Origin of the sequence: Enterobacter sp. MGH 16, from assembly GCF_000493175.1 — a bacterium.
Taxonomy (GTDB): Bacteria; Pseudomonadota; Gammaproteobacteria; order Enterobacterales; family Enterobacteriaceae; genus Enterobacter; species Enterobacter roggenkampii.
Window position 1 is genome coordinate 4,199,844 of record NZ_KI535695.1, and the last position, 57,107, is coordinate 4,256,950.

General features: G+C 57.0%; 55 protein-coding genes (2 of these 55 cut by a window edge). 40 read left to right on the plus strand and 15 right to left on the minus strand.

Going from position 1 to position 57,107, the window contains the following annotated elements:
• The 9 genes from livH to ugpQ all read left to right on the plus strand — a co-directional run.
• A protein-coding gene (gene livH, locus L362_RS03315; RefSeq protein WP_008500099.1) for a high-affinity branched-chain amino acid ABC transporter permease LivH crosses the window boundary here: on the plus strand, positions 1-778 show its 3' portion. It extends 149 nt beyond the left edge of the window; 778 of the gene's 927 nt are visible here — the last part of the coding sequence; the start codon falls outside the window, past its left edge; it ends in the stop codon at positions 776-778.
• Positions 775-2,052, plus strand: a complete 1,278-nt coding sequence (gene livM / locus L362_RS03310; protein ID WP_008500100.1) for a branched chain amino acid ABC transporter permease LivM — start codon at positions 775-777, stop codon at positions 2,050-2,052. Before livH ends, livM begins: the two co-directional genes overlap by 4 nt.
• Entirely contained in the window at positions 2,049-2,816 is a 768-nt protein-coding gene (livG, locus tag L362_RS03305; RefSeq protein WP_008500101.1) for a high-affinity branched-chain amino acid ABC transporter ATP-binding protein LivG, read from the plus strand. Before livM ends, livG begins: the two co-directional genes overlap by 4 nt.
• A gap of 1 nt (position 2,817) precedes the next feature.
• The gene (gene livF, locus L362_RS03300; RefSeq protein ID WP_008500102.1) at positions 2,818-3,531 is read left to right on the plus strand and encodes a high-affinity branched-chain amino acid ABC transporter ATP-binding protein LivF; all 714 of its coding nucleotides are present in this window, start codon (positions 2,818-2,820) and stop codon (positions 3,529-3,531) included.
• Positions 3,532-3,778: 247 nt separating this feature from the next.
• Entirely contained in the window at positions 3,779-5,095 is a 1,317-nt protein-coding gene (gene ugpB, locus L362_RS03295) for a sn-glycerol-3-phosphate ABC transporter substrate-binding protein UgpB (RefSeq protein ID WP_023326491.1), read from the plus strand.
• Between the two features lie 157 nt (positions 5,096-5,252).
• Complete coding sequence (ugpA, locus tag L362_RS03290) at positions 5,253-6,140, plus strand: sn-glycerol-3-phosphate ABC transporter permease UgpA (protein ID WP_008503352.1); 888 nt, start codon at positions 5,253-5,255, stop codon at positions 6,138-6,140.
• Positions 6,137-6,982, plus strand: coding sequence for a sn-glycerol-3-phosphate ABC transporter permease UgpE (ugpE, locus tag L362_RS03285; protein ID WP_023345262.1), 846 nt, complete (start codon positions 6,137-6,139; stop codon positions 6,980-6,982). Before ugpA ends, ugpE begins: the two co-directional genes overlap by 4 nt.
• A 1-nt stretch (position 6,983) precedes the next feature.
• On the plus strand, positions 6,984-8,054 hold the full coding sequence (locus L362_RS03280; protein WP_008503354.1) for a sn-glycerol-3-phosphate import ATP-binding protein UgpC: 1,071 nt from the start codon (positions 6,984-6,986) through the stop codon (positions 8,052-8,054).
• On the plus strand, positions 8,051-8,797 hold the full coding sequence (gene ugpQ / locus L362_RS03275; RefSeq protein WP_021242741.1) for a glycerophosphodiester phosphodiesterase: 747 nt from the start codon (positions 8,051-8,053) through the stop codon (positions 8,795-8,797). Before L362_RS03280 ends, ugpQ begins: the two co-directional genes overlap by 4 nt.
• Here the strand turns inward: ugpQ and L362_RS03270 are convergent.
• Positions 8,781-9,158, minus strand: coding sequence for a DUF2756 family protein (locus L362_RS03270; protein WP_021242742.1), 378 nt, complete (start codon positions 9,156-9,158; stop codon positions 8,781-8,783). The genes ugpQ and L362_RS03270 overlap by 17 nt on opposite strands.
• A 123-nt stretch (positions 9,159-9,281) precedes the next feature.
• Here L362_RS03270 and ggt point away from each other — a divergent pair, with 123 nt between their 5' ends.
• Positions 9,282-11,027, plus strand: coding sequence for a gamma-glutamyltransferase (ggt, locus tag L362_RS03265; RefSeq protein WP_023345263.1), 1,746 nt, complete (start codon positions 9,282-9,284; stop codon positions 11,025-11,027).
• An 86-nt stretch (positions 11,028-11,113) separates the two neighbouring features.
• Here the strand turns inward: ggt and yhhY are convergent, their stop codons facing one another.
• Positions 11,114-11,602, minus strand: a complete 489-nt coding sequence (gene yhhY / locus L362_RS03260; RefSeq protein WP_023345264.1) for an N-acetyltransferase — start codon at positions 11,600-11,602, stop codon at positions 11,114-11,116.
• Positions 11,603-11,858: 256 nt separating this feature from the next.
• Here yhhY and L362_RS03255 point away from each other — a divergent pair, with 256 nt between their 5' ends.
• The 5 genes from L362_RS03255 to gntU all read left to right on the plus strand — a co-directional run bounded on the left by L362_RS03255 (position 11,859) and on the right by gntU (position 16,810).
• Positions 11,859-12,896, plus strand: coding sequence for an oxidoreductase (locus L362_RS03255; protein ID WP_023345265.1), 1,038 nt, complete (start codon positions 11,859-11,861; stop codon positions 12,894-12,896).
• Between the two features lie 123 nt (positions 12,897-13,019).
• Entirely contained in the window at positions 13,020-13,715 is a 696-nt protein-coding gene (locus L362_RS03250; RefSeq protein WP_021242746.1) for a pirin family protein, read from the plus strand.
• A 101-nt stretch (positions 13,716-13,816) separates the two neighbouring features.
• The gene (gntR, locus tag L362_RS03245; RefSeq protein WP_021242747.1) at positions 13,817-14,812 is read left to right on the plus strand and encodes a gluconate operon transcriptional repressor GntR; all 996 of its coding nucleotides are present in this window, start codon (positions 13,817-13,819) and stop codon (positions 14,810-14,812) included.
• 126 nt (positions 14,813-14,938) lie between these two features.
• Complete coding sequence (gntK, locus tag L362_RS03240) at positions 14,939-15,466, plus strand: gluconokinase (protein ID WP_008503362.1); 528 nt, start codon at positions 14,939-14,941, stop codon at positions 15,464-15,466.
• Between the two features lie 3 nt (positions 15,467-15,469).
• Positions 15,470-16,810 carry a gluconate transporter gene (gene gntU / locus L362_RS03235; RefSeq protein WP_032637928.1) on the plus strand — a complete coding sequence of 447 codons (1,341 nt, stop codon included), beginning with the start codon at positions 15,470-15,472 and terminating at the stop codon, positions 16,808-16,810.
• A 104-nt stretch (positions 16,811-16,914) separates the two neighbouring features.
• Here the strand turns inward: gntU and plsB are convergent, their stop codons facing one another.
• Positions 16,915-19,335, minus strand: a complete 2,421-nt coding sequence (gene plsB, locus L362_RS03230) for a glycerol-3-phosphate 1-O-acyltransferase PlsB (RefSeq protein ID WP_023345266.1) — start codon at positions 19,333-19,335, stop codon at positions 16,915-16,917.
• A 154-nt stretch (positions 19,336-19,489) separates the two neighbouring features.
• On the opposite strand from plsB, the gene L362_RS03225 reads away from it, so the two are divergent.
• The 4 genes from L362_RS03225 (at position 19,490) to L362_RS0123250 (ending at position 22,309) form a co-directional block, all read left to right on the plus strand.
• The gene (locus tag L362_RS03225) at positions 19,490-19,858 is read left to right on the plus strand and encodes a diacylglycerol kinase (protein WP_021242750.1); all 369 of its coding nucleotides are present in this window, start codon (positions 19,490-19,492) and stop codon (positions 19,856-19,858) included.
• A 108-nt stretch (positions 19,859-19,966) separates the two neighbouring features.
• Entirely contained in the window at positions 19,967-20,575 is a 609-nt protein-coding gene (gene lexA, locus L362_RS03220) for a transcriptional repressor LexA (protein WP_008503366.1), read from the plus strand.
• Between the two features lie 66 nt (positions 20,576-20,641).
• Positions 20,642-21,979 (plus strand): MATE family efflux transporter DinF, encoded by a 1,338-nt coding sequence (gene dinF / locus L362_RS03215; RefSeq protein ID WP_021242751.1) that lies wholly within the window; start codon positions 20,642-20,644, stop codon positions 21,977-21,979.
• Positions 21,980-22,099: 120 nt separating this feature from the next.
• Positions 22,100-22,309 (plus strand): CsbD family protein, encoded by a 210-nt coding sequence (locus tag L362_RS0123250; protein ID WP_014830284.1) that lies wholly within the window; start codon positions 22,100-22,102, stop codon positions 22,307-22,309.
• A gap of 69 nt (positions 22,310-22,378) precedes the next feature.
• Here the strand turns inward: L362_RS0123250 and zur are convergent, their stop codons facing one another.
• The gene (gene zur / locus L362_RS03210; RefSeq protein ID WP_008503369.1) at positions 22,379-22,891 is read right to left on the minus strand and encodes a zinc uptake transcriptional repressor Zur; all 513 of its coding nucleotides are present in this window, start codon (positions 22,889-22,891) and stop codon (positions 22,379-22,381) included.
• A 115-nt stretch (positions 22,892-23,006) separates the two neighbouring features.
• Between zur and L362_RS03205 the strand changes: the two genes are divergently transcribed.
• From L362_RS03205 to pspG, 4 genes are all read left to right on the plus strand, one after another.
• Positions 23,007-23,495, plus strand: coding sequence for a cupin domain-containing protein (locus L362_RS03205; RefSeq protein ID WP_023345267.1), 489 nt, complete (start codon positions 23,007-23,009; stop codon positions 23,493-23,495).
• 172 nt (positions 23,496-23,667) lie between these two features.
• The gene (locus L362_RS03200) at positions 23,668-24,915 is read left to right on the plus strand and encodes a conjugal transfer protein TraF (protein ID WP_032637930.1); all 1,248 of its coding nucleotides are present in this window, start codon (positions 23,668-23,670) and stop codon (positions 24,913-24,915) included.
• 82 nt (positions 24,916-24,997) lie between these two features.
• Entirely contained in the window at positions 24,998-25,993 is a 996-nt protein-coding gene (gene dusA / locus L362_RS03195) for a tRNA dihydrouridine(20/20a) synthase DusA (protein WP_032623124.1), read from the plus strand.
• 136 nt (positions 25,994-26,129) lie between these two features.
• On the plus strand, positions 26,130-26,372 hold the full coding sequence (gene pspG / locus L362_RS03190) for an envelope stress response protein PspG (protein WP_023345269.1): 243 nt from the start codon (positions 26,130-26,132) through the stop codon (positions 26,370-26,372).
• Positions 26,373-26,556: 184 nt separating this feature from the next.
• Here pspG and L362_RS03185 read toward each other — a convergent pair whose 3' ends face one another.
• A complete protein-coding gene (locus L362_RS03185; RefSeq protein WP_008503374.1) occupies positions 26,557-27,540 on the minus strand; it encodes a quinone oxidoreductase in 984 nt (327 codons plus the stop codon).
• Between the two features lie 60 nt (positions 27,541-27,600).
• Between L362_RS03185 and dnaB the strand changes: the two genes are divergently transcribed.
• The 8 genes from dnaB (at position 27,601) to L362_RS03145 (ending at position 34,818) form a co-directional block, all read left to right on the plus strand.
• Positions 27,601-29,013, plus strand: coding sequence for a replicative DNA helicase (dnaB, locus tag L362_RS03180; protein ID WP_008503375.1), 1,413 nt, complete (start codon positions 27,601-27,603; stop codon positions 29,011-29,013).
• Between the two features lie 16 nt (positions 29,014-29,029).
• A complete protein-coding gene (gene alr, locus L362_RS03175) occupies positions 29,030-30,109 on the plus strand; it encodes an alanine racemase (protein WP_008503376.1) in 1,080 nt (359 codons plus the stop codon).
• Between the two features lie 22 nt (positions 30,110-30,131).
• The gene (pnuC, locus tag L362_RS03170) at positions 30,132-30,689 is read left to right on the plus strand and encodes a nicotinamide riboside transporter PnuC (RefSeq protein WP_023293520.1); all 558 of its coding nucleotides are present in this window, start codon (positions 30,132-30,134) and stop codon (positions 30,687-30,689) included.
• On the plus strand, positions 30,686-31,696 hold the full coding sequence (locus L362_RS03165) for an AAA family ATPase (RefSeq protein ID WP_021242760.1): 1,011 nt from the start codon (positions 30,686-30,688) through the stop codon (positions 31,694-31,696). Before pnuC ends, L362_RS03165 begins: the two co-directional genes overlap by 4 nt.
• Before the next feature lie 75 nt (positions 31,697-31,771).
• A complete protein-coding gene (tyrB, locus tag L362_RS03160) occupies positions 31,772-32,965 on the plus strand; it encodes an aromatic amino acid transaminase (RefSeq protein WP_023326503.1) in 1,194 nt (397 codons plus the stop codon).
• Between the two features lie 253 nt (positions 32,966-33,218).
• Positions 33,219-33,932 carry an acid phosphatase AphA gene (aphA, locus tag L362_RS03155; protein WP_021242762.1) on the plus strand — a complete coding sequence of 238 codons (714 nt, stop codon included), beginning with the start codon at positions 33,219-33,221 and terminating at the stop codon, positions 33,930-33,932.
• 113 nt (positions 33,933-34,045) lie between these two features.
• Positions 34,046-34,462, plus strand: coding sequence for a secondary thiamine-phosphate synthase enzyme YjbQ (locus L362_RS03150; RefSeq protein ID WP_008503381.1), 417 nt, complete (start codon positions 34,046-34,048; stop codon positions 34,460-34,462).
• A gap of 2 nt (positions 34,463-34,464) precedes the next feature.
• A complete protein-coding gene (locus L362_RS03145) occupies positions 34,465-34,818 on the plus strand; it encodes an MmcQ/YjbR family DNA-binding protein (protein ID WP_008503382.1) in 354 nt (117 codons plus the stop codon).
• 3 nt (positions 34,819-34,821) lie between these two features.
• Here L362_RS03145 and uvrA read toward each other — a convergent pair whose 3' ends face one another.
• Positions 34,822-37,644, minus strand: coding sequence for an excinuclease ABC subunit UvrA (gene uvrA, locus L362_RS03140; RefSeq protein ID WP_008503383.1), 2,823 nt, complete (start codon positions 37,642-37,644; stop codon positions 34,822-34,824).
• Between the two features lie 251 nt (positions 37,645-37,895).
• Between uvrA and ssb1 the strand changes: the two genes are divergently transcribed.
• Positions 37,896-38,420, plus strand: coding sequence for a single-stranded DNA-binding protein SSB1 (ssb1, locus tag L362_RS03135; RefSeq protein ID WP_008503384.1), 525 nt, complete (start codon positions 37,896-37,898; stop codon positions 38,418-38,420).
• 62 nt (positions 38,421-38,482) lie between these two features.
• Here ssb1 and L362_RS03130 read toward each other — a convergent pair whose 3' ends face one another.
• On the minus strand, positions 38,483-38,764 hold the full coding sequence (locus L362_RS03130) for a YjcB family protein (RefSeq protein WP_008503385.1): 282 nt from the start codon (positions 38,762-38,764) through the stop codon (positions 38,483-38,485).
• 635 nt (positions 38,765-39,399) lie between these two features.
• Here L362_RS03130 and L362_RS03125 point away from each other — a divergent pair.
• On the plus strand, positions 39,400-40,965 hold the full coding sequence (locus L362_RS03125; RefSeq protein WP_023345270.1) for an EAL domain-containing protein: 1,566 nt from the start codon (positions 39,400-39,402) through the stop codon (positions 40,963-40,965).
• 6 nt (positions 40,966-40,971) lie between these two features.
• Here L362_RS03125 and soxS read toward each other — a convergent pair whose 3' ends face one another.
• Positions 40,972-41,298, minus strand: a complete 327-nt coding sequence (gene soxS / locus L362_RS03120) for a superoxide response transcriptional regulator SoxS (RefSeq protein WP_008503387.1) — start codon at positions 41,296-41,298, stop codon at positions 40,972-40,974.
• 98 nt (positions 41,299-41,396) lie between these two features.
• Here soxS and soxR point away from each other — a divergent pair, with 98 nt between their 5' ends.
• The 4 genes from soxR (at position 41,397) to L362_RS03100 (ending at position 46,330) form a co-directional block, all read left to right on the plus strand.
• Complete coding sequence (gene soxR / locus L362_RS03115; protein ID WP_008503388.1) at positions 41,397-41,855, plus strand: redox-sensitive transcriptional activator SoxR; 459 nt, start codon at positions 41,397-41,399, stop codon at positions 41,853-41,855.
• Positions 41,856-42,217: 362 nt separating this feature from the next.
• The gene (locus L362_RS03110) at positions 42,218-42,889 is read left to right on the plus strand and encodes a glutathione S-transferase family protein (protein ID WP_023345271.1); all 672 of its coding nucleotides are present in this window, start codon (positions 42,218-42,220) and stop codon (positions 42,887-42,889) included.
• 294 nt (positions 42,890-43,183) lie between these two features.
• Entirely contained in the window at positions 43,184-44,533 is a 1,350-nt protein-coding gene (gene ghxP, locus L362_RS03105) for a guanine/hypoxanthine transporter GhxP (protein WP_008503390.1), read from the plus strand.
• 150 nt (positions 44,534-44,683) lie between these two features.
• Complete coding sequence (locus tag L362_RS03100) at positions 44,684-46,330, plus strand: Na+/H+ antiporter (protein WP_008503391.1); 1,647 nt, start codon at positions 44,684-44,686, stop codon at positions 46,328-46,330.
• Positions 46,331-46,411: 81 nt separating this feature from the next.
• On the opposite strand, the gene L362_RS03095 is transcribed toward L362_RS03100, so the two are convergent.
• Positions 46,412-47,299 carry a LysR family transcriptional regulator gene (locus L362_RS03095; protein WP_023345272.1) on the minus strand — a complete coding sequence of 296 codons (888 nt, stop codon included), beginning with the start codon at positions 47,297-47,299 and terminating at the stop codon, positions 46,412-46,414.
• Between the two features lie 102 nt (positions 47,300-47,401).
• Here L362_RS03095 and L362_RS03090 point away from each other — a divergent pair, with 102 nt between their 5' ends.
• Both L362_RS03090 and L362_RS03085 read left to right on the plus strand, forming a co-directional pair.
• On the plus strand, positions 47,402-47,812 hold the full coding sequence (locus L362_RS03090; RefSeq protein ID WP_021242769.1) for a CidA/LrgA family protein: 411 nt from the start codon (positions 47,402-47,404) through the stop codon (positions 47,810-47,812).
• Positions 47,805-48,494, plus strand: a complete 690-nt coding sequence (locus tag L362_RS03085; protein WP_023345273.1) for an LrgB family protein — start codon at positions 47,805-47,807, stop codon at positions 48,492-48,494. Before L362_RS03090 ends, L362_RS03085 begins: the two co-directional genes overlap by 8 nt.
• Positions 48,495-48,526: 32 nt before the next feature.
• Here L362_RS03085 and actP read toward each other — a convergent pair whose 3' ends face one another.
• The 3 genes from actP to acs form a co-directional block, all read right to left on the minus strand.
• A complete protein-coding gene (gene actP / locus L362_RS03080) occupies positions 48,527-50,176 on the minus strand; it encodes a cation/acetate symporter ActP (protein WP_008503395.1) in 1,650 nt (549 codons plus the stop codon).
• Positions 50,173-50,487, minus strand: a complete 315-nt coding sequence (locus L362_RS03075; protein ID WP_008503396.1) for a DUF485 domain-containing protein — start codon at positions 50,485-50,487, stop codon at positions 50,173-50,175. The genes actP and L362_RS03075 overlap by 4 nt, the downstream gene beginning before the upstream one ends.
• An 82-nt stretch (positions 50,488-50,569) precedes the next feature.
• A complete protein-coding gene (gene acs / locus L362_RS03070; protein WP_023345274.1) occupies positions 50,570-52,528 on the minus strand; it encodes an acetate--CoA ligase in 1,959 nt (652 codons plus the stop codon).
• Positions 52,529-52,951: 423 nt separating this feature from the next.
• On the opposite strand from acs, the gene gltP reads away from it, so the two are divergent.
• On the plus strand, positions 52,952-54,265 hold the full coding sequence (gltP, locus tag L362_RS03065) for a glutamate/aspartate:proton symporter GltP (RefSeq protein ID WP_008503398.1): 1,314 nt from the start codon (positions 52,952-52,954) through the stop codon (positions 54,263-54,265).
• 83 nt (positions 54,266-54,348) lie between these two features.
• Here gltP and L362_RS03060 read toward each other — a convergent pair whose 3' ends face one another.
• The 3 genes from L362_RS03060 to fdhF all read right to left on the minus strand — a co-directional run.
• Complete coding sequence (locus tag L362_RS03060) at positions 54,349-55,023, minus strand: tetratricopeptide repeat protein (protein ID WP_023293510.1); 675 nt, start codon at positions 55,021-55,023, stop codon at positions 54,349-54,351.
• Between the two features lie 121 nt (positions 55,024-55,144).
• Complete coding sequence (locus tag L362_RS03055) at positions 55,145-55,297, minus strand: Hok/Gef family protein (protein ID WP_008500037.1); 153 nt, start codon at positions 55,295-55,297, stop codon at positions 55,145-55,147.
• A gap of 321 nt (positions 55,298-55,618) precedes the next feature.
• Positions 55,619-57,107: the 3' portion of a formate dehydrogenase subunit alpha gene (fdhF, locus tag L362_RS03050; protein WP_084832132.1), read on the minus strand. Its footprint extends 659 nt past the window's final position; only the last 1,489 of its 2,148 coding nucleotides appear in the window; the start codon falls outside the window, past its right edge; the stop codon is at positions 55,619-55,621.

The following is a 57,107-nucleotide window of genomic DNA, read 5'->3' on the forward strand; positions in this document are numbered from 1 at the left end:
TAGCTATGTCTCCTTTATGATTATCGCCGCCCTGATGATGATGGGCATCGACAGCAGCTGGCTGTTGGTCGCCGCCGGGTTTGTCGGCGCGATTGTGATTGCCAGCGCCTACGGCTGGAGCATCGAGCGCGTGGCCTACCGGCCGGTGCGCAGCTCCAAGCGTCTGATTGCACTGATTTCCGCCATCGGGATGTCGATCTTCCTGCAAAACTACGTCAGCCTGACCGAAGGCTCGCGCGACGTGGCGCTGCCAAGCCTGTTTAACGGCCAGTGGATTGTGGGGGCCAGCGAAAACTTCGCGGCCTCTATCACCACCATGCAGCTGGTTATCTGGGTCGTGACCTTTATTGCGATGCTGGCCCTGACGCTGTTCATCCGCTACTCGCGGATGGGACGCGCCTGCCGCGCGTGCGCAGAAGACCTGAAGATGGCGAGCCTGCTCGGCATCAATACCGACCGCGTGATTGCCCTGACCTTCGTGATTGGCGCCGCGATGGCTGCCGTCGCAGGCGTGCTGCTCGGCCAGTTCTACGGCGTGATCAACCCGTACATCGGCTTTATGGCCGGGATGAAAGCTTTTACCGCGGCGGTGCTGGGCGGTATCGGCAGTATTCCGGGCGCGATGATTGGCGGCCTGATCCTGGGCGTGGCGGAAGCGCTCTCTTCGGCGTATCTGAGCACCGAATATAAAGACGTGGTGTCGTTTGCCCTGCTGATTCTGGTTCTGCTGGTCATGCCTACCGGTATTCTGGGCCGTCCGGAGGTAGAGAAAGTATGAAACCGATGCATTTTGCAATGGCGCTGCTCTCTGCCGCCATGTTCTTCGTGCTGGCGGGCGTCTTTATGGGCGTCCAGCTTGAGCTGAATGGCACCAAACTGGTGGTGGATACCGCCCCCGACATCCGCTGGCAGTGGGTGTTTATCGGTACCGCCGTGGTGTTCCTGTTCCAGCTGCTGCGTCCGCTGTTCCAGAAGTCGCTGAAAAACGTCTCCGGGCCGAAATTCGTCCTGCCGGCCATCGACGGGTCTACCGTTAAGCAGAAGCTGTTCCTCGTGGCGCTGCTGGTGGCTGCCGTGGCGTGGCCGTTCGTGGTGTCTCGTGGAACCGTGGATATCGCTACCCTGACCATGATCTACGTGATCCTCGGTCTCGGTCTGAACGTGGTGGTGGGGCTCTCAGGTCTGCTGGTGCTGGGCTACGGCGGCTTCTACGCCATCGGTGCCTATACCTTCGCGCTGCTGAACCACTATTACGGGCTCGGCTTCTGGACCTGCCTGCCGCTGGCAGGGCTGGTTTCTGCCGCCGCAGGCTTTCTGCTCGGTTTCCCGGTGCTGCGCCTGCGCGGTGACTACCTGGCGATTGTGACCTTAGGCTTCGGTGAAATCGTCCGTATCCTGCTGCTGAACAACACCGAAGTGACCGGCGGCCCGAACGGCATCAGCCAGATCCCGAAACCGACCTTCTTCGGCCTGGAGTTCAGCCGCACCGCCCGCGAAGGCGGCTGGGACACCTTCAGTAACTTCTTCGGCGTGAAGTATGACCCGTCCGACCGCGTCATCTGGCTCTATCTGGTGGCGCTGCTGCTGGTGGTCATCACCCTGTTCGTGATTAACCGCCTGCTGCGCATGCCGCTGGGCCGCGCGTGGGAAGCGCTGCGCGAAGATGAGATCGCCTGCCGCTCCCTGGGCCTGAACCCGACCCGCATCAAGCTGACCGCGTTCACCATCAGCGCCGCGTTTGCCGGTTTTGCCGGGACGCTGTTTGCCGCGCGTCAGGGCTTCGTCAGCCCGGAATCGTTCACCTTTGCCGAATCCGCCTTTGTGCTGGCGATTGTGGTGCTGGGCGGGATGGGCTCGCAGTTCGCCGTTATCCTGGCGGCCATCCTGCTGGTGGTCTCGCGCGAGCTGATGCGCGACTTTAACGAATACAGCATGTTAATGCTGGGTGGTTTGATGGTGCTGATGATGATCTGGCGTCCGCAGGGCTTGCTGCCGATGACCCGTCCACAGCTGAAGCTGAAGAACGGGCAAGCGAAAGGAGAGCAGGCATGAGTCAGCCATTATTATCCGTTAACGGTCTGATGATGCGTTTTGGCGGCCTGCTGGCGGTCAACAACGTGAATCTGGATTTGCACAAGAAAGAGATTGTCTCCCTGATTGGCCCGAACGGCGCGGGGAAAACCACGGTCTTTAACTGCCTGACCGGCTTCTACAAGCCGACGGGCGGCACCATCATGCTGCGCGATCAGCATCTTGAAGGGCTGCCGGGCCAGCAGATTGCCCGCATGGGCGTAGTGCGTACCTTCCAGCACGTGCGTCTGTTCCGCGAGATGACGGTGATTGAGAACCTGCTGGTGGCGCAGCATCAGCAGCTGAAAACCGGGCTGTTCTCCGGCCTGCTGAAAACCCCGGCCTTCCGCCGCGCCCAGGATGAAGCGCTCGATCGCGCCGCCACCTGGCTCGACCGCATTGGCCTGCTGCAGCACGCCAACCGTCAGGCGAGCAACCTGGCCTACGGCGACCAGCGTCGCCTGGAAATTGTGCGCTGCATGGTGACGCAGCCGGAAATCCTCATGCTCGACGAACCGGCGGCGGGCCTCAACCCGAAAGAGACCAAAGAGCTGGACGAGCTGATTGCCGAACTGCGCGATCACCACGACACCACCATTCTGCTGATTGAGCACGACATGAAGCTGGTGATGGGCATTTCCGACCGTATCTACGTGGTTAACCAGGGTACGCCGCTGGCAAACGGCACGCCGGAAGAGATCCGCAACAACCCGGACGTGATCCGCGCATACCTGGGTGAGGCATAAGATGGAAAAAGCGATGTTAACGTTCGACAAGGTCAATGCGCACTACGGCAAGATCCAGGCGCTGCACGACGTCAGCCTGCATATCAACCAGGGTGAAATCGTCACCCTGATTGGCGCCAACGGCGCGGGTAAGACCACGCTGCTCGGCACCCTGTGCGGTGACCCGCGCGCCACCAGCGGGCGGATTGTGTTTGACGGCAAAGACATTACCGACTGGCAGACCGCCAGAATCATGCGCGAGGCGGTGGCGATTGTTCCGGAAGGGCGTCGCGTGTTCTCGCGTATGACGGTGGAAGAGAACCTGGCGATGGGCGGCTTCTTCGCCCACCGCGATGAATACCAGACCCGCATCAAGTGGGTGTACGAACTCTTCCCGCGCCTGTGGGAGCGTCGCATCCAGCGTGCAGGCACCATGTCAGGCGGTGAACAGCAGATGCTGGCGATCGGCCGCGCGCTGATGAGCCAGCCGCGCCTGCTGCTGCTGGATGAGCCGTCGCTCGGCCTGGCGCCGATCATCATCCAGCAGATTTTCGACACCATTGAGCAGCTGCGTAAAGAGGGGATGACCATCTTCCTCGTTGAGCAGAACGCCAACCAGGCGCTGAAGCTGGCTGACCGTGGCTACGTGCTGGAGAACGGCCGCGTGGTGCTGGAAGACACCGGCGACGCGCTGCTGGCGAACGAAGCGGTGCGGAGCGCTTACCTGGGCGGCTGAGCCGTCTGTATCGCCCGGTGGCGCTGCGCTTACCGGGCCTACAGGGATCGAGTAGGCCGGGTAAGGCGTAGCCGCCACCCGGCTTTTTTAACCACTACACCCCTTCACACAACCATCATCCCCCTGACCCTTTGCTGTCACTTATCTGTAAACAAACAGTTATTTTTCTGTCATTCGAGCATGTCATGTTACCTCGCGAGCATAAAACGCGTGATATCGCGCATCCGGCACAATAAGAGAGATGACAATGACATCGTTACGACACACAGCTTTGGGTCTGGCACTGGGTCTGGCTTTTGCGACGAATGCAATGGCTGTGACGACCATTCCGTTCTGGCATTCCATGGAAGGGGAGTTGGGTAAAGAAGTTGACTCCCTGGCGCAGCGTTTCAACGACACCCATCCGGATTACAAAATTGTGCCGGTGTACAAAGGCAACTACGAGCAGAGCCTGAGCGCGGGCATCGCCGCCTTCCGTACCGGCAACGCGCCTGCACTGTTACAGGTTTATGAAGTGGGCACCGCCACCATGATGGCCTCCAAAGCCATCAAGCCGGTCTATGAAGTGTTCAAAGAAGCGGGTATTAACTTCGATGAATCCCAGTTCGTGCCAACCGTAGCGGGTTACTACACCGATTCCAAAACCGGACATCTGCTGTCTCAGCCGTTTAACAGCTCCACGCCGGTGCTGTACTACAACAAAGACGCCTTCAAGAAAGCCGGTTTAGACCCGGAGCAGCCGCCAAAAACCTGGCAGGACCTGGCCGAATACACCGCGAAGCTGAAAGCGGCGGGAATGAAGTGCGGCTACGCCAGCGGCTGGCAGGGCTGGATCCAGATCGAAAACTTCAGCGCCTGGCACGGCCTGCCGGTGGCGACCAAAAACAACGGCTTCGACGGCACCGACGCGGTACTGGAGTTTAACAAGCCGGAGCAGGTGAAGCACATCGCGCTGCTGGAAGCACTGAACAAGAAGGGCGACTTCAGCTACTTCGGGCGTAAAGACGAATCCACCGAGAAGTTCTATAACGGCGACTGCGCCATTACCACCGCCTCTTCCGGCTCGCTGGCGGATATCCGTCACTACGCCAAATTCAACTACGGCGTGGGCATGATGCCGTACGATGCCGACGTGAAGGGCGCGCCGCAGAACGCCATCATCGGCGGGGCGAGCCTGTGGGTGATGCAGGGTAAAGACAAGGGCACCTACAAAGGCGTGGCCGAGTTCCTTGACTTCCTGGCGAAGCCGGAAAACGCCGCCGAATGGCACCAGAAGACCGGCTACCTGCCGATCACCAAAGCCGCGTATGACCTGACCCGCGAGCAGGGCTTCTACAGCAAGAACCCGGGCGCGGATATCGCGACGCGTCAGATGCTGAACAAGCCGCCGTTGCCGTTCACCAAAGGCCTGCGCCTGGGCAACATGCCGCAGATCCGCACCATCGTGGATGAAGAGCTGGAAAGCGTCTGGACCGGGAAGAAAACGCCACAGCAGGCGCTGGATTCCGCGGTAGAGCGCGGGAATCAGCTGCTGCGCCGCTTTGAGCAGTCGACGAAATCGTAATCCGTGATTCGCCCGGTGACGCGTAGCGATCCGGGCCTACGGGGATCGTGCGGGCTGATGCCCTCACCCCAACCCTCTCCAACGGGGAGAGGGAGAAATATTTGTAGGCCGGGTAAGGCGTAGCCGCCACCCGGCATTGCTCAGGAACCCAATCTCAATGTCATCATCCCGTCCGGTGTTCCGTTCCCGCTGGCTGCCGTACCTGCTGGTCGCGCCTCAGCTGGTCATCACCGTTATCTTCTTTATCTGGCCTGCGGGCGAAGCGCTGTGGTACTCGGTACAAAGCGTCGATCCGTTTGGGCTCTCCAGCCAGTTTGTCGGGCTGGACAACTTTACCGCGTTGTTCCATGACAGCTACTACCTGGACGCCTTCTGGACGACGATCAGGTTCAGCGCGCTGGTCACCGTCAGCGGCCTTGTTGCCTCGCTGTTTTTCGCCGCGCTGGTGGACTATGTGGTGCGCGGCAGCCGCCTGTATCAGACCCTGATGCTGCTGCCGTACGCCGTGGCGCCCGCCGTCGCCGCCGTGCTGTGGATCTTCCTGTTTAACCCGGGGCGCGGGCTGATTACCCATTTCCTGGCAGAGTTCGGCTACGACTGGAACCACGCCCAGAACAGCGGCCAGGCCATGTTCCTGGTGGTGTTCGCCTCGGTGTGGAAGCAGATCAGCTACAACTTCCTGTTCTTCTTTGCCGCGCTGCAGTCCATCCCGCGTTCGCTGGTGGAGGCCGCCGCGATTGACGGCGCAGGGCCGATTCGTCGCTTCTTCAGGCTGTCGCTGCCGCTGATCGCCCCGGTGAGCTTCTTCCTGCTGGTGGTTAACCTCGTGTACGCCTTCTTCGACACCTTCCCGGTGATCGATGCGGCGACCGCAGGCGGTCCGGTGCAGGCGACCACCACGCTTATCTATAAGATCTACCGCGAAGGCTTCGCCGGGCTGGATCTCTCGGCCTCCGCCGCGCAGTCGGTGGTGCTGATGTTCCTCGTCATCATCCTCACGGTGGTGCAGTTCCGCTATGTTGAAAGTAAGGTGCGCTACCAATGATTGAGAACCGTCGCGGGCTGACGATTTTCAGCCACACCATGCTGATTCTGGGGATCATCGTCATCCTGTTTCCACTGTACGTGGCCTTTGTCGCCGCCACGCTGGACACCAAAGCGGTGTTCGACACGCCGATGACGCTGATCCCAGGCACGCATCTGTTCGAGAACATGAAGACCATCTGGACCCAGGGCATGGGCGCCAACAGCGCGCCGTTCTGGCTGATGATGCTCAACAGCTTCATCATGGCGTTCGGCATTACGGTCGGCAAAATTACGGTGTCGATGCTCTCGGCCTTCGCCATCGTCTGGTTCCGCTTTCCGCTGCGCAACCTCTTCTTCTGGATGATCTTCATTACCCTGATGCTGCCGGTGGAGGTGCGTATCTTCCCGACGGTGGAAGTGATCGCCAACCTGAAGATGCTCGACAGCTACGCGGGCCTCACCCTGCCGCTGATGGCCTCGGCGACCGCCACCTTCCTGTTCCGCCAGTTCTTTATGACCCTGCCGGACGAGCTGATTGAAGCCGCGCGCATCGACGGCGCCTCGCCGATGCGCTTCTTCCGTGACATCGTGCTGCCGCTGTCGAAAACCAACCTTGCGGCGCTGTTTGTGATCACCTTTATCTACGGCTGGAACCAGTACCTGTGGCCGCTGCTGATTATTCAGGACGTCAATCTCGGCACCGCCGTGGCGGGCATCAAAGGCATGATTGCCACCGGCGAAGGCACCACCCTCTGGAACCAGGTGATGGCGGCGATGCTGCTCACCCTAATCCCACCCGTAGTCATTGTTTTAGCCATGCAGCGCGCGTTTGTCCGCGGCCTGGTCGATAGCGAGAAATAAGATGGCAGGTTTAAAACTTCAGGCAGTAACCAAAAGCTGGGACGGCAAAACCCAGGTGATTCAGCCGCTCACGCTCGACGTGGCGGACGGGGAGTTTATCGTGATGGTCGGCCCGTCCGGCTGCGGCAAATCTACGCTGCTGCGCATGGTGGCGGGGCTGGAGCGCGTGACGTCCGGGGATATCTGGATTGACCGCCAGCGCGTCACCGAGATGGAGCCGAAAGACAGGGGCATCGCGATGGTGTTCCAGAACTACGCCCTCTACCCGCACATGAGCGTGGAGGAGAACATGGCCTGGGGGCTGAAAATCCGCGGCATGGGCAAAGGCCATATTGAGGAGCGCGTGAAAGAAGCGGCGCGTATTCTGGAGCTGGACGGCCTGCTCAAGCGCCGCCCGCGCGAACTCTCCGGCGGCCAACGCCAGCGCGTGGCGATGGGGCGCGCCATCGTGCGCGATCCGGCGGTATTCCTCTTCGACGAGCCGCTCTCTAACCTCGACGCCAAGCTGCGCGTGCAGATGCGTCTTGAGCTGCAGCAGCTGCACCGTCGTCTGAAAACCACGTCACTGTACGTCACCCACGATCAGGTTGAGGCCATGACCCTCGCCCAGCGCGTGATGGTGATGAACAAAGGCGTTGCCGAGCAGATTGGTACCCCCGTGGAAGTCTACGAGAAACCGGCCACCCGCTTTGTGGCGAGCTTTATCGGCAGCCCGGCGATGAACCTGCTCGAAGGGCGCATCAGCAGCACGGGCACGCACTTTGAGCTGGAAAGCGGGATGGCATTGCCGATCAACTGGTACTATCGTGGCTACGCCGGGCGTAAGATGACGCTCGGTATCCGCCCGGAACATATCGGTTTAACCTCTCAGGCGGAAGGCGGCGTGCCGCTGGTGATGGACACGCTGGAGATGTTAGGTGCAGATAACCTGGCGCACGGGCGCTGGGGCGAGCAAAAGATGGTGGTGCGTCTGGCGCATCAGGAGCGCCCGAAAGCAGGCAGCACGTTGTGGCTGCACCTGCCGGAAAATCATCTGCACCTTTTTGACGGTGAAACAGGACAACGAGTATGAGCAACTGGCCTTATCCCCACGTCGTCGCCCACCGCGGCGGCGGTAAGCTGGCGCCGGAGAACACCCTGGCGGCGATTGATGTTGGCGCGCGTTACGGCCACACCATGATCGAGTTCGACGCCAAGCTGTCGAAAGACGGCGAGATTTTCCTGCTGCATGACGATAACCTCGAACGCACCAGCAACGGCTGGGGCGTGGCGGGCGAGCTGCCGTGGCGCGATTTGCTGAAAGTCGACGCCGGAAGCTGGTACAGCGGCGAATTCAAAGGCGAACCGCTGCCGCTGCTGGCGGAAGTGGCCGATCGCTGTCGCCAGCACGGCATGATGGCCAATATCGAAATCAAACCGACCACCGGCACCGGGCCGCTGACCGGCAAAGTGATCGCCCTTGCCGCGCGCGAGCTGTGGGAAGGGATGACCGCGCCGCTGCTCTCCTCGTTTGAAATTGACGCCCTGGAGGCGGCGCAGGCGGCCGTGCCGGAACTGCCGCGCGGGCTATTGCTGGACGAGTGGCGCGAGGACTGGCGCGAGCTGACGACGCGCTTAGCGTGTGTCTCTATTCATCTTAATCACAAGCTGCTGGATGAGGCGCGGGTGAAGATGCTAAAAGACGCGGGACTGCATATTCTGGTTTACACCGTCAATAAACCCCAGCGTGCAGCCGAACTGCTGCGCTGGGGCGTGGACAGCATCTGTACCGATGCGATTGACCTGATTGGCCCGGACTTTAGTTCTGCGGATTAAGCATACTGCCATTCGACTGCGGCGGCAGCATATGCTGCTGTCCGCTGCCTGACGAGGTCATCCCACCTAACATTCCGCCGTTTCTGTTCGGCAGCGGCTGCTCGCGAACCTGCCCCTGCTGCACGCGCTGGGTGTTGGCGTTCATCTGATTTTGCAGGCTTTGCTGCTGCATCTGGGTCTGCGTTCTCAGCTGCTGATTCAGCATCCCTTTTTGCTGCTGTTGCTGGCTCATCATCTCGGTCTGCATACGCTGCTGGCTCGGGATGACATAACCCTGCTGGTTAGGGTTATTCATCGTATTGAGTGGCTGTGCGAGCGCGGCAAAGGGGATCAGCGCCGTAAGAATCAATAAGCGTTTCATTGTCATTTCCTCCTTTTGAGGTCTCTCTTAAGTTTACCCTGATTTCACCATGACGATGATTTTTTAGGAGTTGTGAACCAGGCTTAAGCGGGGAATATGGATCCCTTCACCTGGAGAACAATAATGATGAAACCAACGTTTTTGCGCTGGGTCGCCCTCGCCGCGCTGATGGCAGGCGGTACATTTAGCGTGGCGGCCAACCCGCCCGCGGCGCCTCCGGTCTCTTACGGCGTGGAGGAAGATGTTTTTCATCCCGTGCGGGCAACCCACGGCATGGTGGCATCCGTGGATGCGCTGGCGACCCGCGTGGGCGTCGATATTCTCAGGCAGGGCGGTAACGCGGTGGATGCGGCAGTCGCCGTCGGCTATGCGCTGGCGGTGACGCACCCGCAGGCGGGGAACCTGGGCGGCGGCGGCTTTATGATGCTGCGCACCAAAGACGGGAAAACCACCGCCATCGACTTCCGTGAAATGGCGCCTTCTCAGGCGTCACGGGACATGTTCCTCGATGACCAGGGCAACCCGGACAGTAAAAAATCCCTGACCTCGCACCTGGCCTCCGGCATGCCGGGCACCGTTGCGGGCTTCTCGCTGGCGCTGGAAAAATACGGCACGATGCCGCTGAACAAGGTGGTGCAGCCTGCTATCAAGCTGGCGCGGGAGGGCTTTGTGGTGAATGACGCCCTGGCAGACGACCTCAAAACCTACGGCAGCGAAGTCATCCCGAATCACGAAAACAGCAAGGCGATCTTCTGGAAAGACGGTGAACCGCTGAAGAAGGGCGATAAGCTGGTGCAGAAGAACCTCGCCAAAAGCCTGGAGCTGATTGCGGAGCACGGCCCGGACGCCTTCTACAAAGGGGCGATTGCCGACCAGATTGCGGAAGAGATGCAGAAGAACGGCGGGCTCATCACCAAAGCGGATCTGGCGGACTACAAGGCGGTGGAGCGCGAGCCGATTAGCGGCACCTACCGCGGGTACGAGGTCTTCTCCATGCCACCGCCGTCTTCCGGGGGCATTCACATCGTGCAGATCCTCAACATTCTTGAAAACTTCGATATGCACAAGTTCGGTTTCGGCAGCGCGGATGCCATGCAGATAATGGCGGAAGCGGAAAAACGCGCCTATGCCGACCGCTCGGAATATCTCGGCGACCCGGACTTCGTGAAGGTGCCGTGGCAGGCGCTGACCAACAAGGCGTACGCCAAATCCATTGCCGATCAGATCGACATCAACAAGGCCAAGCCGTCGAGCGAGATCCGTCCCGGCAAGCTGGCACCGTATGAAAGCAACCAGACCACCCACTTCTCGGTGGTGGATAAAGACGGTAACGCGGTGGCGGTGACCTATACGCTCAACACCACCTTCGGAACCGGGATTGTGGCGGGCAATAGCGGCATTCTGCTGAACAACGAGATGGATGACTTCTCCGCCAAACCGGGCGTGCCGAACGTCTACGGGCTGGTCGGCGGCGATGCGAACGCGGTAGGGCCGAAGAAACGTCCGCTGTCGTCCATGTCGCCCACCATCGTGGTGAAAGAGGGCAAAACCTGGCTGGTAACCGGTAGCCCGGGCGGCAGCCGGATTATCACCACCGTATTGCAGATGGTGGTGAACAGCATCGACTTTGGGATGAACGTCGCCGAAGCGACTAACGCCCCGCGTTTCCACCACCAGTGGCTGCCGGACGAGCTGCGCGTCGAGAAGGGCTTTAGCCCGGACACCATTAAACTGCTTGAGCAGCGTGGGCAGAAGGTGGCGGTGAAAGAGGCGATGGGCAGCACCCAGAGCATTATGGTGGGGCCGGACGGAGCGCTGTTTGGCGCATCAGACCCGCGTTCGGTGGATGATTTGACGGCGGGGTATTGATGTATTGCCCGGTGGCGCTGCGCTTACCGGGCCTACAACTGCACGAACGTAGGCCGGGTAAGGCGAAGCCGCCACCCGGCAAATCATTACTTCATTCTCGCCATATAATACGCGTCCACATATTCGCCGTTGCGCAGGGCAAATTTCTTGCCGGTCCCTTCGATTTCAAAACCAAAATTTTTATAGAGGGCAACAGCCGCGGGGTTATCGGCAAAGACCGTCAGTTCGATACGTTCAATGCGCAACCAGTTGTCACACAGGTTGATCATCTCGCTCATGAGCCTGCGGCCTACGCCGCGTCCCTGCATATCCGCAGCCACGCTGATGCCGAATGTGGCAACATGGCTGCGACGCGGGTTTTCCATCACGTCCAGCGCCATATGCCCGATAACGCGCTGGTCCAGACAGGCAACGAGATGGCGCCGGCCTGGTTTTGTCGCAACGCGTTCGTGCCACATTTCCATAAAAGGATGAGGGAGCTGTAGCGTGTCGTGATACACATCAGGATGCGACATGATGTCTCGTAAAGCTTCTGCATCGCTGGGTTCGATGTGGCGTATCACTATCTCACTCATTCCTTGTTCCTCAGTCAGTTAAAAGGCCCTTCCAACATCAATGACTTTAAAATTTGAGTCAACCGCTATTTTTTGCAAAAAGTATTGGACAAGTGCGAATGAGAATGATTATTATTGCTCTGCATTCAGGAAGACCGCTACGGGAACCTGAAAGCACGACATTGCTCACATTGCTTCCAGTATTACTTTAGCCAGCTTTTAGCTGGCTTTTTTTTTGTTATGGTTAGACTCAGTAACCTTCCAAAAGGACTGAGCCATGACACTACACTGTGCATTTATTGGATTTGGCAAAAGCACCACCCGCTATCACCTGCCGTATGTCCTCAACCGTAAAGATACCTGGCATGTGGCCCATATCTACCGCCGCCGCGCGAAGCCGGAGGAGCAGTCTCCGCAGTACTCCCACATCCATTTCACCAGCGATCTCGATGAGGTGCTTAACGATCCGCAGGTCACGCTGGTGGTTGTCTGCACCCACGCCGACAGCCATTTTGACTATGCGAAACGCGCGCTGGAAGCGGGCAAAAACGTGCTGGTAGAAAAGCCGTTCACCCCGACCATCGCCGAAGCGAAAGCGCTGTTCGCGCTGGCGAAAAGTAAAGGGTTGACCGTCACGCCGTATCAGAACCGTCGCTTTGACAGCTGCTTCCTGACGGCAAAAAAAGCGATTGAAAGCGGCAAGCTCGGCGACATTGTGGAGATCGAAAGTCACTTCGATTACTACCGCCCGGTGGCGGAAACGCAACCCGGACTGCCGCAGGATGGTTCGTTCTACGGGCTGGGGGTGCACACCATGGACCAGATCATCTCCCTGTTTGGCCGCCCGGACCACGTGACGTATGACATTCGCAGCCTGCGCAATAAAGCCAACCCGGACGATACCTTCGAAGCCCAGCTGTTCTACGGCGACCTTAAAGCCATCGTCAAAACCAGCCACCTGGTGAAGATCGATTACCCGAAATTTATCGTTCACGGCACTAAAGGTTCGTTTATCAAATACGGTATCGACCAGCAGGAGACCAGCCTGAAGGCCAATATCATGCCGGGTGAACCAGGCTTTGCCGCGGACGATTCCGTGGGTGTGCTGGAGTATGTGAACGATGAGGGCGTGACGGTCAAAGAAACGCTGAAGCCGGAAACCGGCGACTATGGCCGCGTCTATGATGCGCTGTTTGAGACCCTCACAAACGGTACGGCGAATTACGTCAAGGAATCTGACGTTCTGACCAACCTCGAAATCCTTGAGCGGGCCTTCGAACAGGATTCTCCTGCCACGGTAACCCTCGCGAAATAAGCAAAAACGGCTCCTCTGCACTTATTCACAATTTTTGAACAGAGGAGTCAATTTTCACCCCCTATGATCCCAGGCCGTTTGCGTCCACACTTACTCCATCGAAACGAACTGAGGGTGAAAACAATGATCTACTTACGCAAAGCAAACGAACGTGGTCACGCGAATCATGGCTGGCTGGACTCATGGCATTCATTCTCGTTTGCCGACTACTACGACCCGAACTTCATGGGCTTCTCAGCACTGCGCGTGATTAACGACGACGTGATTGATGCAGGCCAGGGCTTTGGTACCCACCCGCACAAAGACATGGAAATCCTGACCTATGTGCTGGAAGGCGCGGTTGAGCACCAGGACAGCATGGGCAACAAAGAGCAGGTTCCGGCGGGCGAGTTCCAGATTATGAGCGCGGGTACCGGGGTGCGTCACTCTGAGTACAACCCAAGCAAAACGGAAAAACTGCACCTGTATCAAATCTGGATCATTCCAGAAGAGACAGGCATCACGCCGCGCTACGAGCAGCGCCGCTTCGACGCCAAACAGGGTAAACAGCTGGTGCTCTCCCCGGATGCGCGTGAAGGTTCCCTGAAAGTACATCAGGATATGGAGCTGTACCGCTGGGCGCTGGCGAAAGATGAACAGTCCGTGCATCAGATTGCCGCTAACCGCCGCGTCTGGATCCAGGTGGTGAAAGGCGACGTGTCCATCAACGGCACCAAAGCGACAACCGCCGATGGTCTGGCTATCTGGGATGAGCAGGCGATCTCCGTGCATGCCGACAGCGAAAGCGAAATTCTGCTGTTTGACCTGCCGCCGGTGTAATAAAACATAAATAAATCCCCATCCTTCCCTTTGACAGGGGAAGGATGGGCTTTGTCCGTGGTAAACTGAGCGAATCTCTCACTTCAAGATTTCTCAGGACGATGAAAAAGAAACGCCCCGTACTTCAGGATGTCGCCGATCGCGTCGGTGTGACCAAAATGACGGTCAGCCGTTTTTTACGTAACCCGGAACAGGTTTCCGTGGCGTTACGTGGCAAGATTGCCGCTGCCCTTGATGAACTGGGTTATATCCCCAACCGTGCGCCCGATATTCTCTCCAATGCGACCAGCCGCGCGGTGGGCGTTCTGCTTCCTTCTTTGACCAACCAGGTTTTCGCCGAAGTATTACGTGGAATTGAAAGCGTCACCGATGCGTTTGGCTACCAGACCATGCTCGCCCACTACGGGTACAAGCCGGAACTCGAAGAGGAACGTCTTGAATCGATGCTTTCCTGGAACATTGACGGCCTGATTTTAACCGAACGAACCCACACTGCCCGCACGCTCAAAATGATTGAAGTGGCCGGTATTCCGGTCGTGGAGCTGATGGACAGCCAGTCGCCGTGCCTCGACATCGCCGTCGGCTTTGATAACTTCGAAGCGGCGCGTCAGATGACGGCGGCCATTATCGCCCGCGGGCATCGTCATATCGCCTATCTGGGTGCGCGTCTTGATGAACGTACTATCATCAAACAGAAGGGATACGAGCAGGCGATGCTCGACGCGAACTTAACCCCGTACAGCGTGATGGTGGAGCAGTCCTCTTCCTATACGTCGGGTATTGAGCTGATGCGTCAGGCGCGACGCGAGTATCCGCAACTGGACGGTATTTTCTGTACCAACGATGACCTCGCGGTCGGCGCAGCGTTTGAGTGCCAGCGTCTGGGGCTGAAGATCCCTGATGATATGGCGATCGCCGGTTTCCACGGCCATGACATCGGTCAGGTGATGGAGCCGCGTCTGGCGAGCGTCCTGACGCCGCGTGAACGTATGGGCCGCATTGGCGCAGAACGCCTGCTGGCGCGCATTCGTGGCGAGACGGTTACGCCGAAAATGTTAGATTTAGGTTTCACCTTGTCACCGGGTGGATCTATTTGAACTGACAAATTTGAAGTAGCTCACACTTATTCACTTCGCGCACGTTTGGATATTGCTTCTCTTTTGCCCCGGCAGGACAATGTTACCGATAACTGTTACCCGTAACAATTGACTGAGGGACACCCTTTGAGCACGACTAATCACGATCACCACGTCTACGTCCTGATGGGCGTTTCCGGTAGCGGGAAATCAGCCGTGGCCAGCGAAGTGGCGCATCAACTCCAGGCTGCGTTTCTTGATGGCGACTTCCTCCATCCGCGCAGCAACATCATGAAAATGGCCTCCGGCGAGCCGCTGAACGACGACGACCGCAAACCGTGGTTGCAGGCGCTGAACGACGCCGCGTTCGCGATGCAGCGCACCAATAAAGTCTCCCTGATCGTCTGCTCCGCGCTGAAAAAAACCTACCGCGATCTGCTGCGTGACGGCAATCCGAACCTCTCTTTCATCTACCTGAAAGGGGATTTCGAGGTGATTGAAAGCCGCCTGAAGGCGCGTAAAGGTCACTTCTTCAAAACCCAGATGCTGGTGACGCAGTTTGAAGCACTGCAGGAGCCGGGTGAAGACGAAAAAGACGTCTTAGTGGTTGATATCGATCAGTCACTGGAGGGTGTTGTTGCCAGCACCATCGAGGTCATTAATAAAAGGCAGTAAGTTTTGAGTACATTAGCGCTAGTTTTGACAGCAGTAGGTTCGGTATTGCTGCTGCTGTTTTTAGTGATGAAGGCGCGCATGCACGCCTTTGTTGCTTTGATGGTGGTTTCTATTGGTGCTGGTCTCTTTTCCGGTATGCCGCTCGACAAGATCGCCGCGACAATGGAAAAAGGGATGGGCGGTACGCTGGGCTTCCTGGCGATTGTGGTCGCGCTGGGCGCGATGTTTGGCAAGATTTTGCACGAGACGGGTGCGGTCGACCAGATTGCCGTCAAGATGCTGAAATCCTTCGGCCACAGCCGCGCGCACTACGCGATTGGTCTGGCAGGGCTGATTTGCGCGCTGCCGCTGTTCTTCGAAGTGGCCGTTGTGCTGCTGATAAGTGTCGCCTTCTCCATGGCGCGCCATACCGGCACTAACCTCGTGAAGCTGGTCATTCCGCTGTTTGCGGGCGTGGCGGCGGCCGCAGCGTTTCTGCTGCCGGGGCCAGCCCCGATGCTGCTGGCCTCCCAGATGCACGCCGACTTTGGCTGGATGATCCTGATTGGCCTGTGCGCGGCAATCCCGGGGATGATTATCGCCGGTCCGCTGTGGGGCAACTTCATCAGCCGTTACGTTGAGCTGCACATTCCGGACGACATTACCGAGCCGCACCTGGGCGAGGGCAAAATGCCATCCTTTGGCTTCAGCCTGTCGCTGATCCTGCTGCCGCTGGTGCTGGTGGGCCTGAAAACCATCGCCGCGCGCTTTGTGCCGGTCGGTTCTACCGCCTACGAATGGTTTGAGTTCATTGGTCATCCGTTCACGGCGATCCTGGTGGCGTGCCTGGTGGCGATTTACGGCCTGGCGATGCGTCAGGGGATGCCAAAAGACCGGGTGATGGAGATCTGCGGTGCGGCGCTGCAGCCTGCGGGGATTATCCTGCTGGTGATCGGTGCAGGCGGCGTGTTCAAGCAGGTGCTGGTGGATTCCGGCGTGGGCCCGGCTCTGGGTGAAGCCCTGACCGGGATGGGTCTGCCGATTGCGGTCACCTGCTTTGTGCTGGCTGCGGCGGTGCGTATCATCCAGGGTTCCGCCACCGTGGCGTGTTTAACCGCCGTGGGTCTGGTGATGCCGGTGATTGAACAGCTGAACTACTCCGGTGCCCAGATGGCCGCGCTTTCTATTTGTATCGCGGGCGGTTCGATTGTGGTCTCTCACGTTAACGACGCCGGCTTCTGGCTGTTCGGTAAGTTTACCGGTGCCACCGAAGCGCAAACCCTGAAAACCTGGACGCTGATGGAAACCATTCTCGGCACGACGGGTGCAATTGTCGGGATGATTGCCTTTACGCTGCTCAGCTAAATGCGGTGATTTAACAAGGCTAAAAATAAGGCCCGGTAGCGTCAGCGCTTACCGGGCCTTTTTATTATCCAGGGCGTCAGGCCGGGCCATAACCCGGCATTGTGTTACTCGCCCTGCGTGGCGCTCTCAATCGTTAAGCGCACGTCCGAGGTAATCAGTTCTGCCAGCATCTGGTACACCTTCAACGTCTCTTCCGGCTCGGCATCACCCGTATCGCTGATGAAGCCTTCATCGCGCAGCGTCAGCACCAGAGAACTGAAGACCGCTTTGTCGAAGAATTCAGGGGCGTTAATGCCGTGCAGAACGGACAGGCGCTGGGCCAGCGTCCGGCTCTCTTTCTCCAGCGTACCGCGGTTGATGGACGGGTTCGCGCTCAGCAGCCAGAATGTAATGGCGTAGCGCTGCAGCGTTTCGCGCGCACCGGCCGCCAGCAGCTGCAGGGTGCGGGAGCGTGACGGATTGATGTGCAGCTCGTCGTTGTGCAGGGTAATCAGCCCCTGGCGACGCATCTCTTCCGTCATCTTATCCAGTTCTGTCGCCAGCTCATCCTTACTCCAGCGCAGGAACAGCTCCGCTTTCAGCATCGGATAGATCGTCTCAAGATGGCGCAAAAGCTCCTGACGGGAGATATGACGATGCTGGGTAATAATGGCGGCCATGAGCGACGGCAGCATCAGCATATGCGTGATGTTGTTGCGGTAGTAGGTCATCAGCACCGCCTGCTCGCGCGGCAGAATGATGATGTCGCCGATCGTGTCCTTCTCCACTTCAAACTTGTTCATCTGCAACGCGTGATCGATAAGTTCACTGGCGGTTGCAGAAGGCACGGTCGAGTCAACCGAATACGGCACGTTACGCATCATGTCCAGATAGCAATCCAGCTGCTCCGTGAGCTGTTCACGGGTCAGGGAACGCTGACGTGAAGCCAGAAGTGCCGTACAGCACAGGTTCATGGCGTTAGCCGCACCGGCGTTGTTAATGCGCACCATCAGCTCGGATGCGATGCCGTTAACCGTTGGCGTCAGCCAGGCCGGACGCACCGCTTCGATAGGATCGATGGACTCGCGCCATTCCGGCACATGATGGTTCAGGTAGGTCATCAGCGGCATCGGCTCGCCGAAGTTCACGTAGCCCTGACCGAGATTACGCAGCTTGCTCAAGCCGCGCAGCATCTGCGGCAGGCTCTCTTTCTCTTTGGTCGCACCGCGCAGCTCTTTCGCGTACGTGCCCACTTCCATCACGTGCTCGTAGCCGATGTAGATAGGCACCAGCGTGATCGGACGGGTACCGCCGCGCAGCATGGCCTGGATGGTCATCGACAGCGTGCCGGTCTTCGGATCGAGCAGACGACCGGTACGGGAACGCCCACCCTCCACGAAGTACTCCACGGAATAGCCGCGGCTGAACAGCTCGCCCAGATACTCGCGGAACACGGTGGAGTAGAGCTTGTTGCCCTTGAAGGTACGACGAATAAAGAACGCGCCCAGGCGGCGGAAAATCGGGCCCGCGGGCCAGAAGTTCAGGTTGATACCGGCTGCGATGTGCGGTGGCACCAGCCCCTGGTGATAGAGCACGTAGGAAAGGAGCAGGTAGTCCATGTGGCTGCGGTGGCAGGGGACATAGACAATCTCATGGCCATCGTGCGCCAGCTGACGCACGCGCTCGGCGTTATGGACGTTGATACCCTGATACAGGCGGTTCCAGGTAAAGCCGAGAATACGATCGGACAGGCGAATCATCTCGTAAGAGAAGTTCGCTGCGATCTCTTCCATCAGCGCAATGGCGTTCTGCTGAGCTTTCTCATGCGAAATTTTCTTGCTGCGCGCTTCATCTTCAACGGCGCGGGCAATCGCTTTTGAAGCCAATAGCTTGTTGAACAGGTCCTGACGCGCCGGGAGGCGTGGCCCTACGGCCGCCAGGCGCTGACGGGCGAAGTGCATACGCGCCACGCGCGCCAGTTTTTGCGCGATGATCTTGTCGGTGCCGTGCTCGTCCGCCATGCGACGCAGCGAAACGGACGGGGAGAAACGCACGAAGCTGTCGCGTCCCAGCCAGGAGACCGCGAAGAACTTCTGGATGCCGTTAAGCATGCGCAGCGGCGGATTCTCTTCGCCTTTTTCACGACCCGGACGACGACCAAACATCACCGATACCGGCACCATCTGCACATCCAGATCGGGATTGCTGCGGTGCAGGTCGAGATAGTCATGGAACAGCTTGATGGACTCTTCTTTCGGCGTGTAATAGGTAAACACGCGCGGCCCGCCGTGGATGAAGACGTAGCGCGGCAGCAGCGTACCGTCAACTTCCAGCGGTTCAAGCGGGTCAGGTAAGTCATGCGCCAGACACTGGGCGCGAAGCGTCAGTAAGTCTGCCTTCGAGTTATAAGGCAAAACGTACATAATAGGGCGCGACGTATCGAGCCCCAGTTCCAGCGCGGGTTCTGCTGGGATAGACTTGCTTTTTACCAGGATGCTTAATGGTAAATTAAGTAATTTGTAGTAAATTCGTGGCCAGCCGGACATAAACGATGTAAAGCCTCTGGTTAATAATGCAATTGCGGCGCAAGGATAACAGAAAGCGCGCAAAATTTCTGTTGTTACCCGTCATACTTCAGGCTGTAGCGAAACGCGCTCCGCCTCATGTTAATGACGCTCTTTTTTAAAAAAGGTTCTTTTAATGGCCAATAATACCACTGGGTTAACGCGTATCATCAAAGCCGCCGGCTATTCATGGAAAGGTTTCCGTGCCGCATGGGTCAACGAAGCCGCTTTTCGCCAGGAGGGCGTCGCCGCAATCATCGCGGTGATCGTCGCCTGTTTCCTTGATGTTGATGCGATTACCCGCGTACTGCTTATCGGTTCCGTACTTCTGGTGATGATAGTGGAAATTCTTAATAGCGCTATTGAGGCCGTTGTTGATCGCATTGGTTCCGATTTCCATGAGCTTTCTGGCCGTGCAAAAGACATGGGCTCTGCTGCCGTGTTGCTGGCGATTATCACTGCCGTTATCACCTGGGTCACCCTGCTTTGGTCACATTTCCGATGAGCCTCGAGGAATAATTAAGTCCCTGGTTTTTTGTGCAGTTTTTGGTTCCAAAATCGCCTTTGACTGTATATACTCACAGCATAACTGTATATACACCCAGGGGGCGGAATGAAAGCGTTAACGACCAGGCAGCAAGAGGTGTTTGATCTCATTCGGGATCATATCGGCCAGACGGGTATGCCACCCACGCGTGCGGAAATCGCGCAGCGTCTGGGCTTCCGTTCTCCGAATGCTGCCGAGGAACACCTGAAAGCGCTGGCGCGTAAGGGTGTGATTGAGATTGTGTCAGGCGCGTCGCGTGGTATCCGCCTGCTGGTGGAAGAAGAGACGGGCATTCCGCTGATAGGTCGTGTTGCTGCAGGTGAGCCGCTGCTGGCACAACAGCATATTGAAGGTCACTACCAGGTCGATCCCGGCATGTTCAAACCGAGCGCTGATTTCCTGCTGCGCGTCAGCGGCATGTCGATGAAAGACATCGGCATTCTTGATGGCGATCTGCTTGCGGTGCATAAAACCCAGGACGTGCGAAACGGCCAGGTCGTGGTCGCACGCATTGATGACGAAGTGACCGTTAAGCGTCTGAAAAAGCAGGGTAACACTGTTCAGTTGCTGCCCGAAAACAGCGAGTTCACCCCGATTGTGGTCGACCTCCGCGAACAGAGCTTCTCTATTGAAGGTCTGGCGGTAGGCGTGATTCGCAACGGTGAATGGCTGTAATCTCTTCCTGACAACAGGCTATGGCACCGCTGTAGCCTGATTCATTCCCCACTCCCGGTATCTTTCATGTCACTGCTGACGGCATCCGATAAGGCATTGTGGCGTCTTGCTCTGCCGATGATTTTCTCCAATATTACCGTGCCCTTGCTGGGGCTGGTTGATACTGCCGTTATAGGCCATCTTGATTCACCGGTTTATCTTGGCGGCGTGGCGATTGGCGCGACGGCAACCAGCTTCCTGTTTATGCTGCTGCTCTTTTTGCGCATGAGTACCACCGGTCTTACCGCACAGGCTTATGGCGCGAAAGATCCGCTGCGTCTGGCGCGCGCACTGGTGCAGCCGCTAATCCTCGCGCTTGGCGCGGGTGCGTTAATCGTTGTATTGCGGGCCCCCCTGATCGATCTTGCGCTTCATATTGTCGGTGGCAGCGAAGCGGTACTGGCGCAGGCGCGACGGTTCCTGGAAATCCGCTGGCTCAGCGCACCCGCCTCGCTGGCAAATCTGGTTCTGCTGGGGTGGCTACTGGGCGTGCAGTACGCCCGCGCGCCCGTGATTTTGCTGGTGGTGGGTAACCTGCTCAACATTGTTCTGGACGTCTGGCTGGTCATGGGTCTGCATATGAACGTGCAGGGCGCGGCGCTGGCGACGGCGATTGCCGAATACGGGACCTTTATCATTGGCTTGTGGATGGTCCGGCGTGTGCTGGCCATGCGCGGGATCTCCCTGGCGCTGCTCAAAACCGCATGGCGCGGCAATATCCGTAAGCTGCTGGCGCTCAACCGTGACATCATGCTGCGCTCCCTTCTTCTTCAGCTCTGCTTCGGCGCGCTGACGGTTTTCGGGGCTCGACTGGGGCCGGAAATCGTTGCGGTGAATGCGGTATTGATGACGCTTCTGACCTTTACCGCCTATGCGCTGGACGGATTTGCCTACGCGGTCGAAGCGCATTCCGGGCAGGCGTACGGCGCGCGCGAAAGCGGGCAGCTTCGGGAGGTGTGGCGGGCTGCCTGCCGTCAGTCGGGGCTGGTGGCGCTGGCCTTTGGTCTGGTTTACGCCTGCTTCGGTGAGCAAATCGTTGCATTGCTTACCTCTCTCCCTGCGCTGCGCGAGCTGGCGAGCCACTATCTCATCTGGCAAGTCGTCTTACCGGTGGTTGGCGTCTGGTGTTATCTGCTGGACGGCATGTTTATTGGGGCGACGCGCGGAGCCGAAATGCGCAACAGTATGGCTGTCGCGGCGGCCGGATTTGGCCTGACGCTGCTGACGCTCCCCTGGCTGGGTAATCATGGCCTGTGGCTGGCCCTGGCCGTCTTCCTCTCGCTGCGCGGGTTATCGCTGGCGTTTATCTGGCACCGGCACTGGCAAAACAATACCTGGTTTCCCTCGCGCTCCGATATATCGTGACGGTTAAAGATTCCGAATATGAAATTAACCACGGAATCCTTAACTACAATAATTATCACGTCCAGCAGAAAAGAACGTAACGGACGTTACGACCCGACGCTTAACGAAGAGGACACGATGATGAATAAAGACGAAATCGGCGGCAACTGGAAGCAGTTCAAAGGTAAAGCGAAAGAACAGTGGGGTAAGCTGACGGATGACGACATGACCGTCATCGAAGGTAAACGCGATCAGCTTGTCGGTAAAATCCAGGAGCGTTACGGCTACGCAAAAGACCAGGCGGAAAAAGAAGTGGGCGACTGGGAAAAACGCAACGACTACCGCTGGTAACCGGGCTACACCCGAAAGTACAAGGAAGTACACCCTGAGGGCGGCCATGAGCCGCCTTTGCTTTTGCCGCTAACGCGGCTTTTTCTTCACCAGGATAGAGTGGTCGTGCTGACACGCGTCCTGATGGCGACAGGCTTCCACCTCCACGCACGCGGAACAGAGCCCGTGCGCTTCAATCACGTTATGACGCAGGGCAAAGCCCATTTTCGCTGCCAGCGTATGCATAATATCTTCCACGCCTTCCGCAGCCTCTTCTTTCACCACGCCGCAGCGGTCACAGATAAACATCGCCGATGTGTGGGTGGGCTGATCAAACAGATGGCATAGCACATAGCTGTTGGTGGATTCCACCTTGTGCACGAACCCTTGTTCAAGCAGGAAATCCAGCGCGCGATAGACCGTCGGCGGCTTTGCCTGCGGCTCGCTTTCGCGGAGTAGATCCAGCAGATCGTAGGCGCTGATGGCACCCTGCTGCAGGCTCATCAGACGTAATACTTCAAGGCGCTGCGGAGTCAGGCGCACATTGCGTTGCGCACACAGCTTTTCGGCCTGCGCTAACAGCTCTTTTGTGGACTTATCCATGTAGCACCCCGGATGTTATAGGACGGAAAACCTTCACTTTATCATGTTCTGCTAAAAACACCGAGATCCGCCAGTCTGTGCTATACCTGACCCATCGAAAACCGGGAGAACCAGAATGAAAAGACCTGACTGCATTCGACACTGGCGCGACGTGGAAGGCGCGGATGACTCGACCTACCCCGACAGCCATGAGCTGTTTTCCATTGGTGCTCCGCTGGCTCGCAAGCTTGGGCTCGGGCGTATTGGCATCCATCATGAGCGCCTGCCGCCTGGGCGCAGAACGTCCTATCCGCATGCGGAGAGCGACGAAGAAGAGTTTGTTTACGTGCTCGAAGGCTACCCTGAAGCCTGGATTAACGGCTACTTGTGGAAACTGGAGCCTGGCGACAGCGTAGGGTTTCCCGCCGGAACCGGCATCTGTCATACCTTTATCAACAACACGGACGATGAGGTTCGGCTCCTGGTCGTTGGCGAGGCCAACAAGAAGCACAACCGCATCTACTACCCGCTCAACCCCGTGTATGCCGCCACGCGGGAAGATCGCTGGGTAGATCATCCCCCGCAGTTTTTTGGGCCGCATGATGGAAAACCTGGGAAAAAATAATTTCCTCTTCTATAAATATTGAGGGCCGTCACAAAATATAACAGGCCGTAAGGGAGTTTTACTTAGGGAAAGAAATAGCGGGTCTTTTACTACTTATTCACAGCAATAGTTCGTTCCTGTTTGGGTGATAACAGACAGGGGTTATTTCATAACAGACTATAACGGGCATACTGTGAAAAAAAATTTTAAATTTTCGGTGGTTAGCATTGCTGTCTCCTTGTTTATGGCAAATCAGGCGGGAGCAGCCAATACCTGGACAGAATCACGCAGCGACGCAATGGGTGGCACCGGCGTGGCTTCGGGAAGCTATGGTAGTGGGGCGTTAATCAACCCCGCGCTGCTGGCAAAGGCAAAGCCGGACGATGATGTGACGGTTATTCTGCCGTCAATCGGCGCTCAGATTTCGGATAAAGATAATCTGCGCGATAAGATTGATGATATCAGCGATGATGTCAGCAAGTATCGCAGCACGTTGGACAACATCAATCCTTTCGATCTGTTAAATCCCGCGAGTAAGGCTTCCCGGGACGTTTCTGCAGCAGCAGGCGATCTCGCTAATCAACTGGATTCTCTGAAAGGGAAAACGGCCAGCGGTAAAGCGGGTGGCGGAATTGCTGTCAGCATTCCTAATGATGTTTTATCCGTCGCGTTTGTGGCAAAAGCAAATGCGCGTGCTCGCGTGAGTTCGTATATCGATCAGGGCGATGTCGACAAGTTACGACTGGTGGAAGATGCTCCCGCTACGGCGTTAGGGATTAACCCTAACGATCTGAAGTCTAAAGGCTTTGGCCGTGCGGCAATCGTTTCGGATTATGGTGTGGCTGTAGCGCGCCAGTTTGACATTAGCGGTGTTCCTGTCTCTGTGGGTATCACCCCTAAGCTGCAAAAAACCTGGCTCTATAACTACACGGTCTCTATCTACAACTTTGACAGCGGCGATATCAACAGCAGTCGCTATCGTAATGATGATACTGGTTTTAACGTTGATGCCGGTCTTGCCGCTGACTTTGGTGATAGCTGGACCGTTGGTTTAACCGGACAAAATCTCTTTTCTCGGGATATTGACACGAAGAAAGTAGATGGCGTGCGTGATACTTATCAAATCAGCCCTGTGGTGACCGCCGGTGCTGCCTGGCACAACGACCTGGTGACGCTGACCGCCGATGGCGATCTGACCGAAACCAAAGGCTTCAAGAGCGAAGATACGTCGCAGTACGTGGGTGTCGGTGCCGAGGTGACGCCGCTGAGCTGGCTGGCGGTGCGTGCGGGTTATCGTGCCGACGTGAAGGGTAACGACAGCAATGTCTTTACCGGCGGTGTCGGTTTCGCGCCGTTTAGCACCGTGCATGTTGACCTGATGGGCCTGTACGGTGAAGACGAAACCTGGGGCGCAGGGGCTCAGCTGAGCATGACGTTCTAAAGTCCACCGGAGGCGCTGCGCCTCCGGCTTTTCTTTGTGCTATAGTAGCGCCCCTTTTCCACCAGATGCTTAAAACTTCGCCATGTCGTCAGAATTACAGACCGCTTTCCCTGCACACCGTTTTTCCATTGCGCCAATGCTCGACTGGACGGACAGACACTGCCGCTATTTCCTGCGCCAACTCTCCCGCCATACGCTGCTGTACACCGAAATGGTGACCACAGGCGCAATCATTCACGGCAAGGGCGACTATCTGGCCTATAGCGAAGAAGAGCATCCGGTTGCCCTGCAGCTGGGCGGCAGCGATCCGGCCGCGCTGGCGCAGTGCGCGAAGCTGGCTGAAGCGCGCGGCTACGACGAGATCAACCTCAACGTTGGCTGCCCGTCCGATCGCGTGCAAAACGGCATGTTCGGCGCCTGCCTGATGGGGAACGCGCAGCTGGTGGCGGACTGTATCAAGGCGATGCGCGACGTCGTTTCCATTCCGGTGACGGTCAAAACCCGCATCGGCATTGACGACCAGGACAGCTACGAATTCCTGTGCGATTTCATCAATACGGTCTCCGGCAAGGGCGAATGCGAGATGTTCATCATCCATGCGCGAAAAGCCTGGCTCTCCGGCCTGAGCCCGAAAGAGAACCGTGAGATCCCGCCGCTGGACTACCCGCGCGTGTATCAGCTGAAGCGTGACTTCCCGCACCTGACGATGTCCATTAACGGCGGCATCAAGTCGCTGGAAGAGGCCAAAGCGCATCTTGAACATATGGATGGGGTGATGGTCGGGCGCGAGGCGTATCAGAACCCGGGCATTCTGGCGACGGTCGATCGCGAAATCTTTGGCATCGAAGGTGCAGACACCGATCCGGTTGCCGTCGTGCGTGCGATGTATCCTTACATTGAGCGCGAGCTGAGCAACGGTACGTATCTCGGCCATATCACTCGCCATATGCTTGGGCTGTTCCAGGGCATTCCGGGCGCGCGTCAGTGGCGTCGCTACCTGAGCGAAAACGCCCATAAAGCCGGGGCCGATATTGAGGTGCTGGAACATGCGTTGCGCCTGGTGGCGGACAAGCGATAACTTTCGCTAAAAGTTCGTCAAATTCACCACGCCCTGCGAATTCTCGCGGGGCGTTTTGCTTTAAGAACAACACGTTATGTCTGGCATGATTCTTGTAATGTTTGCAGCATCATTCGGGAACTCGTGGGAGAGCACCATGCTGGAACTACTTTTTGTGATTGGCTTTTTTGTCATGCTGTTAGCAACGGGCATTTCGCTGCTCGGCATTCTGGTGGCTATCGTGGTGGCGACGGTCGTCATGTTTATTGGCGGATTGTTTGCGCTGACGATCAAACTGCTGCCGTGGCTACTGCTGGCCGTGGCGGTGGTGTGGGTGATACGGGCGATTAAATCGCCAAAAGTGCCCAGTTATCAGCGCAATAACCGCTTCCGTTACTAAGGTATTGAGGGGTTCGTCACAGAGTTGTAACTTTTCCGGCAGCATGGCTTAGAACAGAATAGGATTTACTTATCGAATCTGTCACTATGACTGCCGTTAAAGAATTCATCGCGCTGTACCCTACATACAGCCGAACTAAAAAAAGAAAGGGCTTCCCACGGGAAGCCCAATTTCTTTTTGGGGCTCAGGGAATCAACAAGCTCGATCCCTGCGTTGCCCGGCTCTCCAGCACCTCATGCGCACGCTGCGCATCGGCTAGCGGGTATTTCTGCGCTTCTGCCACATCCACCTTAATGACGCCGCTGGCGATCAGCGAGAACAGCTCGTTGCTGGCTTCCTCAAGTTCTTCCCGGTTGGTGATGTAGCCTTGCAGGGAAGGGCGCGTGACGTACAGCGAGCCTTTCTGGTTAAGGATGCCCAGATTCACGCCGGTGACTGCGCCTGACGCATTCCCGAAGCTCACCATCAGCCCACGACGCTGCAGGCAGTCCAGCGACGCTTCCCAGGTGTCTTTCCCTACCGAGTCATACACCACGCGCACCTTTTTGCCGCTGGTGATCTCCTTCAGCCGTTCGACAATGCTCTCTTCACGGTAGTTAATCACCTGCCAGGCGCCCGCCTGCAGCGCGCGCTGGGCTTTTTGGGCATTGCCCACGGTGCCGATCAGTTTTGCGCCCAGCGCTTTTGCCCACTGACAGGCGATGAGCCCGACGCCACCCGCCGCGGCATGAAACAGGAACTGCTCGTCGGGTTTAATTTCATAGGTTTTGCGCAGCAGGTAGTAAACGGTTAACCCTTTCAGAAAGGAGGCCGCCGCCTGCTCAAAGGAGATGGCGTTGGGCAGCAGGGCGGCTTTATCCGCCGGGACGTTGTGGACGGAGCTGTAAGCGCCCAGCGGAGATTGCGCGTACACCACGCGGTCGCCTTCTTTAATATGCTTAACCGCGCTGCCCACTTTGACGACGACGCCGGCCGCCTCGGTGCCCAGTCCGCTCGGCATCGACGGAGGCGGGTAGAGCCCGCCGCGTATATAGGTATCGATGTAGTTTATGCCGATGGCTTTGTTTTCAACCTGCACTTCGTTTTCGCCAGGCGCGGTAGGGGTGAACTCCACCGCGTTGAGTACGTCAGGGCCACCATGCTTGTGAAATTCAATACGTGTTGCCATGCTTCCTCCAGAATGTGGTAATCTTTCGACCCACTCTTTATCTCGGTAACTCCATTCACTATGGCAGGAAACAAACCCTTCAACAAACAGACTGAACCTCGCGAGCGTGATTTCCAGGTCGCAGGGTTAAAAGTCCCGCCGCACTCGATTGAAGCGGAACAGTCGGTGTTGGGCGGTTTAATGCTGGATAACGAGCGCTGGGACGACGTCGCCGAGCGCGTGGTGTCTGAGGATTTCTACACCCGTCCGCACCGTCATATCTTTACCGAAATGGCGCGCCTGCAGGAGTCGGGTAGCCCGATTGACCTGATCACGCTCGCGGAGTCGCTGGAGCGTCAGGGACAGCTGGACAGCGTTGGCGGGTTTGCCTATCTGGCAGAACTGTCAAAAAACACGCCAAGTGCGGCGAACATCAGCGCTTATGCTGACATCGTGCGTGAACGCGCCGTTGTCCGCGAGATGATCTCGGTGGCGAATGAGATCGCCGAAGCGGGTTTTGATCCGCAGGGTCGCACCAGTGAAGACCTGCTCGACCTTGCCGAGTCCCGCGTCTTCAAAATCGCCGAAAGCCGCGCCAACAAAGACGAAGGCCCCAAAAATATCGCCGACGTCCTCGACGCCACCGTTGCCCGTATCGAACAGCTGTTCCAGCAGCCGCACGACGGTGTGACCGGGGTGAACACCGGCTATGACGATCTCAACAAGAAAACCGCCGGTCTGCAGCCGTCGGATTTGATTATCGTCGCCGCGCGTCCGTCGATGGGTAAAACGACATTTGCGATGAACCTCGTCGAAAATGCGGCGATGTTGCAGGATAAGCCGGTACTGATTTTCAGCCTTGAGATGCCCTCCGAGCAGATCATGATGCGTTCTCTGGCATCGCTGTCGCGCGTGGACCAGACCCGCATCCGTACCGGTCAGCTCGACGATGAGGACTGGGCGCGCATCTCCGGCACCATGGGCATTCTGCTGGAAAAACGTAACATCTATATTGATGACTCCTCCGGCCTGACGCCGACGGAAGTCCGTTCCCGCGCGCGTCGTATCGCCCGCGAACACGGCGGTATCGGCCTTATCATGATCGACTACCTTCAGCTGATGCGCGTCCCGTCGCTCTCCGACAACCGTACGCTGGAGATCGCCGAAATTTCCCGCTCGCTCAAGGCGTTAGCCAAAGAGCTGCACGTGCCGGTGGTGGCGCTGTCGCAGCTTAACCGCTCTCTGGAACAACGTGCCGACAAACGTCCGGTCAACTCCGACCTGCGTGAATCCGGCTCGATCGAGCAGGATGCCGACTTAATCATGTTTATCTACCGTGATGAGGTTTATCACGAGAACAGCGACCTGAAAGGGATCGCCGAAATTATTATTGGTAAACAACGTAACGGCCCGATCGGGACGGTGCGTCTGACCTTTAACGGCCAGTGGTCGCGTTTCGACAACTATGCCGGTCCTCAATATGATGATGAGTAATTTCTAAGGAATTCAAATGCAAGCGGCAACTGTTGTCATTAACCGCCGCGCTCTGCGACACAACCTGCAACGTCTGCGTGAACTGGCACCCGCCAGCAAGCTCGTTGCAGTCGTGAAAGCGAACGCTTACGGACACGGTCTTCTTGAGACCGCGCGAACGCTCCCCGATGCCGACGCCTTTGGCGTCGCCCGTCTTGAAGAAGCCCTCCGCCTGCGCGCGGGGGGGATTACCCAGCCGATTCTGCTCCTCGAAGGCTTTTTCGAAGCCGCCGATCTGCCAACTATCGCGGATCAGCATCTTCACACGGCGGTACACAACGAAGAACAGCTGGCCGCACTGGAAACCGCTGAGCTGAGCGAGCCGGTGACCGTGTGGATGAAGCTTGATACGGGCATGCACCGTCTGGGCGTGCGTCCGGAAAGCGCCGAAGCGTTTTATCAGCGTTTATGCCGGTGCAAAAACGTGCGCCAGCCGGTGAATATTGTCAGCCACTTCGCCCGTGCCGATGAGCCCGAGTGCGGTGCGACCGAGCGACAGCTGGATATCTTTAATACCTTCTGCGAAGGCAAGCCGGGGATGCGCTCGATCGCCGCATCCGGCGGTATTCTGCTGTGGCCGCAGTCGCATTTCGACTGGGCGCGACCGGGCATCATTCTTTACGGCGTGTCGCCGCTGGAGAATAAACCCTGGGGGCCGGACATGGGTTTCCAGCCGGTGATGTCTCTGGTGTCTACTCTGATTGCCGTGCGTGAACACAAAGCCGGTGAACCGGTGGGCTATGGTGGCACCTGGACCAGCGAGCGCGACACGCGTCTCGGCGTGGTGGCGATGGGCTACGGCGACGGCTATCCGCGCGCTGCACCAACGGGTACGCCGGTGCTGGTTAACGGTCGCGAGGTGAAGATCGTTGGCCGCGTGGCGATGGACATGATTTGCGTCGATCTGGGGCCAGAAGCGCAGGATAAACCCGGCGACGATGTGGTGATGTGGGGGGAAGGTTTACCCGTTGAACGTATTGCTGAAATCACTAAAGTGAGTGCTTACGAACTTATCACCCGCCTGACGTCGCGGGTGGCGATGAAGTACATCGACTAACATTTCATTCCAGGGAAGGATAATGTCCCCTTCAGAAATCGCTGCATGTCTGGCCTATGCTCTCTCCGTCTGGCTGGCCGCCAGAAACAATATCCATACGTGGTGGATAGGCATCATCGGTAGCGGGCTTTATGCCTGGGTTTTCTATTCTGTGCAGCTTTATGCTGACGTTACCCTTCAGTTCTTTTTCATCATAACGAGCATAACCGGCTGGCTGCATTGGCTTAAAGGCAATCATGGAGAGGTCTTGCCTGTTCGTCGTACCAGACCGGGACATTTTTTTATGCTTTTAGCCTGCGCCGTAAGCGTAGCAGCGGCGTACGGGTGGATATTGCATCTCTATACCAATGCATGGGCCCCCTGGCTGGACTCCATCATTTTGACATTCAGCATTCTTGCTCAGTTTATGTTGATGGGACGGCGTCTGGAAAACTGGTACATCTGGCTTGCCGTTAACACGCTGGCAGTACCGCTGTACGCGACGAGAGAACTGTACCTGACCGCCGGTTTATATCTGGTGTTTTGGTTTAATGCGTGGCACGGACTGTATCAGTGGCGCAAGGAGATCCGTGCGCAATGACGCTGTATGCCAACGGCCTGGTGGTAGGCAAATTCGCACCATTACATGCAGGCCATGAAGCGCTTATCAATACGGCACTTGAGCAGTGCGAGACGGTCTGTATCATCAGCTATTCGTCGCCGGAAATACGCGGTTACGAACCTGAAAAGCGGCTTAACTGGTTAACAACGCGCTTTCCGCAATGTCGCCACCTCGTGCTTTCGCCGCATGTGTTGGCTGCATATGGCCTTGCGCCACCGCCACCGAATGACGCTGATGACGATCTTCACCGGCATTATGTTGCAACGCTGTGTGAGGACATTTTGCACTGTCAGCCAGAGGCGGTATTTACTGCCGAAGACTATGGAGACGGGTTTGCCGCTGTCCTGAGCCAGCGTTTCGGACGACCGGTTGCGCACGTGCGTCTCCAGCGTCAACGGGGACCAGAGGCCCCTTCGGGAACGCTCATCCGTTCTGATGTTCATCGTTATCGTAAGATGATGTCCCCAGAGGTGTACCGCAGCTTTGTTTTTCGTATCTGCTTATTAGGTGGAGAATCGACGGGCAAAAGCACGCTAGCAAAGGCTCTGGCGCAGACGCTAAACGTTCCGTACGTTGCAGAGTATGGCCGTGAACACTGGGAAGCGAAGAACGGTATCCTGGATCGGGAGGATTTGCTGCATATTGCCCGCGAGCAAGTACGTCGGGAGGCATTAGCCTGCACGGCGCCTTATCTGGTCTGTGATACCTCACCTTTAACGACCCTGTTTTACGCACTCGATCAGTTTGGCAGCGCGCCGCAGGCGTTAAAGGAGTTAGCTGAACGAGACTATGCGCTGGTCGTACTTTGCGGAGATGAATTTCCGTTTGTGCAGGATGGCACCCGGCAGGGCGAGGCGTTTCGCCACCGACAGCAAGTATGGTATGAAGCAGAGCTGTCGGCACGAAATATTCCTTTTCTGCGCGTGCAGGGCTCACTGCCTGAGCGAATCGATCACATTTGCCGATATATCCAGGGACCGATCTGATATCGCTCTCGACCTTCATCTGCTTCCGGTTTATTGTTGAAATCCCTGCCTCATCGAATTCCGGAGAACCATCGCGTGTTTCAGAAAGTTGACGCCTATGCCGGCGACCCTATCCTCTCCTTAATGGAGCGTTTCAAAGAAGATCCTCGCAGCGACAAAGTGAACCTCAGCATCGGTCTGTATTACAACGAGGATGGCATTATTCCTCAATTAAAAGCCGTTGCCGAAGCCGAAGCGCGTCTGAACGCGGTTCCACACGGCGCGTCTCTTTATCTGCCGATGGAAGGGCTAAACGCTTATCGCAACACCATTGCACCGCTGCTGTTCGGCGCCGATCACGCTGTGCTCGCGCAAAAACGCGTGGCGACCATCCAGACGCTGGGCGGCTCGGGTGCGCTAAAAGTCGGCGCAGACTTTCTGAAAAAATATTTCCCGGATTCAGGCGTGTGGGTCAGCGACCCGACGTGGGAAAACCACGTTGCGATCTTCGAGGGCGCGGGCTTTAAGGTGGCGACCTATCCGTGGTTCGACAGCGAAACGAACGGCGTGCGCGTTGACGCGCTGCTGGAAAAGCTGAACACGCTGCCAGCGCGCAGTATTGTGCTGCTGCACCCATGCTGCCATAACCCAACCGGGGCGGATCTCACCAATGCCCAGTGGGATGCGGTGATCGAGGTGCTGAAGACCCGCGACCTGATTCCGTTCCTCGACATTGCCTACCAGGGCTTTGGCGCGGGTATGGAAGAAGACGCCTATGCCATCCGTGCCGCTGCCAGCGCCGGGCTGCCTGTACTGGTGAGTAACTCCTTCTCTAAGATCTTCTCCCTGTACGGTGAACGCGTTGGTGGCCTGTCCGTGGTGTGTGAAGACGCCGAAGCGGCGGGCCGCGTGCTGGGCCAGCTGAAAGCGACGGTGCGCCGTATCTACTCCAGCCCGCCAAACTTTGGTGCTCAGGTGGTGGCGACGGTTCTCGGTGACGAAACGCTGAAAGCATCCTGGCTTGGCGAAGTGGAGGCGATGCGTAAGCGCATCCTGTCGATGCGTCAGGAGCTGGTTAACGTCCTGAAAGAGGCTGTGCCAGGGCATAACTTCGACTATCTGCTCAAGCAGCGCGGGATGTTCAGCTATACCGGACTGAGCGCGGCGCAGGTCGATCGCCTGCGCGAAGAGTTCGGTGTCTACCTGATCGCCAGCGGCCGTATGTGCGTGGCGGGCCTGAATGCCGGCAACGTACACCGCGTGGCGCAGGCGTTTGCAGCTGTGATGTAAGTACTCACTACTTATTATCGCCCTCTCCCTGTGGGAGAGGGCATCAGGCCGCAGAAAATCTTGCCCGGTAGCGGCTGCGCCTGCGCCTTACCGGGCCTACATCACTCATCCACACTTTGTGATCGTCTTCTTTTTATTCCGCTTCATAAGCAAAAACTCCTTCCCTTCACCTCCCGCTGGGGTTAAGGTCGGATAGTTTTTTGACCATTCACTCAAAATAAAACGATAACAAGCTGAATATTCAGGGGAAAACATGCGCAAGATCACACTGGCGCTCAGCGCCGCCTGCTTATTGTTCTCACTTAATAGCGCCGTCGTCGCACGTGCCTCGGCGCCGACGCCGCTTTACACCGGCACCACCGCCGCCATGCTTGCCGAACAGGCGCCCATTCACTGGGTCTCCGTGGCCCAAATCGAAAACAGCCTGATGGGACGCGCGCCAATGGCCGTGGGCTTCGACATTGACGATACCGTGCTGTTCTCAAGCCCCGGCTTCTGGCGCGGCAAAAAAATGTATTCACCGGACAGCGAAGCGTATCTGAAGAATCCGGAGTTCTGGGAAAAAATGAATAACGGCTGGGACGAGTACAGCATCCCGAAAGAGGTCGCCCGGGCGCTTATTGCTATGCACGTTAAGCGCGGTGACAGCATTTACTTCGTTACCGGCCGTAGCCAGACCAAAACGGAAACCGTCTCCAGAACACTGCAGGACGATTTCCAGATCCCGGCTGCCAATATGAATCCGGTCATTTTTGCGGGTGACAAAGAGGGGCAAAACACCAAAATCCAGTGGCTGGAAAAGAAAAACATCAAAGTGTTTTATGGCGATTCGGATAACGACATTACCGCCGCGCAGGATGCTGGTGCCAGAGGGATCAGGGTGTTACGCGCGTCTAACTCGACCTATCGACCGCTGCCGATGGCCGGAAAGTTTGGTGAAGAGGTGATCGTCAACTCGGAGTATTAAGCCTCTGGCAGCGAGTTTGACTCTTTTTTAATCAAATCTCGCTGCTGCGGGTTTTACCTTTCGCCTTCTTGCTGCACACTTAGAAAGATTCATCTTTCATTACGGAGCAGCAGATGTGGTACCAACAGACCCTGACCTTAAGCGCTAAACCACGCGGTTTTCACCTGGTGACGGATGAAGTCATCGGGCAGCTCCGCGACCTGTCGCGGGTCAAAACGGGTTTGCTGCATCTGCTGCTTCAGCACACGTCAGCCTCTCTCACGCTGAATGAAAATTGCGATCCCACCGTCCGGTCTGACATGGAGCGTCATTTTCTGAAGAGCGTCCCGGACAACGCGCCCTACGAGCATGACTATGAGGGGGCGGACGATATGCCTTCGCATATCAAATCTTCCCTGCTGGGCGTATCGCTGATGCTGCCGGTCCACAACGGACGGCTGCTGTTGGGCACGTGGCAGGGGATCTGGCTGGGAGAGCATCGCATTCACGGTGGTTCGCGTAAAATTATCGCCACGCTACAAGGGGAATAAAGATGACAATTTCGGAGATACTTCAGTACTGCATGAGCAAGCCCGGCGCGGAGCAGAGCGTCCATAGCGACTGGAAAGCCACGCAGGTTAAGGTGGGGGATGTGCTGTTTGCGATGGTGAAAGAGGTGGAGGGCCGTCCGGCGGCGTCGCTGAAAACCAGCCCTGAACTGGCGGATTTACTGCGTCAGCAGCATGATGACGTGAGGCCGAGCCAGCACCTCAATAAGGCGCACTGGAGCACCGTCTATCTGGATGGATCGATTCCAGGCTCGCAAATTTACTACCTGGTGGACGCGTCCTATCAGCAGGCGGTTGAGCTGCTGCCGGAAACGACCCGACAGCAACTCTCCGTGTGACAATTACAGCAACGGTTTAAGGAAGCGCGCGGTGTGCGAGGCTTCGCACTCTGCAACGGTCTCTGGCGTACCGGAGACGAGGATTTCACCGCCGCCGCTGCCGCCTTCCGGGCCAAGATCGACAATCCAGTCCGCGGTTTTAATCACGTCCAGGTTATGCTCGATGACCACGATGGTGTTGCCCTGATCGCGCAGCTGATGCAGCACGTCCAGCAGCTGCTGGATGTCGGCAAAGTGCAGACCGGTGGTCGGCTCATCCAGGATATACAGCGTCTGGCCGGTGCCGCGTTTTGACAGCTCGCGCGCCAGCTTCACGCGCTGCGCTTCACCGCCGGACAGCGTCGTGGCGGACTGCCCCAGACGAATGTAGGTCAGGCCGACGTCCATCAGCGTCTGCAGCTTACGCGCCAGCGCAGGGACGGCATCAAAGAACTCACGCGCCTCTTCGATGGTCATATCCAGCACTTCGTGGATGGTCTTGCCCTTGTACTTAATCTCCAGCGTTTCGCGGTTATAGCGCTTGCCTTTGCACTGGTCGCACGGCACGTAGATATCCGGCAGGAAGTGCATCTCAACCTTGATCACGCCGTCGCCCTGGCAGGCTTCACAGCGGCCGCCGCGCACGTTAAAGCTGAAACGTCCCGGCGTGTAGCCGCGTGAACGCGCTTCCGGCACACCGGCAAACAGTTCACGTACGGGCGTGAAAACACCGGTATAGGTTGCCGGGTTAGAGCGTGGCGTACGGCCAATCGGGCTCTGGTCGATGTCGATAACCTTATCGAAATGCTCCAGCCCCTGAATGTCACGGTACGGTGCAGGTTCGGCCAGCGTCGCGCCGTTCAGCGCCGTCTGCGCAATCGGGAACAGCGTATCGTTGATCAGCGTCGATTTACCGGAACCGGACACGCCAGTGATACAGGTAAACAGGCCCACCGGCAGCGTCAGGGTAACGTCTTTCAGGTTGTTGCCGCGCGCGCCGGTCAGCTTCAGCACTTTTTCCGGGTTCGCCGCCACGCGCTGTTTTGGTACTTCAATCTTGCGCTTGCCGCTCATGTACTGGCCGGTCAGCGACTCGGGCACCGCCATAATGTCCTTCAGCGTGCCTTCCGCCACCACCTGGCCGCCGTGCACGCCAGCGCCCGGGCCGATGTCGATCACGTGGTCTGCGGCGCGGATCGCGTCTTCGTCGTGCTCCACCACAATCACCGTGTTGCCGAGGTTACGCAGGTGAACCAGGGTGCCGAGCAGACGTTCGTTATCGCGCTGGTGCAGGCCGATGGACGGCTCATCGAGCACGTACATCACGCCCACCAGGCCCGCACCAATCTGGCTCGCCAGACGAATACGCTGGGCTTCACCGCCGGAGAGCGTTTCTGCCGAGCGTGAAAGCGTCAGGTAGTTTAGGCCGACGTTCACCAGGAACTTCAGGCGATCGCCAATCTCTTTCAAGACTTTTTCAGCGATTTTCGCGCGCTGGCCGGACAGCTTCAGGTTATTGAAGAAGTCCATCGCGTGGCCGATGCTCATGTCTGAGATGGTCGGCAGCGCCGTATTTTCCACAAACACGTGGCGCGCTTCGCGACGCAGGCGCGTGCCCTCGCAGGTGGCGCAGGAGCGGTTGCTGATGAACTTCGCCAGCTCCTCGCGCACCGCGCTGGATTCGGTCTCTTTGTAGCGGCGCTCCATATTGTGCAGCACCCCTTCGAACGGGTGGCGACGCACGGAGGTATCGCCGCGATCGTTCATATACTTGAACTCGATGTTCTCTTTGCCAGAACCGAACAGGATCACTTTGTGTACGTTCGGGCTCAGGCTGGCCCACGGCGCTTCCACGTCGAACTTGTAGTGCTCCGCCAGCGACTTCAGCATCTGGAAGTAATAGAAGTTACGCTTGTCCCAGCCGCGAATGGCGCCACCCGCCAGCGACAGCTCCGGATTCTGGATCACGCGGTCCGGGTCGAAATACTGCTGAACGCCCAGACCGTCACAGGTCGGGCAGGCGCCCGCCGGGTTGTTAAACGAGAACAGGCGCGGTTCCAGCTCGCGCATGCTGTAGCCGCAAATCGGGCAGGCAAAGTTGGCGGAGAAGAGCAGCTCTTCCGCCTGCGGGTCGTCCATGTCGGAAACCACGGCCGTGCCGCCGGAGAGCTCCAGCGCCGTTTCAAACGATTCTGCGAGACGCGTGGCGAGATCGTCACGCACCTTAAAGCGGTCAATCACCACCTCGATGGTGTGCTTCTTCTGCAGTTCTAGCTTGGGCGGGTCGGACAGGTCACACACTTCGCCGTCAATACGGGCGCGGATATAGCCCTGGCTTGCCAGGTTTTCCAGCGTTTTGGTGTGCTCACCCTTACGCTCTTTAATGATTGGCGCCAGCAGCATCAGGCGTTTGCCTTCCGGCTGCGACAGCACGTTATCCACCATCTGGCTCACGGTCTGTGCCGCCAGCGGGACGTCGTGGTCCGGGCAGCGCGGCTCACCCACGCGGGCATACAGCAGACGCAGGTAGTCATGAATTTCAGTAATGGTACCGACCGTGGAGCGCGGGTTATGCGACGTGGACTTCTGCTCGATAGAGATAGCAGGAGACAACCCTTCAATGTGGTCGACATCCGGTTTTTCCATCAGCGACAGGAACTGACGCGCGTACGCCGAGAGCGATTCAACGTAACGACGCTGTCCTTCGGCATACAGGGTGTCGAAAGCCAGTGAGGATTTGCCAGACCCCGAAAGCCCGGTCACGACAATGAGTTTGTCGCGAGGGATTATGAGGTTGATATTCTTGAGATTGTGGGTGCGGGCGCCCCGAACTTCGATCTTATCCATTCACCTTTCCCGGTTGGAACACGGATTGCCTGGTTTGTTTGAAGGACAAACGGCTGTCAGAAACGGCTAATTATGACACAATTTGACCTGTTTGAATATACAGTATTGGAATGCATTTTCTGACGGACTGTGTAACAATGTTATGTTCGCACGAGAACTCTGGAATCCATCTCGCAGCTATCAAAATGCAGCGTGGAAATGGTACACTCGCGCGTTTACACTATTAAGAAACGTATTCAGGAGACACGAACATGGCCAGCAGAGGCGTAAACAAGGTGATTCTCGTCGGTAATCTGGGCCAGGACCCGGAAGTACGCTACATGCCGAGTGGTGGCGCAGTTGCCAACATTACGCTGGCTACTTCCGAATCCTGGCGTGATAAAGCGACCGGTGAGATGAAAGAGCAGACCGAATGGCACCGCGTTGTGCTGTTTGGCAAACTGGCAGAAGTGGCCGGTGAGTATCTGCGTAAAGGTTCTCAGGTCTATATCGAAGGCCAGCTGCGTACCCGCAAATGGACCGATCAGTCCGGTGCTGAGAAGTACACCACTGAAGTCGTGGTTAACGTCGGCGGCACCATGCAGATGCTGGGTGGCCGTCAGGGCGGTGGCGCACCAGCAGGTGGCGGCCAGCAGCAGGGCGGTTGGGGTCAGCCTCAGCAGCCACAGGGCGGCAACCAGTTCAGCGGCGGCGCGCAGTCTCGTCCGCAGCAGCAGTCTGCTCCGGCGCCGTCTAACGAACCGCCAATGGATTTCGACGACGACATTCCGTTCTGATTTGTGCGTCCTTCAAACAAAAAACCCAGACATCGTCTGGGTTTTTTTATTCCATAAAGGGATCAGGTAATCACCATTGGCCAGTCTGGTGGCGTGTGGCTCATCGCTTCAACCATCACCACTTTGATATTTTCCCAGACGGCGGCGATATCCAGCAGGGTAATGCCAAGCAACCCCGTTGCAAACCAACATGCTGCACCCAGCCCCAGCAGCGTGCTGATGACAGCGAGACCCGCGTAGTCAGATTTACGAAACTGAATGTTCAGCGTGCTGGCCAAAAACATCAGTACCGCACTCAACAAAGGCCAGCGCAGGAGAACCATGCTGGTAGTAATGGTTGCCATAAACCCATCCTCTACAAAACAGACGACCTGAATGAAACGGTGTTTCTCGTTACAGAATATGTGTGAACTATATCACATTTGTTGATTTATTCGCCAGTGCCTGTGCGATCAAAAAACGGTTTTTATTCCTCAGGTAAAGAGTGTGTGCAGGCTGGCCCTGCCTTCGGCACGCGAGGAGGCGCCCCCCAGCGTGCCGGAAACGTCCATCGGGCTAGTGGTGATACCTCAAAATCGGTTTTTATAAGAGGGGCTCAGTCGAATCATAAAATAGTGCGGCGAAGACTGATTATTTATAAATCAACGCACACAATGCCCCACAGTAAATAGCATAAAACGTCATGATAAAGGTGCGCTTTTTTCATGCTGCCAGAAGTTTGGCTTAATCAACGATCGTCTGTTGTGTTATCTTCCCTCCGTCCTCGAGGGCTGGATAATTATTTTCCTTAATTGAAACGGAACGAATACTTACAGTTTCACTTACGGGAAAATATTATCGTCATAACGAAATTTAAGATTTTTAATACGAAAAGTCAGTTGCTAACTTCGCATGATTCATGCAACGTAATCACCTGTTTAACACAGCATCCGGCCTTCATTACTACAGGCGTACAACATGCAGGGATATAGGGCGGGAAATGAATCGTAGCGCGCGGCGCAAGATGCTCAGGGTGGTAGGGATCATCATGGTAGTTATGCTGCCGGTGATGCTTGCGCTATGGTTTGCCCAGCTAAGAGCCGTGTCTGAAACAAGCGCCCAGCTACGGACATTTGCTGAACTGGCTTTAGACAAAACTGAGCTGGTTATACAACAGGTTGATCTGGCCCGGGACGAGGCAGAAAAATATCGGGGCGAGCTCTGTACCCCGGGACACCGTCAATATATGTTGAACGTTGTTCGTGGTCGCCTGTTTGTTGCCGATTTAATTTACGCTGAAGGTCAGAATTTTCTTTGTTCGACCGTTTTTACACCGGATCAACCCTACGCCATACCCGTCGCTAATTACACGCGAAAACCTGACGTCGCTATCTATTATTATCGCGACACCCCATTTTATACTGGCTATAAAATGACATATATGCAGCGCGGAAATTATGTAGTGGTCGTTAATCCACTTTCATACAGCGAAGTCATGTCCGCGGATCATTCTCTCTCGTGGGGGGTTTACGACACGGTAACCAATGCTTTCTTTTCCGTCAGTCAGAAAGCCAACGTTTCGTTATTAAATTCGCTGATTCGGGATAAGGAATCGGTATTTCAAAAAGATAACCGCTTTTATACGATCGTCACATCCCCTAAAAGACCGATTGCGGCCATCGTGTCGACATCGAATAAACGCTTTTATGAAACGCTTTATCATCAGGCGACATTAACGCTGCCGCTGGGCATGATCTGCAGCATTATTATTTTGCTGGTCTGGTCCCGTACTCATCGTGAGCTTAATTCGCCGGGGCGTTTACTGCACCGGGCGCTGAACAAACGCCAGCTTTGCGTGCACTATCAACCGATTATTGATATTAAGAACAACCGGTGTGTCGGCGCGGAGGCGTTGTTACGCTGGCCGGGTTTTAACGGGCAGGTGATGAGCCCGGCTGAGTTTATTCCGCTGGCTGAAAATGAGGGGATGAGCGAGCGGATTACGGATTACGTCGTTGAGGAAGTGTTCAGCGATTTGGGCTATTTCCTGGCCGAGCATCCGCATCTCTATATTTCGATTAACCTGTCGGCCACGGATTTCCACTCCTCGCGGCTGATCGCCATGATTTCTGAGAAGGCTCGCCACTACGCCGTCCGCGCGCAGCAAATCAAAATTGAAGTGACGGAACGCGGTTTTATCGATGTGCCTAAAACCACGCCGGTGATTCAGGCTTTCCGTCAGGCAGGGTATGAAGTGGCGATCGATGATTTCGGTACCGGCTATTCGAACCTGCACAACCTCTACTCGCTGAACGTCGATATTCTGAAAATCGATAAATCGTTTATCGATACCTTAACGACCAACAGCACCAGCCACCTGATCGCCGAGCATATTATCGAGATGGCGCAAAGCCTGCGGCTGAAAACCATTGCGGAAGGGGTCGAGACGGCAGAGCAGGTGAGCTGGCTGTTGAAGCGCGGCGTCCAGTTTTGTCAGGGATGGCACTTCGCGAAAGCGATGCCGCCCCAGGAATTTATGACCTGGCAGCAGCAACCTTTGCACTGAGAGTAATTAATTCAACTGGTGGCGATAGTCGCTCGGCGTGCGGTCAAACTCGCGGCGAAACACGCGGGAAAAGGTTTGTTGCGACACATAGCCAAGATCCATCGCGATATCAAAAATCGGCCGCTGCGTTGAGCGTAGCGCCTGCGCCGCCAGCAGCAGCCTGCGCTGACGAATGTACTCACCCAGCGTCTGGTGCATGACCGTGCGGAACATTCTCTGTAAATACCATTTCGAATAGCCCGACTTTTTCGCGACCACATCAATGTTCAACGGTTGGTCGATATGATCGTCAATCCATTCAATAAGCGTCTGAATAATCTGCTGATGCGACATAAGGTTGCCCCTCTGTAGATACAACTTTCTCGGTTGATTCGTCGTTTTCTCTGCGGGGGAGTATAATTCCTCAAGTTAACTTGAGGTAAAGAGGTTTTATGGAAAAGAGATTGCCGCGCATTAAAGCGCTGTTAACCCCCGGCGAAGTGGCAAAGCGAAGCGGCGTTGCGGTATCGGCGCTCCACTTCTATGAAAGCAAAGGGTTAATTAAAAGCATCCGCAACGGCGGCAACCAGCGTCGCTATACCCGCGACGTGCTCCGCTACGTGGCGATTATCAAAATTGCGCAACGAATCGGCATTCCCCTGGCTACCATTGGCGAGGCATTTGGCGTGCTGCCGGAAGGGCATACGCTGAGCCCGAAAGAGTGGAAAGAGCTTTCATCCCAGTGGCGAGAAGAGCTGGACAGGCGTATCCATACGCTGGTCGCGCTGCGTGATGAGCTGGACGGTTGTATCGGCTGCGGCTGCCTGTCGCGCAGCGACTGCCCGTTGCGTAACCCCGGCGACAAACTGGGCGAACAGGGGACGGGAGCGCGGTTGCTGGAAGAGGATTGAGATCGGTTTGCCGGGTGGCGGCTGCGCCTTACCCGGCCTACAACACCGAGAACGTAGGCCGGGTAAGCGAAGCGCCTCCCGGCAAAACCCCGCATAATAAAGAACTAAAGCGCCACAAAGGGCGCTTTAGTTTTTCCCGGTCTTTGTCTTTCTCTCTATCCCGCTGGTTCACGGGAGGGTTTCCCCCGACGTCAGCACCCCTCATGTCGAGCTGGTTGGGGAGGTTCCGGATTGTGCTGACACTTTAATTCTATGCAAGACCCGTTTTTTCGCCAGCGTCGCTGACCGGTTTTTAGCCGAATTTTTTTCGCGGTGTTGTTCGATTTTCTATAGTTAAAAAGTATGAATAACAGGAGAAAACCATGCTCACGGTATACCACCTTAACCAGTCGCGCTCGCACCGCGTGATCTGGGCGCTGGAAGAACTCGGTCTGCCTTATGAGATCGTTCACTATCAGCGCGAAAAGAACATGCTTGCGCCGGAGGCTCTCAAAAAGGTGCATCCGTTGGGCAAATCGCCGGTCATCGAAGATAACGGGCTGATCCTCGCGGAGTCTGGCGCCATTCTGGAGTATCTGCAGGAAACATACGATGCCGAGTCGCGGCTTAAGCCTTTAGATCCGGCGCATAAGGTGCAGTATCGCTTCTGGCTGCACTACGCGGAAGGATCGCTGATGCCGCTGCTGCTAATGAAGCTGGTCTTCAGCAGTCTCGGCAAGCCGCCGGTGCCGTTTGGTATCCGAACCCTGGGCAAAGCGCTTGGGCAAGGGGTGCAGAAAGCGTACCTTAACCGCCAGCTGGAAACTCATGCGCGCTTTATTGAGTCGCACCTTGCTAAAAATAGCTGGTTTGCCGGGGATTCGCTCAGCATGGCCGACATTCAAATGAGCTTCCCGATCTTTGCCCTGCTGGCACGCGGCGGTATCGACAACCTGCCGCATAGTCAGGCATGGAAAACGAAAGTTGAAAACAGCCCCGGCTGGCAACGAACCCTGGCACAAGGGGGACCGTTATCCATTCCGGGTGAGGATTGAAATGTAAACAAATTGCGCATAGACGATAACGTTTGCGCATCCTCTGTTTATTTCTTCAGCGTCATAAGGGAATTTTAGCGAAAAACGATAAAGTTCAGTTGAAAAGGGCGGGGATTAGGCTAGATAATCGTTTGCCTTAATTTGACCACCCGTTTGTAAGCGCGGAGCTAAACGTTTGCTTTTTCTGTGACGCCCTTTCGTCGCAAACGCAACACAAGGATTTGACGTTTAGCTGGCAGTGGCGTCTCCACCTCGCTTACGGACTTCCTAAAAAACTCTCAGGGGATGTTTTCTATGTCTACGCCATCTGCGCGTACTGGCGGTTCACTTGACGCCATGTTTAAAATTTCGGCCCGCGGCAGCACCGTGCGCCAGGAAATCGTTGCCGGTTTGACAACGTTTCTGGCGATGGTTTATTCCGTCATCGTTGTGCCGGGTATGCTGGGCAAAGCGGGCTTCCCGCCAGCGGCTGTCTTTGTGGCGACCTGCCTTGTGGCCGGCGTGGGCTCTATCGTGATGGGCCTGTGGGCGAACCTGCCGCTGGCGATTGGTTGCGCCATCTCCCTGACCGCGTTTACCGCGTTCAGCCTGGTGCTGGGCCAGCACATCAGCGTACCGGTTGCGCTTGGCGCCGTGTTCCTGATGGGTGTGCTGTTTACCGTTATTTCAGCGACCGGCATCCGTAGCTGGATCTTGCGCAACCTGCCGCAGGGCGTGGCGCACGGTACCGGCATCGGCATCGGCCTGTTCCTGCTGCTGATCGCCGCCAATGGCGTCGGTCTGGTTATCAAGAACCCGCTGGACGGCCTGCCGGTTGCGCTGGGCCACTTCGCCAGCTTCCCGGTGATCATGTCGCTGATCGGCCTGGCGGTGATTATCGGTCTGGAAAAACTGAAAGTCCCGGGCGGCATTCTGCTGACTATTATCGGCGTGTCCATTGTGGGCCTGATTTTCGATCCGAACGTCCACTTCTCCGGCATTTTCGCCATGCCGTCGCTGAGCGATGACAAAGGCAACTCTCTGATTGGCAGCCTGGATATCGTTGGCGCGCTCAACCCGGTGATCCTGCCAAGCGTGCTGGCGCTGGTGATGACCGCCGTGTTTGACGCGACCGGTACCATTCGTGCGGTGGCCGGTCAGGCGAACCTGCTGGATAAAGACGGTCAGATTATTGACGGCGGCAAAGCGCTGACTACGGACTCCCTGAGCAGCGTCTTCTCGGGCCTGGTGGGCGCAGCGCCTGCGGCGGTGTACATCGAGTCCGCAGCGGGTACGGCGGCGGGCGGTAAAACCGGCCTGACGGCGATCACCGTGGGCGTGCTGTTCATGCTGATCCTGTTCCTCTCCCCGCTCTCCTATCTGGTTCCGGCGTACGCGACCGCGCCAGCGCTGATGTACGTTGGCCTGCTGATGCTGAGCAACGTGGCGAAAATCGACTTTGCGGATTTCGTTGACGCGATGTCTGGCCTGATTACCGCGGTCTTCATCGTACTGACCTGTAACATCGTGACCGGCATTATGATCGGCTTCGCGTCGCTGGTGATTGGTCGTCTGGTCTCCGGTGAATGGCGCAAGCTGAACGTTGGCACCGTTGTGATTGCCGTTGCGCTGGTGGCGTTTTACGCGGGCGGCTGGGCAATCTGAGTTGTCCTTTGATGCGAAAACGGGTGGCTCAGGCCGCCCGTTTTTATTTTCAGGACTCATCCTGTTGCCTTTTGCGTTACTCTGGGGAAGATAGAATAAAAGGCACGACGCCTTCCGGAGTACATAAGCAACACAGCAAACAGGGAACGCATGGAAATCTTCTTCACAATACTCATCATGACCCTTGTGGTCTCGCTATCCGGGGTGGTTACACGCGTACTGCCCTTTCAGGTCCCCCTGCCATTAATGCAAATTGCCATCGGCGCGCTGCTGGCGTGGCCGACGTTTGGCCTGCACGTGGAATTTGACCCCGAACTGTTCCTCGTGCTGTTCATCCCGCCACTGCTGTTTGCCGATGGCTGGAAAACGCCCACGCGCGAGTTCCTTGAGCACGGGCGAGAGATCTTCGGCCTGGCGCTTGCGCTGGTGGTGGTTACCGTCGTCGGGATTGGTTTCCTGATCTACTGGACGGTACCGGGTATCCCGTTAATTCCTGCCTTTGCGCTGGCCGCCGTGCTGTCGCCAACCGATGCCGTGGCGCTGTCCGGCATTGTGGGAGAAGGCCGCATTCCGAAGAAAATCATGGGGATTTTACAGGGTGAGGCGCTGATGAATGACGCCTCCGGCCTGGTTGCCCTGAAGTTTGCCGTGGCCGTTGCGATGGGCACGATGGTCTTTACCGTCGGCGGCGCGACGCTGGAGTTCTTTAAGGTAGCCATCGGCGGTATTCTCGCGGGCTTCGTGGTGAGCTGGCTGTACGGCCGCTCATTGCGCTTCCTCAGCCGCTGGGGCGGCGATGAACCCGCGACGCAGATCGTGCTGCTGTTCCTGCTGCCGTTCGCCTCTTATCTGATTGCCGAACATATCGGCGTGTCGGGCATTCTGGCCGCGGTCGCGGCAGGGATGACCATCACCCGCTCCGGCGTGATGCGCCGCGCGCCGCTGGCGATGCGCCTGCGTGCCAACAGCACCTGGGCGATGCTGGAGTTTGTCTTTAACGGCATGGTGTTCCTGCTGTTGGGCCTGCAGCTGCCGGGCATTATGGAATCCTCGCTGGTGGCGGCGGAGGCCGATCCGAACGTTGAAGTCTGGATGCTCTTTACCGACATCGTGCTGATCTACCTGGCGCTGATGCTGGTGCGCTTCGGCTGGCTGTGGACGATGAAAAACTTCAGCGTCCGCTTCCTGAAGAAAAAACCGATGGAGTTCGGCTCGTGGACAACGCGTGAACTGCTGATCGCCTCTTTTGCGGGCGTACGCGGGGCGATAACCCTCGCCGGTGTGCTCTCCATTCCGCTGCTGCTGCCGACGGGCGATGTCTTCCCGGCGCGTTACGAACTGGTGTTCCTGGCGGCGGGGGTGATTTTGTTCTCCCTGTTCGTCGGCGTGATTATGCTGCCGATTTTGCTCCAGCATATTGATGTTGGCGATTCGACCCAGCAGCACAAGGAAGAGCGTATTGCGCGTGCGGCCACCGCCGAAGTGGCGATTGTCGCCATCCAGAAAATGGAAGAGCGCCTGGCCGCGGATGCGGAAGAGAACATCGACAATCAGCTGCTGACGGAGGTGAGTTCCCGCGTAATTGGTAACCTGCGTCGCCGCGCGGACGGGCGTAACGATGTAGAAAGCTCGCTGCAGGAGGAGAACCTGGAACGCCGGTTCCGTCTGGCCGCGCTGCGCTCAGAGCGTGCCGAACTGTATCACCTGCGCGCCACGCGCCAGATCAGCAACGAGACGCTGCAAAAGCTACTGCACGATCTGGACCTGCTGGAAGCGCTGTTGATAGAGAATCAGTAGCGCGCTTTTGCCCGGTGGCGCTGCGCTTACCGGGCCTACATTTGAACCGTAGGCCGGGTAAGGCGAAGCCGCCACCCGGCACTATTCAGACCGCACCCAAAACCCCTCACAACACTGCAGCCACGCCTGCGCGCTCTGCGACAAATAGACCCCTTCACGCCAGATCATCCCTAACTGCCAGTGCAGATCGCTCTCCAGCGGGATCCAGCGCAGCGTGTTTTTATCCAGACGCTCGCAAATCGGCTGCGGCAGAATGGCAATCCCCACGCCCGCCTGCACCATCGCGGCCAGGAAATCCCACTGACCGCTGCGCACCGCGATGCGTGGCTTGACGTTATGTTGGTTAAACAGCGTCATCAGCTGGCGGCTTAAGGCGAAGTCTTCGTTGTAGATCAGCAGAGGGTGTTCGCCGAGCAGCTCAGGCTTCACCGCGTCCCTTTTCAGCCAGTCGCCGGAGCGGGGAACCAGCACGCACAGCGGGTGGCTAAAGAGCGGAAGCGTCGCCAGGCCGCTCTCTTCCTCAACGGGGAGGGCGGTCATGGCCACGTCGAGCTCGCCGTTAGTGACCGCCTGCTGGACGGTTAAGCCACCAAACTCCGAAATCTTCAGCTCTACGCCAGGATAGCGCTGGCGAAACAGGCTAATCGGCCCGGCCATCATCATCCCCACCATCGGTGGAATGCCGAGGCGAAGCACCCCTTTGGTCAGATGATTAATATCGTCCAGCTCTGCTTCCAGCTGGCGGAACTCCGCCAGAATCGCCAGCCCGCGTTCGAACACCACGCGTCCGGTGTCGGTCAGCAGCAGCTTGCGCCCGTCGCGGATCAGCAGGGTACAGTTCAGTTCATCTTCGAGGTTTTTCAGCATCTTGCTGATGGTGGGCTGGGTAACAAACAACTTCTCCGCTGCGCGGGTAAAACTTTGCTGGCGAACCACTTCGACAAAATAGCGCAGCGTTCTTATGTCCATGATTATTCCTCGAAACTATACCTGTGATGATTTTAATTCATTTCAGTCCATACCGTGCGCTCACTATACTGGCGCCTCGTCTCATTTTTGAGGAAAACCCCCATGGCCGTGGCGTTAAGCCGTGTTACGCCTGCCGTTGTACAACGACTCCAGGTCCCGGTTCAGGTACTGCTCTACGCGGGACTGTTTGTTTTCGCCGAATATCTTGTCGGCTGGCTCCACCTGCCGCTGCCTGCCAACCTGGTGGGGATGCTGCTGATGTTGACGCTTATTCTCTGTCGCGTGATCCCCCTTAACTGGGTACGCGCCGGGGCGCGCTGGCTGCTGGCGGAGATGCTGCTGTTCTTTGTGCCTGCCGTGGTGGCGGTGGTGAACTATGCGCAGCTGTTGATGGTGGACGGCTGGCGCATCTTCGCGGTGATCGCGCTGAGTACGCTGATGGTGCTGGGAGCGACCGCCTGGGTGGTGGATAAAGTGTATCGCTTTGAAATCAGCAGGCACAAACATGACTAACTTTCAGATCAGCGTCTTGTGCCTGATCGCGACGCTGGCGATCTACTTTGCCAACAAGCGGCTGTATCGCCGGTTTCATGCGCTGCCGCTGATGCCGCTGGTCTTCACGCCGATCATGCTGGTGCTGATGCTGGTCTTCGGCCATATCTCCTGGCAGAACTACATTGGTGAATCCCACTGGCTGCTGTGGCTGCTCGGCCCGGCGACCATCGCCTTTGCCGTGCCCGTTTACGACAACCTGGCGATTATCAGGCGCCACTGGATGTCGCTCAGCGCAGGCGTGATCACCGCTACGGTGGTCGCGGTCTGTAGCTCCGTCTGGCTGGCGAGACTGTTTACGCTGCCCGATGAAATTCAGCGCAGCCTGGCCGTGCGCTCGGTGACCACGCCGTTTGCGCTCGCGGCGGCGAAACCCCTCGGCGGGCAGCCGGACCTGGTGGCGCTGTTTGTGGTGGTGACGGGCGTCTTTGGGATGGCGGTGGGCGATATGCTCTTTCTGCGGCTTTCTATTCGGGAAGGGATGGCCAAAGGCGCGGGGTTTGGCGCGGCGTCGCACGGCGCGGGCACGGCACGCTCCTATGAGCTGGGCCAGCAGGAGGGCGTTGTCGCGAGCCTGGTGATGATGCTGTCGGGCGTGGTAATGGTGCTGATTGCGCCGCTGGTGACGTGGGTGATGTTTTAAGCTCCCCGGCCAGAATGGCCGGGGAGAAAGGTTTAGTGCGCGCGGCCCTGCTCAACGCCAAGACCGGTTTGTGAACGAATAAACTGGGCGCGGAATTTCTCGCGCTCCAGGTTACCTTCCGGCGAATTGTCGGTAGCCGAGAAGACCCAGATACCGATAAACGCCACGGCAATGGAGAACAGCGCCGGATATTCATACGGGAAGATGGCGCTGGCGTGACCGAGGATCTGCACCCAGATCGTCGGGCCCAGAATCATCAGGATCACCGCCGTCAGCAGCCCCAGCCAGCCGCCAATCATCGCGCCACGGGTGGTCAGCTTCGACCAGTACATGGAGAGCAGGATGATCGGGAAGTTACAGCTTGCCGCGATGGAGAAGGCCAGCCCCACCATAAAGGCGATGTTTTGCTTCTCAAACAGAATGCCCAGCAGGATCGCCACGACGCCCAGCACCAGCACGGTGATTTTAGAAACCTTCAGCTCATCGCGCTCGCTCGCGCCTTTGCGGAAGACGTTGGCGTAGAGGTCATGCGAAACCGCCGACGCGCCGGCCAGCGTTAAACCCGCAACCACCGCAAGAATGGTGGCGAAGGCCACGGCGGAGATAAAGCCGAGGAACAGGTTGCCGCCCACCGCGTCGGCCAGATGCACCGCCGCCATGTTATTGCCGCCAATCAGCGCGCCTGCCGCATCTTTAAACGCCGGGTTCGCCCCCACCAGCATGATCGCGCCAAAGCCGATAATAAAGGTCAGGATATAGAAGTAACCCATGAAGCCGGTCGCGTAGAAGACGCTCTTGCGCGCTTCACGCGCGTCGCTCACGGTGAAGAAGCGCATCAGGATATGCGGTAAGCCTGCGGTACCAAACATCAGGCCCAGACCGAGCGACAGGGCCGATATCGGGTCTTTCACCAGCCCGCCCGGGCTCATGATGGCTTCCCCTTTCGGGTGGACCGCCATGGCTTCAGTGAACAGGTTATTGAAGCTGAACCCGACGTGCTTCATCACCATAAAGGCCATAAAGCTGGCGCCGAATAGCAGCAGCACGGCTTTGATGATCTGCACCCAGGTCGTCGCCAGCATGCCGCCGAACAGCACGTACATCACCATCAGCACGCCCACCAGCACCACCGCGATGTGGTAGTTCAGGCCGAACAGCAGTTGGATCAGTTTACCCGCGCCCACCATCTGCGCAATCAGGTACAGCGCCACCACCACCAGCGAACCGCAGGCGGAGAGGGTGCGAATCGGTCCCTGCTTCAGGCGATAGGAGGCCACGTCGGCGAAGGTATAGCGGCCCAGATTGCGCAGGCGCTCGGCAATCAGGAACAGAATGATCGGCCAGCCGACGAGGAAGCCGAGGGAGTAAATCAGGCCGTCATAGCCGGAGGTGTAGACCAGCGCGGAGATCCCGAGGAACGAGGCGGCGGACATAAAGTCACCCGCAATCGCCAGCCCGTTCTGGAAGCCGGTAATGTTGCCGCCTGCGGTGTAGTAATCGTTACGGGAGCGCACGCGTTTCGACGCCCAGTAAGTGATATACAGCGTCAGCACCACGAAAATCAGGAACATCACAATCGCCTGCCAGTTGGTTGGCTGGCGCTGTACCTCGCCGGTAATCGCATCTGCCGCGTGGGCGGCAAAGGGAAGCGTGGCGGCGAGCGCCGTCAGAATTCTCTTCATGATGCTTTTACCTCTTGCAGTACCGCTTTATTAAGGCGATCGAATTCACCGTTCGCGCGCCAGACGTAAACGCCGGTCAGCACAAATGAAATCACGATGACGCCAATGCCAATGGGAATACCGCGCGTCACGCTGGTGCCCTCGTGCAGCGGGGTGCCCAGCCAGTGCGGCGCAAAGGCGATCAGCAGAATAAAGCCAACATAGATAATCAGCATGATGATGGAAAGGGTGAAGGCAAACCGTTGCCGCTTATCGACGAGCTCCCTGTAGTGCGCACTATTCTCTATCTGCTGACAAATATGGTCATTCATCACAGAGTCTCCAAAGGTAAGGTTGGTTTGTTTTTATCCCCTCTCCCCTATGGGGAGAGGGTGAGGGGAGAGGGAGAAAACACTAGGAAGGCATTGCGATGGCCTGCTTCTCTTCGAGCAGTTTTTCCACCACGCCAGGATCTGCGAGCGTTGAGGTATCACCGAGGTTGCTGGTGTCCCCTGCCGCGATTTTGCGCAAGATACGGCGCATGATTTTGCCGGAGCGGGTTTTCGGCAGCGAGTCGGTCCAGTGCAGCACGTCCGGCGTCGCCAGCGGGCCAATCTCTTTACGCACCCAGTTGCGCACCTCAGCATAGAGCTCTGGCGACGGCTCTTCCCCGTGGTTCAGGGTGACGTAAGCGTAAATTGCCTGGCCCTTGATGTTGTGCGGAATGCCGACAACGGCGGCTTCGGCAATCTTCGGATGCGACACCAGCGCCGATTCAATCTCCGCGGTGCCCAGACGGTGGCCGGAGACGTTCAGCACGTCGTCCACGCGTCCGGTGATCCAGTAATAGCCATCTTCATCACGACGCGCGCCGTCGCCGCTGAAGTACATGTTTTTAAAGGTCGAGAAGTAGGTCTGCTCGAAGCGATCGTGATCGCCGAACAGGGTACGCGCCTGACCCGGCCACGAGTCCGTGATCACCAGGTTGCCTTCGGTGGCCCCTTCCAGTGGGTTGCCTTCGTTATCCACCAGCGCAGGCTGTACGCCGAAGAACGGACGCGTTGCCGAGCCCGCTTTCAGCTGCGTGGCGCCCGGCATCGGGGTGATCATAAAGCCGCCGGTTTCGGTCTGCCACCAGGTGTCCATGACCGGGCATTTCTCGTTGCCGATTTTCTTCCAGTACCACTCCCAGGCTTCCGGGTTAATGGGCTCACCCACGGAACCGAGGATGCGCAATGAAGAGCGGTCGGTGCCTTCGATGGCTTTGTCGCCTTCCGCCATTAATGCGCGGATGGCCGTTGGTGCGGTGTAGAGAATGTTGACCTGGTGTTTGTCGACCACCTGGCACATACGCGCCGGGGTCGGCCAGTTTGGCACGCCTTCAAACATCAGCGTGGTGGCGCCACAGGCCAGCGGACCGTACAGCAGGTAGCTGTGCCCGGTGACCCAGCCCACGTCGGCGGTACACCAGTAGATGTCGCCCGGGTGGTAGTCGAAGACGTATTTGAAGGTAGTGGCCGCGTAGACCAGATAACCGCCGGTGGTGTGCAGCACGCCTTTCGGTTTGCCGGTTGAGCCAGAGGTATAAAGAATGAAGAGCGGATCTTCCGCGTTCATCTCTTCCGGCTGATGCTGGTCGCTCGCCTTTTCAATCAGGTCGCGCCACCACAGGTCGCGCCCCTCGTGCCAGTCGATTTTGCCGCCGGTACGCTTAAGGACGATGACGTTGCTGACCGTGTTGACGTTCGGGTTTTTCAGCGCTTCGTCGACGTTTTTCTTCAGGGGGATACTGCGTCCTGCGCGCACGCCTTCATCGGCGGTGATCACCAGTTTTGAGCTTGAATCGACAATACGACCCGCAACCGCCTCTGGCGAGAACCCACCGAAAATAACGGAATGAATCGCGCCGATACGCGCACAGGCCAGCATGGCCACCGCCGCTTCCGGCACCATCGGCATATAGATAGCGACCACGTCGCCTTTTTTAATGCCTTTGTCCAGCAGGACGTTGGCAAAGCGGCACACGTCTCGGTGCAGTTCTTTATAGGTAATGTGTTTGCTCTGCGAGGCATCATCGCCTTCCCAGATAATCGCCGTCTCGTTCCCGCGCGCGGCAAGGTGACGGTCCAGACAGTTTGCCGCCAGGTTCAGCGTGCCATCTTCATACCATTTAATGGAGACGTTACCGGGCGCAAAGGAGGTGTTCTTTACCTTCTGATAAGGTTTGATCCAGTCAAGGATATGGCCCTGCTCACCCCAGAAGGTGTCCGGGGCGGTAATAGATTGCTGATATTTCTCGTGGTACTGCTCCGGGTTGATCAGGCAACGGTCCGCAATGTTTGCGGGAATGTCATGTTTGTGTATTTGGCTCATGGCTTTTTTTCTCCTTGTAAGATGTTAATAATATGTCGCAAAAACGTTAATAGTAGGGGCTTTACAAGCTTTGTTTATTATTTGGGCGACAGATCACGCATTGTTTGAACAGGTTGAAAAATGAGCGAATGAAACTTTGAAGGAAAATAATTTATGCTGACGATTATTCACATTTATGTTTAAAAAAGGTTTTTTATAACAAAAGGTTATTTATTAGAATCAGGAGAAACTCCCGTCACAGACGCTTTTACGAGTGAAATGCGTCGTTCTTTAAGGCTTGCGCAACAGGCCGCGCAAATGATACTCATACGCCGCGTTAAAAAATCCCATAAATCGACGCAACACAATTCATACCCTTTCAGTATGTCCCCATATTCATGCAGTTTAAGTGAATAAGGCGCTTCATTGAGGAAGTCAGTTTCTATGAAAAACGTTAAAGTCAGCCTGGCCTGGCAGATCTTAATCGCCCTTGTGCTGGGCATCCTGCTGGGCAGTTACCTCCACTATCACAGCGACAGCCGCGACTGGCTGATTGCGAACCTGCTTTCACCGGCAGGGGATATCTTTATTCACCTGATCAAGATGATCGTAGTACCGATTGTGATCTCGACGCTGGTGGTGGGTATTGCAGGCGTCGGCGATGCGAAGCAGTTAGGCCGTATTGGTGCGAAAACCATTATCTATTTCGAAGTGATCACTACGGTTGCGATCATTCTCGGTATCACCCTGGCGAACGTTTTCCAGCCGGGTTCCGGGATTGATATGTCGCAGCTGGCGACGGTGGATATTTCGAAATACCAAAGTACGACCGCTGACGTGCAAAGCCATGCACACGGCCTGATGGGCACGATCCTTTCTCTGGTACCGACCAACATCGTGGCGTCGATGGCGAAGGGCGAGATGCTGCCTATTATCTTCTTCTCGGTCCTGTTTGGTCTGGGGCTCTCTTCACTGCCCGCGACGCACCGCGAACCGCTGGTGACCGTGTTTCGCTCGATCTCCGAAACCATGTTTAAAGTGACCCACATGGTGATGCGTTACGCGCCGGTAGGGGTGTTTGCGCTTATCGCCGTCACCGTGGCGAACTTCGGTTTTGCCTCCCTCTGGCCGCTGGCGAAGCTGGTACTCCTGGTGCACTTTGCCATCCTGTTCTTTGCGCTGGTGGTGCTGGGAATTGTGGCGCGTCTGTGTGGGCTGAGCATCTGGATCCTGATTCGTATCCTGAAAGATGAGCTGATTCTGGCCTACTCCACGGCAAGCTCTGAGAGCGTGCTGCCGCGTATTATTGAGAAGATGGAAGCCTACGGCGCGCCAGCGTCGATCACCAGCTTCGTGGTGCCGACGGGTTACTCCTTTAACCTGGATGGTTCCACGCTGTACCAGAGTATCGCCGCTATCTTTATTGCGCAGCTGTATGGCATTGACCTGTCGCTGTGGCAGGAGATCGTCCTGGTGCTGACCCTGATGGTGACGTCTAAAGGTATCGCAGGCGTACCGGGCGTTTCGTTCGTGGTACTGCTGGCGACGCTGGGCAGCGTAGGCATTCCGCTGGAAGGCCTGGCCTTTATCGCGGGTGTGGACCGTATCCTCGACATGGCGCGTACGGCGCTGAACGTGGTGGGGAATGCACTGGCGGTGCTGGTTATCGCCAAGTGGGAACACAAATTCGACCGTAAAAAGGCGCTGGCGTATGAACGCGAGGTGCTGGGTCGTTTTGATAAGACGGCTGACCAGTGATGTAAAAAGCCGGGTGGCGGCTTCGCCTTACCCGGCCTACACAAGCCGTAGGCCCGGTAAGCGCAGCGCCACCGGGCAATGGTTTACTCCCCGCTCAACGCATCAAACTCTTCGCACCCCGTATCAAACCCTTCCGTACAGCTCAGGTTTAACCAGTACAGCGCTTTCTGTTTATTGGGCGTGATAAAGCCTTTCTCACCCTGCCTGAACAACATCCCAGCCCAGTACTCGGCGTAGCCGGTGCGCGAAAGGGCTGAACTCCGCTTGAACCACGAGGCGGCCTGCACGTCATCCTGCGCTACCTCGACGCCGTTGGCATAAATCAGCCCCAGCAGCAGCTGTGCATCGACCGCAGAGTCGCTGTCGATATCTTCGGTTGCCGTGTGCAGCAGTCTGATGGCCTGGGGATAGTCAGTTTTCCCCGCCTGAGTATTCACCAGAATGCGCGCCAGCATGATCGCGCCGCGTTTGCTGCCAGCAATGTTTGCCTGTTGGGCCAGGGCTTTGGCCTGTGTGTAATCGCCCTGCGTAAAGAGGATTTGCGAGAGCAACCCCATGGCGTCGACATCGCCGCCTTTCGCGGCTTTCTCGGCCCACAGCGCGGCCTGCTTGCTGTCGCCGGAGCTGAAGTACGTATCGGCAAGATAATACTGGGCACGCGCATCACCGGCTTCCGCCTGTTTCCGATACTGGCTGCCTATCTCATCGGCGCGGGCGAAGGACGTTAAAAACACTAACAACAGAAAAATGGCTTTCATGGATTCTTATCATCTGGGTACACGCCGCGCAGTATAATCGCGGGCGCAAAAGAAAAAAATGGGTGCATTAAGACCTCAGCATCCTACAAGCCGGGCGGAACCGTTGTTCCGCCCGTAGAGGTTAGCCTGGGTTGCAGGCTAATTTAGCCGCCACCTCCTGATGCTCACTCTTTATTGAAAACTCGCAGAGCCTGCCGCGAGTAATAAAGGTAAAGATCACTATCGTCAGGCAAACAATAAAGACGATGCCTAACGCAGTTTTTAATGGCGTCATGCCTTTTACTCCTTGTGTAAAAAAGAATAAGAGGCTACTCTCAACCTGTTGGGTGTTGAGGGGTAGCCTCGGGTGAATGCAAATTTCCCGGGGCTTTCCACTTTCTGTCCCTCAACAATGCTCAAGACAGAAAGTCTTAAGCACCCGCCGAATATCTTATTCCTCTGAATTAAAATGCAAAGATGTAATTCTTTTTCGCGAAAATTACATTATTTCTGCGAGCCGCTTTCCAGAATAATAATTTCTATTTCTTATGAATTAATCGGAAATAAAAAGGGAGTGAATATTTCACTCCCTTTATTCATCGATGAATTAACGGCTTCAACCCATTGCGCTTTCGCGCAGTCGGGCTTTTAGCTTGTTATATTCGTCGATCACATACTGTTCCGCGGCGTGCTGATCCGCAATCGGCTCAACGTTTACGGCGCAGTATTTATACTCCGGCGTTTTGGTTATCGGGCTTAAGTTCTCCGTTACCAGCTCGTTACAGGCACCAATCCACCACTGGTAGGTCATATAGACCGCCCCTTTGTTTGGACGATCGCTGACCTGCGCACGGGTGATGATCCGCCCTTTGCGCGAGTTCACCCACACCAGCGCTTCATCCTCAATACCGAGCCGTTCCGCATCGGCGGTGTTGATCTGCGCGTAGCCCGGTTCATCCGCCAGCGCGGCCAGCGCGGCGCAGTTGCCGGTCATCGAACGACAGGAGTAATGGCCCACTTCGCGTACGGTGGAGAGCACCATCGGATACTCATCGGTGAGTTTATCGATCGGCGCGACCCAGTCGCAGGTGAAGAACTGCGCCAGCCCGTTCGGGGTGTCGAATTTCTCCTTAAAGAGATAGGACGTCCCCTGATCGGCCTCTGACTCATCCCGACACGGCCACTGGATGTATCCCAGCTCGCCCATTTTTTCATAGGTGGCGCCGTAGAAGTCCGGACACAGGCTGCGCAACTCATCCCAGATCTCCTGGGTGTTGTTGTAGTGCATCGGGTAGCCCATGCGGGTGGCGATTTCACTGATGATCTGCCAGTCCGTTTTCAGATCCCACTTCGGCTCGACCGCCTTGAAGAAGCGCTGGAAGCCGCGGTCGGCCGCCGTGTAGACGCCTTCATGCTCGCCCCAGGAGGTCGACGGTAAAATGACATCCGCCGCCGCCGCGGTTTTGGTCATGAAGATATCCTGGACAATCACCAGCTCCAGATCCTCAAACCCTTTACGCACTGCAGAGAGCTCGGCGTCGGTCTGAAGCGGATCTTCACCCATGATATAGGCCGCACGCACTTCGCCATGCGCCGCGCGGTGCGGCAGCTCGCTGATGCGATACCCGGTATGTTCCGGCAGGCTTTCCACGCCCCACGCCTTCGCAAACTTGGCGCGGTTTTCCGGGAACTTCACGTACTGGTAGCCCGGATACGTGTCCGGCAGCGCGCCCATATCGCAGGCGCCCTGCACGTTATTCTGACCGCGCACCGGGTTCACGCCAACGTGGGCTTTACCCAGATTACCGGTCAGCATCGCGAGGCTGGTGAGCGAGCGCACGGTTTCCACGCCCTGGTAGAACTGGGTCACGCCCATGCCCCAGAGAATGGCGGCGGTTTTTGCCCCGGCATACATTCTGGCCGCCTGACGAATCTCCTGTGCGCTAACGCCGGTTATCGCTTCGACGGATTCAGGCGTATAGCCCTCGACTATTTTCTTATACTCTTCAAAGCCTTCTGTACGGGTCGCGACAAACGCCTGATCGTACAGGTTCTCCTCAATAATGACGTGCCCCATTGCGTTCAACAGCGCGATGTTTGAGCCG

Coding starts and splice junctions, on each gene's coding strand:
- ssb1 (WP_008503384.1), top strand. CDS start 37,896: ATGGCCAGCAGAGGCGTAAACAAGGTGATTCTCGTCGGTAATCTGGGC.
- L362_RS0123250 (WP_014830284.1), top strand. CDS start 22,100: ATGAATAAAGACGAAATCGGCGGCAACTGGAAGCAGTTCAAAGGTAAA.
- acs (WP_023345274.1), bottom strand. CDS start 52,528: ATGAGCCAAATACACAAACATGACATTCCCGCAAACATTGCGGACCGT.
- L362_RS03130 (WP_008503385.1), bottom strand. CDS start 38,764: ATGGCAACCATTACTACCAGCATGGTTCTCCTGCGCTGGCCTTTGTTG.
- L362_RS03250 (WP_021242746.1), top strand. CDS start 13,020: ATGATCTACTTACGCAAAGCAAACGAACGTGGTCACGCGAATCATGGC.
- L362_RS03100 (WP_008503391.1), top strand. CDS start 44,684: ATGGAAATCTTCTTCACAATACTCATCATGACCCTTGTGGTCTCGCTA.
- livF (WP_008500102.1), top strand. CDS start 2,818: ATGGAAAAAGCGATGTTAACGTTCGACAAGGTCAATGCGCACTACGGC.
- lexA (WP_008503366.1), top strand. CDS start 19,967: ATGAAAGCGTTAACGACCAGGCAGCAAGAGGTGTTTGATCTCATTCGG.
- dinF (WP_021242751.1), top strand. CDS start 20,642: ATGTCACTGCTGACGGCATCCGATAAGGCATTGTGGCGTCTTGCTCTG.
- ugpQ (WP_021242741.1), top strand. CDS start 8,051: ATGAGCAACTGGCCTTATCCCCACGTCGTCGCCCACCGCGGCGGCGGT.
- ghxP (WP_008503390.1), top strand. CDS start 43,184: ATGTCTACGCCATCTGCGCGTACTGGCGGTTCACTTGACGCCATGTTT.
- L362_RS03270 (WP_021242742.1), bottom strand. CDS start 9,158: ATGAAACGCTTATTGATTCTTACGGCGCTGATCCCCTTTGCCGCGCTC.
- livM (WP_008500100.1), top strand. CDS start 775: ATGAAACCGATGCATTTTGCAATGGCGCTGCTCTCTGCCGCCATGTTC.
- dnaB (WP_008503375.1), top strand. CDS start 27,601: ATGGCAGGAAACAAACCCTTCAACAAACAGACTGAACCTCGCGAGCGT.
- L362_RS03205 (WP_023345267.1), top strand. CDS start 23,007: ATGAAAAGACCTGACTGCATTCGACACTGGCGCGACGTGGAAGGCGCG.
- livG (WP_008500101.1), top strand. CDS start 2,049: ATGAGTCAGCCATTATTATCCGTTAACGGTCTGATGATGCGTTTTGGC.
- uvrA (WP_008503383.1), bottom strand. CDS start 37,644: ATGGATAAGATCGAAGTTCGGGGCGCCCGCACCCACAATCTCAAGAAT.
- L362_RS03090 (WP_021242769.1), top strand. CDS start 47,402: ATGGCCGTGGCGTTAAGCCGTGTTACGCCTGCCGTTGTACAACGACTC.
- zur (WP_008503369.1), bottom strand. CDS start 22,891: ATGGATAAGTCCACAAAAGAGCTGTTAGCGCAGGCCGAAAAGCTGTGT.
- soxS (WP_008503387.1), bottom strand. CDS start 41,298: ATGTCGCATCAGCAGATTATTCAGACGCTTATTGAATGGATTGACGAT.
- aphA (WP_021242762.1), top strand. CDS start 33,219: ATGCGCAAGATCACACTGGCGCTCAGCGCCGCCTGCTTATTGTTCTCA.
- gntR (WP_021242747.1), top strand. CDS start 13,817: ATGAAAAAGAAACGCCCCGTACTTCAGGATGTCGCCGATCGCGTCGGT.
- alr (WP_008503376.1), top strand. CDS start 29,030: ATGCAAGCGGCAACTGTTGTCATTAACCGCCGCGCTCTGCGACACAAC.
- gltP (WP_008503398.1), top strand. CDS start 52,952: ATGAAAAACGTTAAAGTCAGCCTGGCCTGGCAGATCTTAATCGCCCTT.
- pspG (WP_023345269.1), top strand. CDS start 26,130: ATGCTGGAACTACTTTTTGTGATTGGCTTTTTTGTCATGCTGTTAGCA.
- ugpE (WP_023345262.1), top strand. CDS start 6,137: ATGATTGAGAACCGTCGCGGGCTGACGATTTTCAGCCACACCATGCTG.
- L362_RS03150 (WP_008503381.1), top strand. CDS start 34,046: ATGTGGTACCAACAGACCCTGACCTTAAGCGCTAAACCACGCGGTTTT.
- L362_RS03255 (WP_023345265.1), top strand. CDS start 11,859: ATGACACTACACTGTGCATTTATTGGATTTGGCAAAAGCACCACCCGC.
- L362_RS03055 (WP_008500037.1), bottom strand. CDS start 55,297: ATGACGCCATTAAAAACTGCGTTAGGCATCGTCTTTATTGTTTGCCTG.
- L362_RS03075 (WP_008503396.1), bottom strand. CDS start 50,487: ATGAATGACCATATTTGTCAGCAGATAGAGAATAGTGCGCACTACAGG.
- L362_RS03185 (WP_008503374.1), bottom strand. CDS start 27,540: ATGGCAACACGTATTGAATTTCACAAGCATGGTGGCCCTGACGTACTC.
- pnuC (WP_023293520.1), top strand. CDS start 30,132: ATGTCCCCTTCAGAAATCGCTGCATGTCTGGCCTATGCTCTCTCCGTC.
- ugpB (WP_023326491.1), top strand. CDS start 3,779: ATGACATCGTTACGACACACAGCTTTGGGTCTGGCACTGGGTCTGGCT.
- L362_RS03280 (WP_008503354.1), top strand. CDS start 6,984: ATGGCAGGTTTAAAACTTCAGGCAGTAACCAAAAGCTGGGACGGCAAA.
- soxR (WP_008503388.1), top strand. CDS start 41,397: ATGGAAAAGAGATTGCCGCGCATTAAAGCGCTGTTAACCCCCGGCGAA.
- L362_RS03225 (WP_021242750.1), top strand. CDS start 19,490: ATGGCCAATAATACCACTGGGTTAACGCGTATCATCAAAGCCGCCGGC.
- ugpA (WP_008503352.1), top strand. CDS start 5,253: ATGTCATCATCCCGTCCGGTGTTCCGTTCCCGCTGGCTGCCGTACCTG.
- L362_RS03060 (WP_023293510.1), bottom strand. CDS start 55,023: ATGAAAGCCATTTTTCTGTTGTTAGTGTTTTTAACGTCCTTCGCCCGC.
- L362_RS03125 (WP_023345270.1), top strand. CDS start 39,400: ATGAATCGTAGCGCGCGGCGCAAGATGCTCAGGGTGGTAGGGATCATC.
- L362_RS03145 (WP_008503382.1), top strand. CDS start 34,465: ATGACAATTTCGGAGATACTTCAGTACTGCATGAGCAAGCCCGGCGCG.
- actP (WP_008503395.1), bottom strand. CDS start 50,176: ATGAAGAGAATTCTGACGGCGCTCGCCGCCACGCTTCCCTTTGCCGCC.
- dusA (WP_032623124.1), top strand. CDS start 24,998: ATGTCGTCAGAATTACAGACCGCTTTCCCTGCACACCGTTTTTCCATT.
- yhhY (WP_023345264.1), bottom strand. CDS start 11,602: ATGAGTGAGATAGTGATACGCCACATCGAACCCAGCGATGCAGAAGCT.
- L362_RS03095 (WP_023345272.1), bottom strand. CDS start 47,299: ATGGACATAAGAACGCTGCGCTATTTTGTCGAAGTGGTTCGCCAGCAA.
- ggt (WP_023345263.1), top strand. CDS start 9,282: ATGATGAAACCAACGTTTTTGCGCTGGGTCGCCCTCGCCGCGCTGATG.
- L362_RS03085 (WP_023345273.1), top strand. CDS start 47,805: ATGACTAACTTTCAGATCAGCGTCTTGTGCCTGATCGCGACGCTGGCG.
- L362_RS03165 (WP_021242760.1), top strand. CDS start 30,686: ATGACGCTGTATGCCAACGGCCTGGTGGTAGGCAAATTCGCACCATTA.
- plsB (WP_023345266.1), bottom strand. CDS start 19,335: ATGTCCGGCTGGCCACGAATTTACTACAAATTACTTAATTTACCATTA.
- L362_RS03110 (WP_023345271.1), top strand. CDS start 42,218: ATGCTCACGGTATACCACCTTAACCAGTCGCGCTCGCACCGCGTGATC.